Source organism: Pseudomonas sp. QL9, from assembly GCF_041409665.1.
Taxonomy (GTDB): domain Bacteria; phylum Pseudomonadota; class Gammaproteobacteria; order Pseudomonadales; family Pseudomonadaceae; genus Pseudomonas; species Pseudomonas knackmussii.
In genome coordinates, this window is record NZ_CP166971.1 from 3,696,755 (window position 1) to 3,752,339 (window position 55,585).

52 protein-coding genes, 3 tRNA genes and 2 pseudogenes (2 of these 57 cut by a window edge) are annotated in these 55,585 nt (G+C 64.0%); 29 read left to right on the plus strand and 28 right to left on the minus strand.

What is annotated here, in order from left to right; genetic code table 11:
* A protein-coding gene (locus tag ACA097_RS17310) for a DUF3015 domain-containing protein (RefSeq protein ID WP_043255068.1) crosses the window boundary here: on the minus strand, nt 1-136 show its beginning. It extends 353 nt beyond the left edge of the window; 136 of the gene's 489 nt are visible here — the first part of the coding sequence; it begins with the start codon at nt 134-136; its stop codon lies off the left edge, out of view.
* 233 nt (nt 137-369) lie between these two features.
* On the opposite strand from ACA097_RS17310, the gene ACA097_RS17315 reads away from it, so the two are divergent.
* From ACA097_RS17315 to ACA097_RS17340, 6 genes are all read left to right on the plus strand, one after another.
* Entirely contained in the window at nt 370-699 is a 330-nt protein-coding gene (locus ACA097_RS17315; protein WP_043255067.1) for a TraR/DksA family transcriptional regulator, read from the plus strand.
* A 99-nt stretch (nt 700-798) separates the two neighbouring features.
* Entirely contained in the window at nt 799-3,285 is a 2,487-nt protein-coding gene (locus ACA097_RS17320) for a Lon protease family protein (protein ID WP_371364765.1), read from the plus strand.
* 180 nt (nt 3,286-3,465) lie between these two features.
* The gene (locus ACA097_RS17325; RefSeq protein WP_043255064.1) at nt 3,466-3,807 is read left to right on the plus strand and encodes a hypothetical protein; all 342 of its coding nucleotides are present in this window, start codon (nt 3,466-3,468) and stop codon (nt 3,805-3,807) included.
* A 165-nt stretch (nt 3,808-3,972) separates the two neighbouring features.
* Entirely contained in the window at nt 3,973-4,467 is a 495-nt protein-coding gene (locus tag ACA097_RS17330) for a TIGR00645 family protein (RefSeq protein ID WP_371364767.1), read from the plus strand.
* A gap of 124 nt (nt 4,468-4,591) precedes the next feature.
* Nucleotides 4,592-4,891, plus strand: coding sequence for a DUF6482 family protein (locus ACA097_RS17335; protein WP_043255061.1), 300 nt, complete (start codon nt 4,592-4,594; stop codon nt 4,889-4,891).
* 74 nt (nt 4,892-4,965) lie between these two features.
* Complete coding sequence (locus tag ACA097_RS17340) at nt 4,966-5,583, plus strand: FKBP-type peptidyl-prolyl cis-trans isomerase (protein WP_160288327.1); 618 nt, start codon at nt 4,966-4,968, stop codon at nt 5,581-5,583.
* Between the two features lie 202 nt (nt 5,584-5,785).
* Here the strand turns inward: ACA097_RS17340 and ACA097_RS17345 are convergent, their stop codons facing one another.
* Entirely contained in the window at nt 5,786-6,010 is a 225-nt protein-coding gene (locus tag ACA097_RS17345; protein ID WP_043255057.1) for a hypothetical protein, read from the minus strand.
* A gap of 141 nt (nt 6,011-6,151) precedes the next feature.
* A complete protein-coding gene (locus ACA097_RS17350; RefSeq protein WP_043255055.1) occupies nt 6,152-7,120 on the minus strand; it encodes a polyprenyl synthetase family protein in 969 nt (322 codons plus the stop codon).
* A gap of 240 nt (nt 7,121-7,360) precedes the next feature.
* Between ACA097_RS17350 and rplU the strand changes: the two genes are divergently transcribed.
* From rplU to ACA097_RS17375, 5 genes are all read left to right on the plus strand, one after another.
* Nucleotides 7,361-7,672: a 50S ribosomal protein L21 gene (gene rplU, locus ACA097_RS17355; RefSeq protein ID WP_043255053.1), complete on the plus strand. Its 312-nt coding sequence runs from the start codon at nt 7,361-7,363 to the stop codon at nt 7,670-7,672.
* A gap of 23 nt (nt 7,673-7,695) precedes the next feature.
* Nucleotides 7,696-7,953 carry a 50S ribosomal protein L27 gene (rpmA, locus tag ACA097_RS17360; protein ID WP_017521622.1) on the plus strand — a complete coding sequence of 86 codons (258 nt, stop codon included), beginning with the start codon at nt 7,696-7,698 and terminating at the stop codon, nt 7,951-7,953.
* A 151-nt stretch (nt 7,954-8,104) separates the two neighbouring features.
* Nucleotides 8,105-9,325 carry an Obg family GTPase CgtA gene (gene cgtA / locus ACA097_RS17365; protein ID WP_371364772.1) on the plus strand — a complete coding sequence of 407 codons (1,221 nt, stop codon included), beginning with the start codon at nt 8,105-8,107 and terminating at the stop codon, nt 9,323-9,325.
* A 55-nt stretch (nt 9,326-9,380) separates the two neighbouring features.
* A complete protein-coding gene (gene proB, locus ACA097_RS17370) occupies nt 9,381-10,499 on the plus strand; it encodes a glutamate 5-kinase (protein ID WP_160288324.1) in 1,119 nt (372 codons plus the stop codon).
* Nucleotides 10,500-10,513: 14 nt separating this feature from the next.
* Nucleotides 10,514-10,978, plus strand: a complete 465-nt coding sequence (locus ACA097_RS17375) for a CreA family protein (RefSeq protein WP_043255045.1) — start codon at nt 10,514-10,516, stop codon at nt 10,976-10,978.
* A gap of 108 nt (nt 10,979-11,086) precedes the next feature.
* Here the strand turns inward: ACA097_RS17375 and rpsT are convergent, their stop codons facing one another.
* The gene (gene rpsT / locus ACA097_RS17380) at nt 11,087-11,356 is read right to left on the minus strand and encodes a 30S ribosomal protein S20 (protein WP_009617555.1); all 270 of its coding nucleotides are present in this window, start codon (nt 11,354-11,356) and stop codon (nt 11,087-11,089) included.
* 255 nt (nt 11,357-11,611) lie between these two features.
* On the opposite strand from rpsT, the gene murJ reads away from it, so the two are divergent.
* From murJ to ispH, 6 genes are all read left to right on the plus strand, one after another.
* Entirely contained in the window at nt 11,612-13,150 is a 1,539-nt protein-coding gene (gene murJ, locus ACA097_RS17385; protein WP_043255044.1) for a murein biosynthesis integral membrane protein MurJ, read from the plus strand.
* Between the two features lie 105 nt (nt 13,151-13,255).
* A complete protein-coding gene (ribF, locus tag ACA097_RS17390; protein ID WP_043255042.1) occupies nt 13,256-14,194 on the plus strand; it encodes a bifunctional riboflavin kinase/FAD synthetase in 939 nt (312 codons plus the stop codon).
* 25 nt (nt 14,195-14,219) lie between these two features.
* On the plus strand, nt 14,220-17,054 hold the full coding sequence (ileS, locus tag ACA097_RS17395) for an isoleucine--tRNA ligase (RefSeq protein WP_371364776.1): 2,835 nt from the start codon (nt 14,220-14,222) through the stop codon (nt 17,052-17,054).
* On the plus strand, nt 17,047-17,565 hold the full coding sequence (gene lspA / locus ACA097_RS17400; RefSeq protein WP_371364778.1) for a signal peptidase II: 519 nt from the start codon (nt 17,047-17,049) through the stop codon (nt 17,563-17,565). The genes ileS and lspA overlap by 8 nt, the downstream gene beginning before the upstream one ends.
* Nucleotides 17,558-17,995: an FKBP-type peptidyl-prolyl cis-trans isomerase gene (gene fkpB / locus ACA097_RS17405; protein ID WP_371364780.1), complete on the plus strand. Its 438-nt coding sequence runs from the start codon at nt 17,558-17,560 to the stop codon at nt 17,993-17,995. Before lspA ends, fkpB begins: the two co-directional genes overlap by 8 nt.
* Nucleotides 17,996-18,100: 105 nt before the next feature.
* Nucleotides 18,101-19,045, plus strand: coding sequence for a 4-hydroxy-3-methylbut-2-enyl diphosphate reductase (gene ispH / locus ACA097_RS17410; protein WP_371364782.1), 945 nt, complete (start codon nt 18,101-18,103; stop codon nt 19,043-19,045).
* Between the two features lie 59 nt (nt 19,046-19,104).
* Here ispH and ACA097_RS17415 read toward each other — a convergent pair whose 3' ends face one another.
* The 7 genes from ACA097_RS17415 to ACA097_RS17445 form a co-directional block, all read right to left on the minus strand.
* Nucleotides 19,105-19,521 (minus strand): type IV pilin protein, encoded by a 417-nt coding sequence (locus ACA097_RS17415; protein WP_084166710.1) that lies wholly within the window; start codon nt 19,519-19,521, stop codon nt 19,105-19,107.
* An 11-nt stretch (nt 19,522-19,532) separates the two neighbouring features.
* Complete coding sequence (locus tag ACA097_RS17420) at nt 19,533-24,263, minus strand: pilus assembly protein PilY (RefSeq protein WP_371364785.1); 4,731 nt, start codon at nt 24,261-24,263, stop codon at nt 19,533-19,535.
* A gap of 21 nt (nt 24,264-24,284) precedes the next feature.
* Nucleotides 24,285-24,749 carry a PilX N-terminal domain-containing pilus assembly protein gene (locus tag ACA097_RS17425; RefSeq protein WP_371364787.1) on the minus strand — a complete coding sequence of 155 codons (465 nt, stop codon included), beginning with the start codon at nt 24,747-24,749 and terminating at the stop codon, nt 24,285-24,287.
* Nucleotides 24,746-25,438 carry a PilW family protein gene (locus ACA097_RS17430; protein WP_371364789.1) on the minus strand — a complete coding sequence of 231 codons (693 nt, stop codon included), beginning with the start codon at nt 25,436-25,438 and terminating at the stop codon, nt 24,746-24,748. Before ACA097_RS17430 ends, ACA097_RS17425 begins: the two co-directional genes overlap by 4 nt.
* Nucleotides 25,435-25,923 (minus strand): type IV pilus modification protein PilV, encoded by a 489-nt coding sequence (gene pilV / locus ACA097_RS17435; protein ID WP_371364792.1) that lies wholly within the window; start codon nt 25,921-25,923, stop codon nt 25,435-25,437. Before pilV ends, ACA097_RS17430 begins: the two co-directional genes overlap by 4 nt.
* Complete coding sequence (locus tag ACA097_RS17440) at nt 25,914-26,441, minus strand: GspH/FimT family pseudopilin (protein WP_371364794.1); 528 nt, start codon at nt 26,439-26,441, stop codon at nt 25,914-25,916. Before ACA097_RS17440 ends, pilV begins: the two co-directional genes overlap by 10 nt.
* Nucleotides 26,442-26,592: 151 nt before the next feature.
* Complete coding sequence (locus ACA097_RS17445) at nt 26,593-27,105, minus strand: GspH/FimT family pseudopilin (protein WP_371364796.1); 513 nt, start codon at nt 27,103-27,105, stop codon at nt 26,593-26,595.
* Nucleotides 27,106-27,282: 177 nt separating this feature from the next.
* Between ACA097_RS17445 and thiO the strand changes: the two genes are divergently transcribed.
* Entirely contained in the window at nt 27,283-28,392 is a 1,110-nt protein-coding gene (gene thiO, locus ACA097_RS17450; RefSeq protein WP_371364798.1) for a glycine oxidase ThiO, read from the plus strand.
* Nucleotides 28,393-28,502: 110 nt separating this feature from the next.
* Here the strand turns inward: thiO and ACA097_RS17455 are convergent, their stop codons facing one another.
* The 4 genes from ACA097_RS17455 to ACA097_RS17470 form a co-directional block, all read right to left on the minus strand.
* Nucleotides 28,503-29,840 (minus strand): sigma-54 dependent transcriptional regulator, encoded by a 1,338-nt coding sequence (locus ACA097_RS17455; RefSeq protein WP_043255030.1) that lies wholly within the window; start codon nt 29,838-29,840, stop codon nt 28,503-28,505.
* A 16-nt stretch (nt 29,841-29,856) separates the two neighbouring features.
* The gene (locus tag ACA097_RS17460) at nt 29,857-31,446 is read right to left on the minus strand and encodes a PAS domain-containing sensor histidine kinase (RefSeq protein ID WP_371364800.1); all 1,590 of its coding nucleotides are present in this window, start codon (nt 31,444-31,446) and stop codon (nt 29,857-29,859) included.
* Nucleotides 31,439-31,669 carry a PP0621 family protein gene (locus tag ACA097_RS17465; RefSeq protein WP_043255028.1) on the minus strand — a complete coding sequence of 77 codons (231 nt, stop codon included), beginning with the start codon at nt 31,667-31,669 and terminating at the stop codon, nt 31,439-31,441. Before ACA097_RS17465 ends, ACA097_RS17460 begins: the two co-directional genes overlap by 8 nt.
* A 142-nt stretch (nt 31,670-31,811) precedes the next feature.
* On the minus strand, nt 31,812-32,828 hold the full coding sequence (locus tag ACA097_RS17470) for an outer membrane protein assembly factor BamD (RefSeq protein WP_043255027.1): 1,017 nt from the start codon (nt 32,826-32,828) through the stop codon (nt 31,812-31,814).
* A 147-nt stretch (nt 32,829-32,975) separates the two neighbouring features.
* On the opposite strand from ACA097_RS17470, the gene rluD reads away from it, so the two are divergent.
* From rluD to clpB, 3 genes are all read left to right on the plus strand, one after another.
* Nucleotides 32,976-33,935: a 23S rRNA pseudouridine(1911/1915/1917) synthase RluD gene (rluD, locus tag ACA097_RS17475; RefSeq protein WP_043255025.1), complete on the plus strand. Its 960-nt coding sequence runs from the start codon at nt 32,976-32,978 to the stop codon at nt 33,933-33,935.
* The gene (pgeF, locus tag ACA097_RS17480) at nt 33,932-34,660 is read left to right on the plus strand and encodes a peptidoglycan editing factor PgeF (protein WP_371364803.1); all 729 of its coding nucleotides are present in this window, start codon (nt 33,932-33,934) and stop codon (nt 34,658-34,660) included. Before rluD ends, pgeF begins: the two co-directional genes overlap by 4 nt.
* A gap of 180 nt (nt 34,661-34,840) precedes the next feature.
* Nucleotides 34,841-37,405, plus strand: coding sequence for an ATP-dependent chaperone ClpB (gene clpB, locus ACA097_RS17485; RefSeq protein WP_043255022.1), 2,565 nt, complete (start codon nt 34,841-34,843; stop codon nt 37,403-37,405).
* Nucleotides 37,406-37,511: 106 nt separating this feature from the next.
* Here clpB and ACA097_RS17490 read toward each other — a convergent pair.
* Together ACA097_RS17490 and crp are read right to left on the minus strand one after the other, a co-directional pair.
* Nucleotides 37,512-38,619: pseudogene (locus ACA097_RS17490) on the minus strand (transposase).
* Nucleotides 38,620-38,725: 106 nt separating this feature from the next.
* Complete coding sequence (crp, locus tag ACA097_RS17495; protein WP_160288305.1) at nt 38,726-39,373, minus strand: cAMP-activated global transcriptional regulator CRP; 648 nt, start codon at nt 39,371-39,373, stop codon at nt 38,726-38,728.
* A gap of 366 nt (nt 39,374-39,739) precedes the next feature.
* Here crp and ACA097_RS17500 point away from each other — a divergent pair, with 366 nt between their 5' ends.
* Both ACA097_RS17500 and speD read left to right on the plus strand, forming a co-directional pair.
* Entirely contained in the window at nt 39,740-40,162 is a 423-nt protein-coding gene (locus tag ACA097_RS17500; RefSeq protein ID WP_015475289.1) for an OsmC family protein, read from the plus strand.
* A 216-nt stretch (nt 40,163-40,378) separates the two neighbouring features.
* Nucleotides 40,379-41,173: an adenosylmethionine decarboxylase gene (speD, locus tag ACA097_RS17505; RefSeq protein WP_371364806.1), complete on the plus strand. Its 795-nt coding sequence runs from the start codon at nt 40,379-40,381 to the stop codon at nt 41,171-41,173.
* A gap of 56 nt (nt 41,174-41,229) precedes the next feature.
* Here speD and coq7 read toward each other — a convergent pair whose 3' ends face one another.
* The 6 genes from coq7 to hemJ all read right to left on the minus strand — a co-directional run bounded on the left by coq7 (nt 41,230) and on the right by hemJ (nt 45,819).
* Nucleotides 41,230-41,877 carry a 2-polyprenyl-3-methyl-6-methoxy-1,4-benzoquinone monooxygenase gene (gene coq7, locus ACA097_RS17510; protein ID WP_043255014.1) on the minus strand — a complete coding sequence of 216 codons (648 nt, stop codon included), beginning with the start codon at nt 41,875-41,877 and terminating at the stop codon, nt 41,230-41,232.
* Nucleotides 41,878-41,978: 101 nt separating this feature from the next.
* Complete coding sequence (locus ACA097_RS17515; protein WP_043255013.1) at nt 41,979-42,317, minus strand: histidine triad nucleotide-binding protein; 339 nt, start codon at nt 42,315-42,317, stop codon at nt 41,979-41,981.
* A 58-nt stretch (nt 42,318-42,375) separates the two neighbouring features.
* The gene (locus ACA097_RS17520) at nt 42,376-43,164 is read right to left on the minus strand and encodes an SDR family NAD(P)-dependent oxidoreductase (protein ID WP_371364809.1); all 789 of its coding nucleotides are present in this window, start codon (nt 43,162-43,164) and stop codon (nt 42,376-42,378) included.
* 64 nt (nt 43,165-43,228) lie between these two features.
* Nucleotides 43,229-44,305: a DUF805 domain-containing protein gene (locus ACA097_RS17525; RefSeq protein ID WP_371364812.1), complete on the minus strand. Its 1,077-nt coding sequence runs from the start codon at nt 44,303-44,305 to the stop codon at nt 43,229-43,231.
* 101 nt (nt 44,306-44,406) lie between these two features.
* The gene (locus ACA097_RS17530; protein ID WP_043255003.1) at nt 44,407-45,375 is read right to left on the minus strand and encodes a nitronate monooxygenase family protein; all 969 of its coding nucleotides are present in this window, start codon (nt 45,373-45,375) and stop codon (nt 44,407-44,409) included.
* A 21-nt stretch (nt 45,376-45,396) separates the two neighbouring features.
* On the minus strand, nt 45,397-45,819 hold the full coding sequence (gene hemJ, locus ACA097_RS17535) for a protoporphyrinogen oxidase HemJ (RefSeq protein WP_197539286.1): 423 nt from the start codon (nt 45,817-45,819) through the stop codon (nt 45,397-45,399).
* A gap of 184 nt (nt 45,820-46,003) precedes the next feature.
* Between hemJ and ACA097_RS17540 the strand changes: the two genes are divergently transcribed.
* The 3 genes from ACA097_RS17540 (at nt 46,004) to erpA (ending at nt 49,025) form a co-directional block, all read left to right on the plus strand.
* Nucleotides 46,004-47,407: a chloride channel protein gene (locus tag ACA097_RS17540; protein WP_371364815.1), complete on the plus strand. Its 1,404-nt coding sequence runs from the start codon at nt 46,004-46,006 to the stop codon at nt 47,405-47,407.
* A 77-nt stretch (nt 47,408-47,484) separates the two neighbouring features.
* The gene (gene argC / locus ACA097_RS17545) at nt 47,485-48,519 is read left to right on the plus strand and encodes an N-acetyl-gamma-glutamyl-phosphate reductase (RefSeq protein ID WP_371364818.1); all 1,035 of its coding nucleotides are present in this window, start codon (nt 47,485-47,487) and stop codon (nt 48,517-48,519) included.
* Nucleotides 48,520-48,674: 155 nt separating this feature from the next.
* Nucleotides 48,675-49,025 (plus strand): iron-sulfur cluster insertion protein ErpA, encoded by a 351-nt coding sequence (gene erpA, locus ACA097_RS17550; protein ID WP_043254994.1) that lies wholly within the window; start codon nt 48,675-48,677, stop codon nt 49,023-49,025.
* Between the two features lie 108 nt (nt 49,026-49,133).
* On the opposite strand, the pseudogene ACA097_RS17555 reads toward erpA, so the two are convergent.
* The 3 genes and pseudogenes from ACA097_RS17555 to ACA097_RS17565 form a co-directional block, all read right to left on the minus strand.
* Nucleotides 49,134-50,547: pseudogene (locus tag ACA097_RS17555) on the minus strand (IS1182 family transposase).
* A 70-nt stretch (nt 50,548-50,617) separates the two neighbouring features.
* Nucleotides 50,618-50,950, minus strand: a complete 333-nt coding sequence (locus tag ACA097_RS17560) for a PilZ domain-containing protein (protein ID WP_371364821.1) — start codon at nt 50,948-50,950, stop codon at nt 50,618-50,620.
* Between the two features lie 3 nt (nt 50,951-50,953).
* A complete protein-coding gene (locus ACA097_RS17565; protein WP_371364824.1) occupies nt 50,954-53,305 on the minus strand; it encodes a DUF1631 domain-containing protein in 2,352 nt (783 codons plus the stop codon).
* Between the two features lie 211 nt (nt 53,306-53,516).
* Here ACA097_RS17565 and ACA097_RS17570 point away from each other — a divergent pair.
* The 3 genes from ACA097_RS17570 (at nt 53,517) to ACA097_RS17580 (ending at nt 53,760) form a co-directional block, all read left to right on the plus strand.
* Nucleotides 53,517-53,592: transfer RNA gene (locus ACA097_RS17570), tRNA-Asn, on the plus strand.
* A 9-nt stretch (nt 53,593-53,601) separates the two neighbouring features.
* Nucleotides 53,602-53,678 (plus strand) — tRNA-Pro (locus tag ACA097_RS17575).
* 6 nt (nt 53,679-53,684) lie between these two features.
* A tRNA-Lys gene (locus ACA097_RS17580) sits at nt 53,685-53,760 on the plus strand.
* A 103-nt stretch (nt 53,761-53,863) separates the two neighbouring features.
* Here the strand turns inward: ACA097_RS17580 and ACA097_RS17585 are convergent.
* Together ACA097_RS17585 and ACA097_RS17590 are read right to left on the minus strand one after the other, a co-directional pair.
* Nucleotides 53,864-54,625, minus strand: coding sequence for an MBL fold metallo-hydrolase (locus tag ACA097_RS17585; protein WP_371364826.1), 762 nt, complete (start codon nt 54,623-54,625; stop codon nt 53,864-53,866).
* Between the two features lie 8 nt (nt 54,626-54,633).
* A protein-coding gene (locus ACA097_RS17590; RefSeq protein WP_371364828.1) for a polyamine ABC transporter substrate-binding protein crosses the window boundary here: on the minus strand, nt 54,634-55,585 show its 3' portion. Its footprint extends 128 nt past the window's final position; the window shows 952 of its 1,080 coding nt (coding positions 129-1,080); its start codon lies beyond the right edge, outside the window; its stop codon occupies nt 54,634-54,636.

Consider the following 55,585-nt stretch of genomic DNA (forward strand, 5'->3'; position numbering starts at 1 on the left):
CCAGCACGTGGGTGGCGGTGCCGCGCTGCCCTTTGAAGAGCATCTGGCCCCAGCCGCAGCCATCGCTGCCAGGGGCATCTGCGAGGGCGCCGAGGGAAACGGTGGCGAGGAGGGTACCGAGGAGAATCCTTTTCATGGTGGTGTCTCTCTTTCGTTATTCGAATGCTTAGCCGTAGGAATCCGCTGACAGCAAACAGCGCCCGCAGAGCTTTTCGGAATGCCCCGAAGGTGTCAAGGCGAACGCCGGTGCCGCAGCAGGTCTGGCTCTTTGGCGTGACGCCGGTCGCAACCGGCTGTTGATCGGCATCAGCGGCGAAACGCTTGGAACCGGCCACACTGTAATGAGTTCCTTGTTATTAGGAGGGGGCCATGGGCGTACCCGATTTCGACCCGCGCGCGGCGCTGGACGCGCTTGCGGCTGAATACTCACAGCGTGCCGAGGCGATTCGTCGCGACCTGGGGCAAATCCATTCGCCCGACTTCGCCGAACAGGCGCAACAGCGGCAGAACGACGATGTGCTGCGCGCCCTGCTGGCCGAGGCCGAGGCCGGCATGCGCCAGGTCGGCCTGGCTCGGTTGCGCCTGGCCGATGGCACCTACGGTGAGTGCGCGCGCTGTGGCGAGCCCATCGAAAGCCGGCGCCTGCGCGCCCTGCCTGCCGCCGAGCACTGCCTGCGCTGCGCCGATCTGCAGCACTGACCCGAAGGCGCTGCCAATCGCCTTGCCAGTCGCGCGCGGCGAGCGCGAGAATGCCGTCAATCTTTCGCGGCTACCCGCCGCTCGACGCAAGGACCTCCGATGCCCCATTCGATTGCCGCCGGCCTGCGCCTGGCGCCCGAAGAACTGACCCGTCCCTTCTCGCCCGAGCAGTTTCCCTTCGCTACCACCGACGATCTGGAACCCTTCCTCGGCGTGCTTGGCCAGGAACGGGCGGTGGAGGCGCTACAGTTCGGCGTGGCCATGCCGCGCCCGGGCTACAACGTGTTCGTCATGGGCGAGCCGGGCACCGGGCGCTTCTCGTTCGTACAGCGTTACCTGAAGGCCGAGGCCAAGCGCCTGCCGACGCCGGCCGACTGGGTCTACGTCAATAACTTCGACGAGAGCCGCGAGCCGCGCTCCATCGAGCTGCCGCCGGGCAGCGCCGCCGAGTTCGGCGAAGACCTTGAGCAACTGATCGACAACCTGCTGTCCACTTTCCCCTCGGTCTTCGAAAACCCGGCCTACCAGCAGAAGAAGAGCGCCATCGACCGTGCCTTCAACCAGCGCTACGACAAGGCCCTGGATACCGTCGAGCGCTTGGCCCTGGAGAAGGACGTAGCGCTCTACCGCGACAGCGCGAACATCGCCTTCACCCCGATGAAGGACGGCAAGGCCCTCGACGAGGCCGAGTTCGCCCAGCTGCCGGAAGCCGAGCGCGAGCGCTTCCACGAAGACATCTCCGACCTCGAGGAGCATCTCAACGAGGAACTGGCCAGCCTGCCGCAATGGAAGCGCGAATCGAGCAACCAGCTGCGTCAGCTCAACGAGGAAACCATCACCCTGGCACTGCAGCCGCTGCTGGCGCCGCTGGTGGAGAAGTACAACAACAACTCCGGGGTCTGCGCCTACCTGCAGGCGCTGCAGCTCAACCTGCTGAAGACCGTGGTCGATCAACTGGTCGACGAGAACCGCAGCGACGCCCAGCGCAAGCAAATGCTGCAGGAGCAATACGCACCCAACCAGGTGATCGGCCACCACGCCACTGGCGGTGCGCCGGTGGTGTTCGAGTCGCACCCGACCTACGACAACCTGTTCGGTCGTATCGAATACGCCTCCGACCAGGGCGCGCTCTACACCAGCTACCGCCAACTGCGCCCGGGCGCGCTGCATCGCGCCAACGGCGGTTTCCTGGTGCTGGAGGCGGAGAAGCTGCTTGGCGAACCCTTCGTCTGGGATGCGCTCAAGCGTGCCCTGCAGTCGCGCCAGCTGAAGATGGAATCGCCGCTGGCCGAACTCGGCCGCCTGGCCGCCATGAGCCTGACGCCGCAGGTGATCCCGCTGCACATCAAGGTCATCATCATCGGCTCGCGGCAGATCTACTACACGCTGCAAGACCTGGATCCGGACTTCCAGGAGATGTTCCGCGTGCTGGTCGACTTCGACGAGGACATCCCACTGGGCGACGACAGTCTCGAGCAGTTCGCCCAACTGCTGAAGACGCGCACCTCGGAAGAGGGCCTGGCGCCGCTGACCCGCGAGGCAGTTGCCCGCCTGGCCACCTACAGTGCGCGCCTGGCCGAGCACCAGGGGCGGCTATCGGCGCGGATCGGCGACCTGTTCCAGCTGGTCAGCGAGGCGGACTTCATCCGTCAGCTGGCGAATGAAGAGGTCACATCGCTGGGGCACATCGAGCGCGCCCTCAAGGCCAAGGAGACCCGAACCGGCCGCGTTTCGGCGCGCATCCTCGACGACATCCTAGCCGGCATCGTGCTGATCGATACCGAGGGTGCTTCCATCGGCAGGTGCAATGGCCTGACCGTGCTGGAAGTGGGCGATTCGGTGTTCGGTGTGCCGGCGCGCATCTCCGCCACCGTGTACCCGGGCGGCAGCGGCATCGTAGACATCGAGCGCGAGGTCAGCCTGGGCCAGCCGATCCACTCCAAGGGCGTGATGATCCTCACCGGCTACCTGGGCAGCCGCTATGCGCAGGAGTATCCGCTGGAGATTTCCGCGAGCATCGCCCTGGAGCAGTCCTACGGTTACGTCGACGGCGACAGCGCCTCGCTGGGCGAGGTCTGCACCCTGATTTCCGCGTTGTCGCGCACGCCGCTGCGGCAGTGCTTCGCCATCACCGGTTCGATCAACCAGTTTGGCGAGGTGCAGGCGGTCGGCGGGGTCAACGAGAAGATCGAAGGCTTCTTCCGCCTTTGCGAAGCGCGCGGCCTGACCGGCGAGCAGGGGGTGATCATTCCGCGCTCCAACGTCACCACGCTGATGCTCGACGAGCGCGTGCTGCAGGCTGTGCGCAATGGCCTGTTCAACGTCTACGCGGTGCGCCACGTGGATGAAGCGCTGAGTCTGCTGGTCGGCCAGCCGGCAGGGGCCCCCAACGAGAAGGGCGAGTTTCCGGCCGGTAGCGTCAATGCGCGTGTAGTCGAGCGCCTCAAGGAAATCGATGCCATGGGCATGGAAGAGGACGACAAGGAGAAAGAAAAAGCTGCCAAGGAAGCTCCGGCACCGGCCAAGGTGGCCAAACAGCCGGCGGTGGAGAAGGAGCGCGCTCGCAAGAAGAAGGACGGCGAGTGAGGCGCTCGCGCCTGTACATAGCTTGAGCATCCCCGCGGCGCCCAGGCGCCGCGGTGGACTGCCGACCTTGCCCCCGCGGTATTCACAGCGTTATCCACAGCAGGCGTGGATAATTCCAACCTTTCGCGGTTCCGGACCTGGGTGTAGGCTCAAAAGCAGGATCACCGCGAGGGTGCCGCCATGCCGCGTAACCTCTGCCTTATCCGCCCTTGTCTGGGGCTGACCACGCGCATCGAGTGCGAGATCAGGCCGCTGGCCGGAGAGAATGGACTCTGGACCTTGCTTTGCGCCGCCGGAATGGCCGGCGCCCAGCCGACCGCCATCAAGGCGCAAGGCCCGTTCTACGGGCCTTTCGTCGCGGAAGGCGTGCTCGAAGCGATCGCCGATTGCCTGGCCCAGCAGGGCTACGTGGTCGCCGACGATCCGCCCATCTGGCAACTGCATCTGCAGGCCGAACTGCGCCGCATCAATGGCGAACGCACGCGCAACCTCGGGGACTTCCAGTTCCATCCGGAGCCCTGAAGCGACATTGCGCAGTCCCTGATCACAGCGCGCGAAGGTTGGCGCCACGCGGTCCGGAGCCGTTCATCCCAGGTTCTTGCACATATTTATCCACAGAATAACTGGATAACTCCGAAGACGGCTTCGCTATAATTCGCGGCCATTTCCAACTCTGTCGCGAATGCTATGGAACGCTTCATCGAAAACACCATGTACGGTGCCCGCTGGTTGCTGGCGCCGGTCTACGTCGGTCTGTCGCTGGCTCTGCTGGCGCTGACCATCAAGTTCTTCCAGGAAATCTTCCACATCCTGCCGGACATCATCTCCATCGCCGAAGCAGACCTGGTTCTTGTGCTGCTGTCGTTGATCGACATGGCGCTGGTCGGCGGCCTGCTGGTGATGGTGATGTTCTCCGGCTACGAGAACTTCGTGTCGCAGCTGGACATCGCCGAGGGCAAGGAAAAGCTCAGCTGGCTGGGCAAGATGGACGCCAGCTCGCTGAAGAACAAGGTGGCGGCCTCCATCGTGGCGATCTCGTCGATCCACCTGCTGCGCATCTTCATGGACCTGAAGAACATCCCCGACAACAAGCTGATGTGGTACGTGATCATCCACCTGACTTTCGTGCTCTCGGCATTCGTCATGGGTTACCTGGACAAGCTGACCCGCCACGACCACTGATCGCTTTTCCCGCCTGCCGCACACCGCCCGTCCGCCGAACCGGACGGGCGGTGTCGTTTACGCTGGGCGCACCGCCCGCGCTGTACGAGACTGGTCAGCGTGGAACCCTGCCTGGAGGTGCGCAATGAACCTGCAAGAGCTGACCAACCGTTCACTCGCCGGGGATGTCGACGAGTTGCATCTGGTGTCCATGGAGGGCGGTATCTATGTGCTCGAAGCGCGCATCGGGCAGCGTTACTTCCCAATCCAGGACGCCAAGGGGCATGTGCTCGGCGTGCGTTCGGTGGAACATGCCCGCGAGTTGCTGGCGCCCTTGCCGGCGATCCCCTTCCAACTGGTGCATGCGGTGGTCCAGGACGAAATGTGCGGCTCTCACAGCGGCAGCGCGGTCAACGATGACGGTGTGCCTATCCCACTGCATTGACGCCGCTCCGGCGGTGGGGCAGGGCGGGCAACTGTGCTAGGCTGGCCGCCCTTTTTACCCTGCGGAGCCCCGCCATGAGCGACCTCAACCTTTCCACCGACGAAGCCCGCGTCAGCTACGGCATTGGCCGCCAGCTGGGCGACCAGCTGCGCGACAACCCGGTTCCGGGCATGAGCCTGGACGCGGTGCTCGCCGGCCTGTCCGATGCTTTCGGCGGTGTCGATAGCCGGGTGCCCGTCGAGCAGCTGTCGGCAAGCTTCCAGGTCATTCGTGAGCGCATGCAGGCTGAGGCTCAGGCCAAGGCTGAAGCTGCCGCCGCCGATGGCAAGGCCTACCTGGTCGAGAACGCCAAGCGCGAAGGCGTGACCGTTCTGCCGTCGGGTCTGCAGTACGAAGTGCTGGTTGCCGGCGAAGGCGCCAAACCGTCCCGCGAAGACACCGTGCGCACCCACTACCACGGCACCCTGATCGATGGCAGCGTGTTCGACAGCTCCTACCAGCGCGGCCAGCCGGCCGAGTTCCCGGTCGGTGGTGTGATCGCCGGTTGGGTCGAGGCCCTGCAGCTGATGAACACCGGCAGCAAGTGGCGCCTGCACGTGCCGGCCGAGCTGGCCTACGGTGGCCAGGCCGTCGGCAGCATCCCGCCGCACAGCACCCTGGTGTTCGACGTCGAACTGCTCGACATCCTCTAAGTGCACTCCGAGGCGGCCGTCCCTGGTCGCCACGGTCTGCCGCGGGGCTCCACGTTGCCCCGTCCGCAACCGCTGCCCGGGCGGCGGTTGCGCGGATGGCGCGTCCTGCGCCATCTCAGAATCCCAATATGTCGATCTTGCTCGCGAACCGTTAGCGCGCGCTCAGCCATGAGCAGGTTCGCTCCCCCGCTGCAGTCCGCCATCAGCGCAGCGCGCGGGCGTAGCAGAACAGGAACAGGTTGCGCACCAGCTCCTTGATCACTTGTGGTTCGCTGGTGCCAAGCTCATGCAGGTCCAGGCCGCCCTGGTCGCGCAGTTCGTCGAGGGCGTCATCCTCCAGCAGTGCACAGACTTCACCGGTGTCGCGGTTGAGGATGCGCAGGTAGGGATGGGGGCGGTCCAGCCAGGCATCGATCATGTAGGTCATGTCGGTATCTCCTTGGTTGTCGAGTTAGTGATAATAATTCTCATTAGCGTGATAGCAAGCCCCTATGCGAAATTTTCTCGGTGCCGAAATGCAAAACGCCCGCGCGGCGAGCCGGGCGGGCGTTCTGGTGAAACGCTTGGATCAGTGTGTGCGGGCGACGGCAAACTCGCTGAGCTCGATGAGCGCGGCGCGGTATTCGCTGTCCGGCAGCACCTTCAGGCAATCGATGGCGCGTGCGGCGTATTCACGGGCCAGTTTCGCCGTGTAATCCAGCGCACCGGCCGCTTCTACCGCGGCGCGGATGCCTTCCAGGTCTTGGCTGCCGCCCTGCTGGATGGCCTTGCGCACCAGTGCGGCCTGCTCCGGAGTGCCGTCGCGCATGGTGGCGATCAGCGGCAGGGTAGGCTTGCCTTCGGCGAGGTCGTCGCCGACGTTCTTGCCCAGGGTGGCAGCATCGCCGCGGTAGTCGAGCAGGTCGTCCACCAGTTGGAAGGCGATGCCCAAGGCGTCGCCGAACTGGCGCAGCGCCTCGGCCTGTTCCTCGGTAGCCCCGCAGAGCACGGCGGCGCTATGGGTGGAGGCCTCGAAGAGCATCGCGGTCTTGCCGCGGATGACTTCCATGTAGGTCGCTTCGGTGGTGCTGGCGTCGCGGATCTTGGTCAGCTGCAGCACTTCACCTTCGGCGATGACTCGGGTGGCCTGGGAAATGATGCGCATCACCGGCATGGAGCCGAGTTCGACCATCATTTCGAACGAGCGGGCGTAGAGGAAGTCGCCGACCAGAACGCTGGGCGCGTTGCCCCACTGTGCATTGGCGGTGGCGCGGCCGCGGCGCAGGCCGGAGGCGTCGACCACATCGTCGTGCAGCAGGGTGGATGTGTGCAGGAACTCGATGGTGGCGGCCAGCAGGCGCAGGTCATCGCCGGAGCATCCCAGGGCCTTGCCGCTCAGCAGCACCAGCAGCGGACGCAGGCGTTTACCACCGGCAGAGATGATATAGTCGCCGATCTTTTCCACCAGGGGCACTCGCGAACTGAGCTGGCGGCGGATGATCCCGTCGACGGCGGTGAAGTCGTCCGCCACCACCCGATAGAAAGCCTGGGGTTGCATCTTGAAAAGGCGCTCCTCGTAGAATGCGCGGCATGCTAGGTGTCGGGTCAGGGGCTGTCAAGGAACGTCCCGGAAGGCTTGTATCGCTCCGGCGCTTTGCGTACAATCGCGGCCCCGAACTTCCATGGCATATCCTGCCTTACGCAATTGCACGGGCTTCTTTCCAGCCCCATGCAGCCATGCCGACCGATTCCTCTTTCTATAAAGCGTCGGGTGAGCAGGTCTAACGGAGACATCCAGATGTACGCAGTTATTGTTACTGGTGGCAAGCAATACAAAGTCACCGAAGGCGAATTCCTCAAGGTCGAGAAACTCGACGTAGCGACCGGCGAAGTGTTCAATCTCGACCGCGTTCTGCTCGTTGCCAACGGCGACGACGTCAAGATCGGCCTGCCGGTGGTTGAAGGTGCGAAAGTGACCGCGGAAGTGGTATCCCACGGCCGTCACGACAAAGTGCGCATCATCAAGTTCCGCCGTCGTAAGCACCACATGAAGCGTCAGGGCCACCGCCAGTGGTTCACTGAAATCAAAATCACCGGCATCCAGGCCTAATTCCTTTTTAGGAGATTTGACTCATGGCACACAAAAAAGCTGGCGGTAGTACCCGCAACGGCCGCGATTCCGAAAGTAAACGCCTTGGCGTGAAGCTGTTCGGTAGCCAGGCTGTGAAAGCAGGCAACATCATCGTGCGTCAGCGCGGCACCCAGTTCCACGCTGGCTACGGCGTTGGCATGGGCAAGGATCACACCCTGTTCGCTAAAGTCGACGGCGTGATCAAGTTCGAAGTGAAAGGCGCCTTTGGCCGTCGCTATGTAAGCGTCGTCGCTGCCTAAGCGAGCCTTCACTGAAAAAGCCCTGTCTCGCGACGGGGCTTTTTTGTTTCTGGCGTTTCCTGCGTAGGGCGGCTCGCGCGCTTGTGCGGACTTGGCTGTATCCTATGCTCCTTTTCTTATTCAACCCGCCCTGTCGGCGGGAGGCGTTCCCATGAAATTCGTCGACGAAGTATCCATCCACGTGAAGGCCGGTGACGGCGGCAATGGCCTCATGAGTTTTCGCCGCGAGAAGTTCATCGAGAAAGGCGGTCCCAACGGCGGTGACGGTGGCGACGGCGGCTCGGTGTATCTCGAGGCCGACGAAAGCCTGAATACCCTGGTGGACTACCGCTACACCCGTCGTTTCGATGCCCAGCGCGGGCAGAACGGCGGCAGCAAGGACTGCACGGGTGCCAAGGGCGAGGACCTGATCCTGCCGGTGCCGGTCGGAACCACTGTCATCGACGCGACCACTCAGGAAGTCATGGGTGACCTGACGGCTCCGGGTCAGCGCCTGATGGTCGCTCAGGGTGGCTGGCACGGCCTGGGCAATACCCGCTTCAAGTCCAGCACCAACCGTGCGCCGCGACAAACCACGCCGGGCAAGCCGGGCGAGGCGCGTGACCTCAAGCTGGAGCTGAAGGTGCTGGCGGACGTCGGCCTGCTCGGTCTGCCGAACGCAGGTAAGAGCACCTTCATCCGTGCCGTTTCCGCGGCCAAGCCGAAGGTCGCCGATTACCCCTTCACCACGCTGGTGCCGAACCTTGGCGTGGTCAGCGTCGGTCGCTTCAAGAGCTTCGTGGTTGCCGATATTCCCGGTCTGATCGAAGGGGCTGCCGAGGGCGCTGGTCTGGGTATCCGCTTCCTCAAGCACCTGGCTCGCACCCGTCTGCTGCTGCACATCGTCGATATGGCGCCGCTGGACGAAAGCGATCCGGCCGATGCTGCCGAGACCATCGTCAACGAGTTGGCCAAGTTCAGTCCGGCGCTCACCGAGCGTGATCGCTGGCTGGTGCTGAACAAGATGGACCAGATCCTCGAGCCCGAGGAGCAGGAGCGTCGCAAGCAGGACGTGGTTGCGCGCTTGGGTTGGGAGGGGCCGGTCTACGTGATCTCCGCCCTGGAGCGCGAAGGTACCGAGGCGCTCAGCCAGGACATCATGAAGTACCTCGACGAGCGCAATTTGCGCATCGAGGAAGAGCCGGCCTACGGCGAGGCCCTGGCCGAGCTGGATCAGCGTATCGAGGACGAGGCGCGTGCCCGTCTGCAGGCTATGGACGACGCACGTGCGCTGCGCCGTGCCGGCCTGAAGAATGCTGATGACCTCGACGACGACGATGATTTCGACGACGAGGACGATGGCGACGGCCCGGAGATCTTCTACGTGCCCTGATCGGCGCAACCGTGCCGGTCCCGAAGTAACGTGTTCTGACTTCTAAGGTTGATGTATGCGTGAGAAAGTGACCGGCGCGCGGCGCTGGGTGGTGAAGATCGGCAGTGCCCTGCTCACGGCCGACGGTCGCGGGCTCGATCGCGACGCCATGGCGGTCTGGGTCGAGCAGATGGTCGCCCTGCGCAATGCTGGTGTCGAGCTGGTGCTGGTGTCGTCTGGTGCGGTGGCGGCAGGCATGAGCCGCCTGGGTTGGGTGTCCCGTCCGAGCGACATGAACGAGCTGCAGGCGGCCGCCGCTGTTGGTCAGATGGGGCTGGTGCAAGCTTGGGAGTCGAGCTTCGGCCAGCATGGCCTGCAGACCGCCCAGGTGTTGCTGACCCATGACGACCTTTCTGATCGCAAGCGCTATCTGAATGCGCGTAGCACCCTGCGCACCCTGGTCGATCTCGGCGTGATCCCGGTGATCAACGAGAACGATACCGTGGTCACCGACGAAATCCGTTTCGGCGACAACGACACCTTGGCGGCGCTGGTGGCCAACCTGGTCGAGGCCGACCTGCTGGTGATCCTCACTGATCGCGACGGCATGTTCGACGCCGATCCGCGCAACAATCCCGATGCCCAGCTAATCTTCGAGGCGCGTGCAGACGATCCGCAGCTCGACCAGGTTGCCGGCGGCAGCGCTGGCGCCCTCGGTCGCGGCGGCATGCAGACCAAGCTGCGCGCAGCTCGCCTGGCGGCGCGCTCCGGTGCGCATACGGTGATCATCGGTGGGCGCATCGAGCGCGTTCTGGATCGCCTTCGTGGCGGTGAGCGTCTTGGCACGCTGCTGACGCCGGAGCGGAGTCGCAAGGCGGCGCGCAAACAGTGGTTGGCTGGTCACCTGCAGATGCGCGGTACCCTGGTGCTTGATGCGGGTGCGGTGAAGGCCGTGGCGCATGACCACAAGAGTCTGCTGCCGGTGGGCGTGAAGCTGGTTCAGGGCAGCTTCCGTCGCGGCGAGATGGTGGTCTGCGTGGATCAGGAGGGGCGCGAAATCGCTCGTGGCCTGGCCAACTACAGCGCCCTGGAGGCGCAGAAGATCATCGGTCAGCCGACGGATGCCATCGAGAGCCTGCTGGGCTATGTCGACGGTCCGGAACTGGTGCATCGCGACAACCTTGTGCTGGTCTGAAGAGGCGCTTGAGCATGAAGCTATGGAAGGGCGTGTGCGCGGGGCTGCTGTTGCTGCCGGCGCTGGTACGGGCCGAGGAGATCGGTGAGGTTTCCACGGTATTCAAGTGGGTGGGGCCGAACGACAAGATCGTCGTCGAGGCCTTCGATGATCCCAAGGTCGAGGGTGTGACCTGCTACCTGTCGCGGGCCAAGACGGGCGGTGTGAAAGGTGGTCTGGGGTTGGCTGAAGATCGTGCTGAGGCATCTATCGCCTGCCGGCAGGTCGGCCCGATCCGCTTCACCGAGGAGCTCAAGGATGGCGAGGAGGTGTTCAAGCAGCGCACCTCGTTGGTGTTCAAGTCCATGCAGGTGGTGCGTTTCTTCGACAAGAAGCGCAACGCGCTGGTCTATCTCGTCTATAGCGATCGCGTGATCGAGGGCAGTCCGCAGAATGCGGTGACGGCCATTCCGATCATGCCCTGGTCGGCGAAGCAGTAAGCGAGAAGGGCGGGTGACCGCCCTTTTTCATGCTCGCGCTCTTGTTCGTGGGAAAGCGCAGGCAATAAAAAACCGGCCACTGGGGCCGGTTTTTCAAGAACGGAACGCTTACGCGGTGGCCAGGGCCTTCACGTGGGCGTTCAGGCGGCTCTTGTGACGAGCGGCCTTGTTCTTGTGGATGATGCCTTTGTCGGCCATGCGGTCGATTACCGGAACAGCGGCAACCAGGGCAGCCTGGGCTTTCGGCAGGTCTTTGGCATCGACAGCCTTGACTACGTTCTTGATGTAGGTGCGAACCATGGAACGCAGGCTGGCGTTGTGGCTGCGACGCTTCTCAGCCTGTTTGGCGCGTTTTTTGGCGGAAGGTGTGTTGGCCACCGTCGAGCTCCTCGAGAAAATCTTGGGATGTTGCGAATAAATTAAGGCCGCGAATGATGCCGTCGAGTCCGTGCCTTGTCAAGGGTATGTGCGGCTGCCGGTGATCGGATTGGCGGGCGCTCCGCCCGGAAGTCGTACTCGTTGAAGGGTGATTTATTCGACCGGCGGCCATACACTCGACGCCTTTTGGTGGCGGCCGGTGTCTAGGGCGCCGTGCGGGCGGGGACGACCCTGCGCTGACAAGTTCCGGATGCAATGAATCTACTCAAATCGCTGGCCGCGGTCAGCTCCATGACCATGATCTCGCGGGTGCTCGGCTTCGTCCGCGACACTATTGTCGCGCGCATGTTCGGCGCCGGCATGGCCACCGATGCCTTCTTCGTCGCCTTCAAGCTGCCCAACCTGCTGCGCCGCATCTTCGCCGAGGGTGCTTTCTCCCAGGCCTTCGTGCCCATTCTCGCCGAGTACAAGACGCAGCAGGGCGAGGAGGCCACGCGCACTTTCATTGCGTATATCTCTGGCATGCTGACCCTCGCTCTGGCGGTCGTCACGCTGCTCGGCATCCTCGCAGCGCCCTGGGTGATCTGGGTGACGGCGCCGGGCTTCGTCGACTCGCAGGAGAAGTTCGAGCTGACCAGCTCGCTGCTGCGCGTGACCTTCCCGTACATCCTGCTGATCTCGCTCGCGTCGCTGGCCGGGGCGATCCTCAATACCTGGAACCGCTTCTCGGTGCCGGCCTTCGTGCCGACCCTGCTGAACGTCAGCATGATCATCTTCTCGCTGTTCCTGACGCCGTACTTCCATCCGCCGGTGATGGCGCTGGGTTGGGCAGTGCTCGCCGGCGGCCTGGCGCAATTGCTCTACCAACTTCCGCACCTGAAGAAGATCGGCATGCTCGTGCTGCCGCGCCTGAACTTCAAGGATGCCGGCGTCTGGCGCGTGCTCAAGCAGATGGGGCCGGCGATTCTGGGCGTCTCGGTGAGCCAGATCTCGCTGATCATCAACACTATCTTCGCGTCCTTCCTGGCTGCCGGCTCTGTGTCCTGGATGTATTACGCCGACCGCCTGATGGAGCTGCCTTCCGGCGTGCTCGGCGTGGCGCTGGGCACCATCCTGCTGCCGTCGCTGGCCAAGACTTATGCAAGCGATGACCGCCATGAATATTCGCGCCTGATGGATTGGGGGCTGCGCCTTTGCTTCCTGCTGGTGCTGCCTTGCGCGCTGGCGCTGGCGCTGATCGCCGAGCCGCTGACCGTCTCGCTGTTCCAGTACGGCAAGTTCAGCGCCAATGACGCGCTCATGACCCAGCGCGCGCTGATCGGTTATGCGGTGGGGCTGCTCGGCATCATCCTGGTGAAGGTGCTGGCGCCGGGCTTCTATGCGCGGCAAAACATCCGCACGCCGGTGAAGATCGCCCTGTTCACGCTGGCTTCCACCCAGCTCATGAACCTCGCCTTCATCGGTCCGCTCAAACATGCCGGCCTGGCCCTGGCTATCAGTCTGGCTGCCTGCCTGAACGCCGGACTGCTTTACTGGCAGCTGCGCAAGAACAACCTGTTCGAGCCGCAGCCGGGCTGGGCGAAGTTCCTCGGCAAGCTGGTGCTGGCGGTGCTGGCGATGTCCGCAGTCTTGTTGCTGATGATGCACTTCATGCCGGCCTGGGACCTTGGCGGCATGCCTGTGCGCCTGGCGCGCCTGGGTGTGCTGGTGGCGGCTGGCATCGTTGTCTACTTCGGTATGCTGGCGCTGCTGGGCTTCCGCCTGCGGGACTTTTCCCGACGCTCGGTCAGCTGATCCGGCGTCGCTGTTGGGCGCATCCGTGACGCACGGCGGCATTGTGCCTGTCGCGCGGCGGCGGGTGCGGGTATAATCGACCACTTTCTGAGCAATACGCGCGCTATGCAGCTTCTTCGAGGCCTCCACAACCTGCGGCCCCTGTCCGGGGGCTGTGTCGCCACCATCGGCAATTTCGACGGCGTCCATCTCGGCCACCAGGCGATCCTGGCGCGTCTGCGCGAGCGCTCGCTTGAGTTGGGCGTGCCCAGTTGCGTGGTGATTTTCGAGCCGCAGCCGCGCGAGTACTTCGCTCCGGATGCGGCGCCGGTGCGCCTGGCGCGCCTGCGCGAGAAGCTCGAGCTGCTGCGCGGGCAGGGCGTCGATTTCGTCCTTTGCCTGGCGTTCAACCGCCGCCTGCGCGAACTGTCGGCCGCCGAGTTCGTCCGCCAGGTTCTGGTCGACGGCCTGGCCGTGCGCCATCTGGAAGTCGGTGACGATTTCCGCTTCGGCTGCGACCGTTCCGGCGACTTCGCCTTCCTGGTCAAGGCCAGCGCAGAGCAGGGTTTTACCGTCGAGGCCGCCACTACTGTGGAAGTGGACGGAATGCGGGTGAGCAGTTCGCGCATCCGCAAGGTGCTCGCCGAGGGCGATCTGCATTTGGCCGAGCGCCTGCTTGGCCGGCCTTTCCGCCTGAGCGGGCGCGTGCTGCACGGGCAAAAACTCGGCCGCACGCTGGGTTCGCCGACCGCGAACATCCAGCTCAAGCGCCGCAAGGCACCGCTCAATGGCGTCTATCTGGTCAGCACCCTCGTGGATGGCCAGCGTTTCAACGGGGTAGCCAACATAGGCACGCGTCCGTCGGTCAAAGGCGACGGTCGACCCCACCTGGAAGTGCATCTGCTGGACTTCGCTGGCGACCTCTACGGCCGGCACCTGGATGTGACCTTCCACCAAAAGCTGCGTGATGAGCAGCGTTTCGCCTCCCTCGAGGCACTGAAGGCGGCGATTCTCGCCGACATCGCCGCCGCCCGGGCCTACTGGCTGGGCCAACCGCTTGATTGAAGAGCTCCTGAGAACAGGCCCTGAGATGACCGATTACAAAGCCACCCTGAACCTTCCCGAAACCGACTTCCCGATGAAAGCCGGCCTGCCGCAGCGCGAGCCGGAAACCCTGAAGTTCTGGAACGACATCGGCCTGTACCAGAAACTGCGGAAAGCCGGCGAAGGTCGTCCGAAATTCGTCCTGCACGATGGCCCGCCCTACGCCAACGGCAGCATCCACATCGGTCACGCGGTCAACAAGATCCTCAAGGACATCATCGTTCGCTCCAAGACCCTGGCCGGCTACGACGCCCCCTACGTGCCGGGCTGGGACTGCCACGGCCTGCCGATCGAGCACAAGGTCGAGACCACCTACGGCAAGAACCTGCCGGCGGACAAGACCCGCGAGCTGTGCCGCGAGTACGCCGCGCAGCAGATCGAAGGGCAGAAGGCCGACTTCATCCGCCTGGGCGTGCTCGGCGAATGGGACAATCCCTACAAGACCATGAACTTCAGCAACGAGGCCGGCGAGATCCGCGCCCTCGCCGAGATGGTCAAGCAAGGCTTCGTGTTCAAGGGCCTGAAGCCGGTGAACTGGTGCTTCGACTGCGGTTCGGCGCTGGCCGAGGCTGAGGTCGAGTACGCCGACAAGAAGTCCGACGCCATCGACGTCGCCTTCCCGGTCGAGGACGCCGACAAGCTGGCCGCCGCTTTCGGCCTGGCCAGCCTGGCCAAGCCCGCTGCCATCGTCATCTGGACCACCACCCCCTGGACCATCCCGGCCAACCAGGCGCTGAACGTCCACCCCGAATTCACCTATGCCCTGGTCGACATCGGCGCGCGCCTGCTGGTGCTGGCCGAGGAATTGGTCGAGTCCTGCCTGCAGCGCTACGGCCTGGAAGGGCAGGTCATCGCCACCGCCAAGGGTGATGCGCTGGAGCAAATCCGCTTCCGCCACCCGTTCTACGAGCGTTTCTCGCCGGTCTACCTGGCCGAGTACGTAGAGCTCGGCGCCGGCACCGGCGTGGTTCACTCCGCCCCGGCCTACGGCGAGGACGACTTCCGTACCTGCAAGCACTACGGCATGAGCAACGACGACATCCTCAGCCCGGTGCAGAGCAACGGCGTATACGTTCAGGACCTGCCGTTCTTCGGCGGCCAGTTCATCTGGAAGGCCAACCCGGCCATCGTCGCCAAGCTGGACGAAGTGGGCGCCCTGCTCAAGCACGCCTCCATCAGCCACAGCTACATGCACTGCTGGCGCCACAAGACCCCGCTGATCTACCGCGCCACCGCGCAGTGGTTCGTCGGCATGGACAAGCAGCCGCAAAGCGGTGCCACCCTGCGCGAGCGCTCGCTGCAAGCCATCTCCGAAACCGAGTTCGTGCCCGGCTGGGGCCAGGCGCGCCTGCACGGCATGATCGCCGGCCGTCCCGACTGGTGCATCTCGCGCCAGCGCAACTGGGGCGTGCCGATCCCGTTCTTCCTGCACAAGGCCACTGGCGAGTTGCACCCGCGCACCATCGAGCTGATGGAAGCCGTGGCCCAGCGCGTGGAGAAGGAAGGCATCGAGGCCTGGTTCAAGCTCGACGCCGCCGAACTGCTGGGTGACGAAGCCGCACAGTACGACAAGATCAGCGACACCCTGGACGTCTGGTTCGACTCCGGCACCACCCACTGGCACGTGCTGCGCGGCTCGCACGCCGAACTCGGCCACGCCAGCGGTCCGTCCGCCGATCTGTACCTGGAAGGTTCCGACCAGCACCGCGGCTGGTTCCACTCCTCGCTGCTGACCGGCTGCGCCATCGACGGCCACGCACCGTACCGCCAGCTGCTGACCCACGGCTTCACCGTGGACGAGTCCGGCCGCAAGATGTCCAAGTCGCTGGGCAATGTCATCGCCCCGCAGCAGGTCACCGACACGCTGGGTGCCGACATCCTGCGCCTGTGGGTCGCGGCCACCGACTACTCCGGCGAGATGGCCGTTTCGCAGACTATCCTGCAGCGCAGCGCCGATGCCTACCGCCGCATCCGCAACACCGCGCGCTTCCTGCTTTCCAACCTGTCCGGCTTCGACCCGGCCAAGGACCTGCTGCCCAATGACCAGATGCTGGCCCTGGACCGCTGGGCCGTAGACCGCGCCCTGCTGCTGCAACGCGAGCTGGAAGAGGCCTACCGCGACTACCGCTTCTGGAACGTCTACTCGAAGGTGCACAACTTCTGCGTGCAGGAGCTGGGCGGCTTCTACCTGGACATCATCAAGGATCGCCAGTACACCACCCAGGCCAACAGCGTCGCGCGCCGTTCGTGCCAGACCGCGCTGTTCCACATCGCCGAGGCGCTGGTGCGTTGGATCGCGCCGATCCTGGCGTTCACCGCCGAGGAAATCTGGAAGTTCCTGCCCGGCGAGCGCGCCGAGTCGGTGATGCTCAGCACCTCCTACGAGGGCCTGTCCGAGCTGCCGGCCGGCACCGAGCTGGGTCGCGAGTACTGGGACAAGGTCATGGCGGTCAAGGCCGCGGTCAACAAGGAACTGGAGAACCAGCGCGCGGCCAAGGCCGTCGGTGGCAACCTGCAGGCCGAAGTAACCCTGTTCGCCGAAGACGCCCTGGTAGCCGACCTGAACAAGCTGGGCGACGAGCTGCGCTTCGTGCTGATCACCTCCACCGCGACCGTTGCACCGCTGGCCACCGCGCCGGCTGACGCCGTCGAGAGCGACGTGCCGGGCCTGAAGCTGAAGGTGGTCAAGTCCGCCCACGCCAAGTGCGGTCGTTGCTGGCACCACCGCGCCGATGTAGGCACCCACGCGGCGCATCCGGAACTGTGCAACCGCTGCGTAGACAACATCGAAGGCGCAGGCGAGGTTCGTCACTATGCCTGATGCACTGTCGAACGGGCGCTTCGGCCGTCTCGGCTGGCTGTGGATCACCGTGCTGGTCCTGGTCCTCGACCAGGCCAGCAAGGCCTACTTCGAAGGCACCTTGAGTCTGTACCAGCAGATCGTGGTCATTCCCGACCTGTTCAGCTGGACCCTGGCCTACAACACCGGTGCGGCCTTCAGCTTCCTCGCCGACAGCTCCGGTTGGCAGCGCTGGCTGTTCGCCCTGATCGCCGTGGTGGTCAGCGCCGTGCTGCTCGTCTGGCTCAAGCGCCTGAAACCGAGCGACACCTGGCTGGCCATCGCTTTGGCGCTGGTACTGGGTGGCGCGCTGGGCAACCTGTACGACCGCATCGTGCTCGGTCACGTGATCGACTTCATCCTCGTTCACTGGCAGAACCGCTGGTACTTCCCGGCGTTCAACCTGGCCGACAGCGCCATCACCGTCGGCGCCGCCATGTTGGCGCTGGACATGTTCAAAACCAAGAAATCCGGAGAAGCCGCCCATGGCTGATGTTCGCATCGGAGCGGAAACGGAAGTCACTCTGCACTTCGCTCTCAAGCTGGAAGACGGCAACGTCGTCGACAGCACCTTCGACAAGCAGCCGGCCACCTTCAAGGTCGGCGACGGCAACCTGCTCCCCGGCTTCGAGCTGGCGCTCTACGGACTGAAGGCCGGCGACAAGCGCACGCTGAGCATCGATCCGGAGCAGGGCTTCGGCCAGCCGAACCCGGCCAACGTGCAGGTCATGCCGCGCGACCAGTTCGAAGGCATGGAGCTGTCCCACGGCCTGCTGGTGATCTTCAACGACGCTGCCAAGACCGAGCTGCCAGGCGTCGTCAAAGAGTTCGACGAACAGCGCGTGACCATTGACTTCAACCATCCGCTGGCCGGTAAAACCTTGGCCTTCGACGTTGAAATCATCGAGGTCAAACTGGCCTGATCCGGCGCCCGACCTGGTGTCCCCAGGCCGGCCCACTCAGGCAGAGACATTCTTCCGGCCCCTCGTGGGCCGGCTTGCGTAGCGCCCAGCGCCGACGAGGCCACCATGCAAATCAAACTCGCCAACCCCCGCGGCTTCTGCGCCGGCGTCGACCGCGCGATCGAGATCGTCAATCGCGCGCTGGACGTGTTCGGCCCGCCGATCTACGTGCGTCACGAAGTGGTGCACAACAAGTTCGTGGTGGAGAACCTGCGCAACCGCGGCGCGGTGTTCGTCGAGGAACTCGACCAGGTGCCGGACGACACCATCGTCATCTTCAGTGCCCACGGCGTGTCCCAGGCGGTACGCAAGGAAGCCGAGAACCGCGGCTTGAAAGTCTTCGACGCGACCTGCCCGCTGGTGACCAAGGTGCACATGGAAGTGGTGCGCTACAGCCGAGATGGCGACGAGTGCATCCTCATCGGCCACGAAGGCCACCCCGAGGTGGAAGGCACCATGGGCCAGTACGACAACGCCAACGGCGGCGACATCTATCTGGTCGAAGACGAGGAAGATGTTGCCGCGCTGGAAGTGCGCAACCCCGAAGCGCTGCACTTCGTGACCCAGACCACCCTGTCGATGGACGACACTTCCAAGGTGATCGACGCGCTGCGAGCCAAGTTCCCGCACATCAAGGGCCCGCGCAAGAACGACATCTGCTACGCCACCCAGAACCGCCAGGACGCGGTCAAGGACCTGGCCGACCAGTGCGACCTGGTGCTGGTAGTCGGCAGCCCGAACAGCTCCAACTCCAACCGCCTGCGCGAGCTGGCCGAGCGCATGGGCACCCCGGGTTACCTGATCGATGGCGCTGAAGACCTCAAGCGAGAGTGGTTCGAAGGCAAGAACCGCATCGGCATCACCGCTGGCGCCTCCGCCCCGGAAGTGCTGGTGCGCGGCGTGATCGAGCAGCTCCGCGAATGGGGCGCCGAGCCGGAAGTGGAACTCGATGGCCGGGAAGAGAACATTACCTTCTCGATGCCGAAGGAACTGCGGGTGAAGGCGCTGTAAGCCCTTCCCGAAGCCAATAAAAAACCCGCCAGTGGCGGGTTTTTTATTGGGGCGAAAGGTCAGATACCGCGGCAGCTGCTCCAGGCATTGGCCATAGCTGTACCTGCTTCCCCTGACCTGACGCCATTTGAACTCAAGTACAGTTCACCTTTGCCTGCCATCACTCCGCCAGCGACGGGCGAGGCTTTCAGGTCATAACTGGTAGATGTCAGATTCTCTAGTGAAATGGTGAAGATCGCTGTCGAATCGACAGGACTCTGTGCATAGGCACCAAGATCGGCACCAGCATAGGAGTTGTTCTGCGCCCTGTAGCGCTCCATCAATCCTGCCGCTCCAGTAAGTGTGCCTTTGACGTCCTCGCAGGCGGTGCGGCGCACGTATGCCGTGTAGTTAGGTAGGGCGATGGCGGCGAGAATCGCCACCACCACTACCGCAATCATCAGTTCCAGCAGGGTGAAACCCCTTTGCTTATTCATTGCCGGCGTTCTCAAAATTTGTCCTCGTCGATCCAGTAGAACTCGCTGGTATTCAGCTGCGGTGGCTTGCGGATGTCGGTGCCGTTGATCACGAAGCTGGTGCCGCCAATGGTTACCAACGTCGGGTCGGGCAGCAGGCCGGTGGTGTTCACCACGTTATAGCGTGCTGATGGAGAAGTGTTGGTGTTGCCGCTGGTGTCTGTGGAGTACGGCGTGGCATCGGCCAGATTGACGACGTAGGAGCGGTTGACGCCCACCGCGGCCTGGCATGAGTTAGCGTTGGCGGTCGGTTCGTAGGTGTTGAAGAAGACGAAGCCGTTAACGGTGAGTGCTCGGGTCAAGACTTTCTCACCGCCAGAGCTGTTCAGCTTGATCATCCAGCCGCCGGCAGTGGTGGTGCTGAAGGCGTTACTGGCGTCTGCCTTCTGGGCATCCGTGCCGGCCTGCACCAGGTTGCTGGTGGCGTCGTACAGGCTGCTTTCGGTCAGGGTGCCTTCACTGGTCGAGGGCTTGGTCAGCACTGGGGTGCGGAACGAGTAGAAGCGGTCCTCGGTCAGCTTGCTCAGCGGGTGGCCGCGGTAGCCCGAGCCGATGTTGACGGTGAGCATGAGGGTTCCGTTGACGTTGAGGATTGCCACGTCAGGCTCGTTGTAGAAGCGCCGCAGTTTGAGCTTGCGATCGGCATCGGTGGTGCTGCCGGTGTCGGCCGGGATGACGCTGGCGAAGACGCCGTTGTTGCTGGTGCCACCCGGAGTGACCAGGGTATTGCCGGCATTGGCGCCGTTGTTGATGTAGAAGCGCCAGACCTGTCCGCCCATGTCGCCGACGAAGAACTCATCGGCGAGTTGCTGGTCGTCATTGATCAGCGTGCCGTTGCTGTTCTGCTGCAGATCAATGACTCGTACCGGTGCAGGCATGCTGTAGCTCATTCTGCTAAGCGACACGCTACCGCTCGACTTGCTGGCGGACCAGAGCAGCGCACCGGTCTTGGCGTTGACGATGTAGACCGCGTTGCCCATGGTGTCGGCGGTCGGGATGCTGACGTTGTCCTGGTTGGGGTCGTAGCCGCCGGCGAAGATCAGCACATCGGTGATGGTGCCGCCGACGTTGATCTTCGTCTTGACCGGCGCAGACCAGGTCTGCCCCAGTTGCTCGAAGCCAGTGGTCACGCCGCCCTTGATCAGCCACAGGAGCTTCGGCGCGGAGCGGTCGGTGACATCCAATGCATAGATATTGCGACCGCCACGCCCCATGGTGCCGTAGGCGTAGACGAACTCGCCGGTGTTCAAGCCGGTGAGCAGGGTCGGGGTGGTCTTGGTGGGATCCAGGCCGCCGTAGATGACGCCGTTCTTGTTGGCGTCGTTGACCCACAGGGTGACGGTGTTATCCATCCCATAAGGGCGCGGCTTGGCGGTCGTCGACTTGGCGTTCGCCGCCAACTGTGTGATGTTCGACAGCAGAGGCTCGGGCATGAAGGCGAACTGCTCCTGGCCGTTACTGGTGTCGAACATGTGCAGATAGCCTTCATTGGTCGCCATTACCGCGCTCTGGTCCTCGGTGTCGCACGCGGTATAGGTGGTATCGGTGTAGCTGTTGCAGGCGTAGGTGACCAGGCGCGGCGAGGAGTGCAGCGGATCGCCCAGGGCCTTGCGCTGCGAACCGGTGGTGGTCAGGCCGCGGATGTAGTTGATGGCTGCGGTGCGCGACGCGGTGTCGTTGGGATCGGTGATCCCCAGCAGGCTATTGGTGATGGCGGTGTTCGAGGTGTCGAGCGCGCTCAGGGCTGTAGCCGCGGCTGGCGAGTTACCGATAAAGGTATACAGGTGGCGCGATGCGGCGGCTGGCAGGTTTGCTGCTGCTCCGCCGGCGGTGGTGTCGTTGCCGTCGGCTGTCGCGCTCCAGAAGCTGCGCGCGCTGTCCTTGAAGAACCCGGTCAGCGGGTTGACTGCGGCCACGTTGTCGGCGTCGACGATTGTTGCCGAGGCAGTGTCCAGGCGATAGCGCTTCAGGTTGCCCGGCCAGGTATCGGTTTCCTTCGGACGGAATACCGAGAAGTACAGCTGGTCCTTGTTGTCCTGGCGGTTGAAGGTGTTCACCGGCGCGCTGGCGGCCACGAAGGAGCTGTCGGTGGAAATCACGTGCTGGATGATGTCGTTGAAAGCGCTCGACAGGTCACCTGCGGTGGTGGCGTTGTAGCTGCCTCCGCCGCCATTGGTGGCCAGGTCGTTGAGGAACTTCTTGATATTGGCACTAGCTGTAGCGCCGCTTGCATCCAGGGCGAAGCCGACGGTGTGGGTCGTGATGGTGCTGCCGTCGATATTCGAGATCTGGTTGTTCTTGGCCATCCAGGTAGCCAGGCTGCGGGCGCATTTTTCGCCGTCGTCGGTGGCGTCACCCGTACAGCTGGCACCGGTCAGCGAGGCGATGTCATTTTTCGCTGCATCGGTGTTCAGGTTGGCCTGGCCATCGGTCAGCAATACCAGGTGCGTTGTCTGGCAAGCGCTATTGATCGGGCTGGGGTTCCCGTTAGCGCCATTGCGCAGGTAATTCACGGCATCGTCGAGCGTCGGGACGATAGGTGTACTGCCAGTCGGGGTAAGGTTCTGCACCAGCGCGTTCAACGCATTACGTACGGTATAGGGCGTAGTGCTCAGGCCGCCGCTGGCAAGTTTGATGCGCAGACGCAGGGACTGTGCCGGGTTGCTCTCGTAGGCGCGGGCATTGAGGGTGCTGTCCGCGCTCTGGTTCATGAACACCGACAGGGCGTTACCCGGTGCCCAGCCGCTGCGGTTGAACACCGTCTGTAATGAAGAGGCGAGGCCGGGGCAGCTGAACGGCGTGCCGGAAGTCCAACCACCATTGCTGTTATTGATAGTGCAAGCAACTGACGAAGTCTGGGAGCGCAGGGCAAAGTTGCCTGAGTCGGACTGGTAGGCGGCCGAGTTGTCCGCATCCTCGAAGCTGATATTGGTGCTGACGCTGGGCGATGTGACGGTGGCGCTCGGCGTAATGAACAGCTTGGCATCCAGTACGGTCGCATTCTTGTTGATCAGCAGGTTGGTATAGCGCGCCGCAATGATGCCGGCATCTAGCGGCAGTGTGGTGGCGCCCAGGGTTGGCGAGTTGTAGCGACGCCCCGGAGCGGTCTCGAAGCCGTCGTTCTTCGCATCGGTGACGCGGGCCTCCACGATCGGGTTCAGGCAGCCGCTGCTGCCTCCGGTGTAGGTGACTGTCAAAGTGGGCTGCAGGCCTACCCCGCCTTCGTAGCTGTAAGCCGTACGGGAACCGCTACCACCGTTGGGCGTGAAGAAGAACGCGGCCGAGTTGTTACCGCACCAGCCGCTCTGGCTGACGATTTCCTGCATGACGCTGGTGACATCGGGGCCTTGTACGGGAACCGGCGGGCTGGCGCTGGCCCAGGCGTCAGGGATCCAGTTGGTAACTGCGTTGGTCTTCGCGCGTGCAGCCAGGTTCTCCGTAGCGCTGAAGGTGGCTGCGTCGCTGGCCAGTTGTCCCTTCACTTGGAAAGTCACTGGATCGCTGTTGCTAGTCGCAGGGGCAAAGGAAATTCGTGCGGAGGTTATTGTTGCACCCTGAGGAATGGCCACGTTCTGGAAGCGTACGGCGCCCATGCGGGTCAAGGTGACGTTGGAGGTGGTGGTGTAGTTCACCACCAGGGTCGGGAAGGTGCCGGTGGCGCAACCGCGCACGCAGAAGGTGTAGTCGTTTGCCTGGGTGGCGCGGAAGCTCAGCAGGATATCGCTAACGGCGCTGTCCGTGGGGTTCAAGCCCTGCATCGTCTGCAGCAGGCTCTGGATGTCAACCTGAATCGTACGGCCGCTTCGCCAGCTGGGGGCGGTGAGGTTGGCGCTGGCGAAGGTTCTCGTGCCAATGGTCGTACTGTCGTTCAATGCGGCCGGGGTTTTCGATTGCTCGATTCTCAGGGCAAGCGTCGGAGGCGTGGTATTTCTGCCGCCATTGGTGGGAGTCAGCTGCAGGTAAGCGCTGTTGATGGTGGCGTTTGCCGGCAGGCCTAGCGAGCGGAAATAGAACAGTGCGGTGCGGTTGTTCGTGTTGGAGGTCGAGTTGATGTTTAGCTCGGTGAGGTCACTGTTATTACAGATCGACGTATTGCGGTTCGATACCCCGGTCGCACGCATTCGGCAGGCGTAGTTGGCATTGGCCGTGCTGACGAAGAATGCATCGGTATCGCCGAGAATCGAGGTGCCATCATTGGTGGCGGTGGTGGTGCTGCCGATATAGCCCATCGGCAGGCTCGTCTCGCTGATGCTGGCGGTGGACGAGATATCGGTGCGCTGGGTGGCGTCGTCGCTGCCCTGGGCGATTTCGGGGGCGCCGGCGTACTGGGTTGCGCCACTGGGTACGGCGTTGTCGATATTGGTGACCGGGTAGAGCAGACGCTGGTCGTCATCGGGGTTGAGGATCATCAGGCCGGCATTGATGCCGTTGGTGCTCGTGATGATGTCGGAAAAGGATTGCTTGAGCACCGTCATCCGCGATTGCTCGTTGCCCCAAGGATTGTTGTTGCTGTCGGTACGCCAGGCCATGGAACCGGAGTTGTCCAGGACGAAGAGCACATTGGGGCGGACGCTGCTGTCGATCGACTGGCCACCGAAGAAAATCTCGGTGTCGTCGGCATAACTCGCGGTGGCGAATCCGATGCCTGCAGTCAGCAGGGCTCCGCTCAGCAGGCTACGGATGAAGGACAGATGGGGGCTCATGCTGTGCACCTGGGCGGTCGGTTAATAGGTGGCCTGGATGAAACTACGGCGATGCAGGGCGCGCGCCTGACCGGTCGAAGTGGTCGGGTCGCAACCGGAAAGACTCTTGCAGGCCTTGGCCTGGCTGCTGACCTGGTAGCAGTTGTAGACGAGACCTCCGACGCTGAGACTCTGCGGCGGGATGACTCGCGAGCATTCCAGGCTGGACGAGGTCACGCTCGCGCGCGCGTTGCCGGAGTCACCGGAGGAAAAATCCACGGTAGCGGGCTCGGTAGGTTTGTTGCCGTGGTCCTTGTACCACTGGACCCAATATTTGAGCCCGCTCTCCGAAGCCTGGAAGGCCAGGTTCTGCTGCTGGGCGTTGCCGGAAATGCGTTGCTGCAGGGTAGAGGTGCTGGCCATGGAGATCGCCAGCACCGTGAGAATCAGCAATAGCAGCAGGCTGACGATCAGGGCCATCCCGCGTTGTGGCTTCAGGGAGGTCATGGCCGGTTCCTCAGTTCGATGGTGTTGACGAAGCTGCGCGATACGTTCTGCGTGCTTTCCGTCGCGGTGAGGCTGACCTGCAGGCGATCGGCACTCTGGAGCTGCGCGCTGGTGATGGTGCCGGCGGACTTCCATACGGTGTTGGCACCGGACTCGTAACCGAGGTTGAACCCTGTGATCTGCGCGCCATCGACAATGGTCTGGGTGCCGCCACTGGTGGTGGAGCTCATGCAGATGGAGGTGCCGTTAGCGCAGTTGCTGTAGGTGACCGAGTAGAGATAGAGCGTCGGGGTTGTGCCGTTGACGCAGCCCTTGTTGGTGCCGGGCATGGCGATGCCGGTATTGGTGGTCACGGCATAGTTGAAAGTGATGGTGGTGTTGTTGTTCGCGACCGTGGTGACGGCATCGCGCGGAAACTTGGTGCCGTTGCTCACGGGGGTAGGGGTGCTCGGCATGACACAACCCTGGTAACCGGCGCGACGGGCATCGCTGGCGATCATGTCGAGCACCACGCGGCCGCTGTCCTGCACCTGGATCAGCGCGGTGCTGACCTTGTTGGAATGCGAGCTGTTGCTGAACATCTGCAGAACGCCAAGCAGCAGCAGCGAGCTGAGCAGCAGGGCGACCATCAGTTCGATCATCGACAGACCGCGCTGGTTCGCTCGGCTGCTGTGACGGCGGACAGTCATAGATTGACCCTCAGGGTGAAGCTACTGGTCTGGGTGCTCGTCGAGCGTTGCTGCGAGTCCGATTCGGTCCAGCTGATGACGATCTGGTACTCGTTGGCGTTGTTTTTCGTGATGGTGGCGGAAGCGCCGGGAAGGGCACCCTGCAGGTTCGCCCACCATTCGTACATGTCCTGCGCCGCCTGTTGGGATGGCGTGCAGCCGGCGGTCTTGGTCTTGCAGTCCGGGTTGTTAAGGGTGCTATCGGTGTCGAGTGTCGCGGCGTAAGGCGATTGGCCTAGCGTCGCCTGATCGCTATTGCTGCGCATGCGCTCGACGAGGTCGAAGGCCAGTTGGCTGGCTTGGCCGCGTTGGTAGGCGCTCTGGTTATTCTGCAGGCTGGTCATGGTCAGGGAGGCCATGCCTAGCAGGCCGATGGCCAGGACCAGCAGTGCGATCAGAACTTCGATCAGGGTGAAGCCGTTTTGACGGCCGCGAATCAGGGACATGTGCTGTTCGCTCCACTGGTGGCGACGCCGGCGATGTTGACCGTCACGGCGCGCGAGCTATCAGTGCCACGGGAGTCGCAGACGCGCAGGGTCACGGAATTGTTCAGGGTGCCGTTGGGGTTGATGGTGATGGTGCCGCTGCTGCTGAGGGTCAGGCCGCTGTCGTTGGGGGGCAGGACCTTGATCAGCGATGCCTTGGCAACCGTGGTTGTGGTCGTATCCGGGCTACGGAAGACGATGGCTCCGTCTTCCCAGTTGCTGCTGTTGCAGCTGTAGTTGCTCTGATTGGCAGAAGCGTCGCTGCTGCCGCAAACACGCACGAATGTGTGTTGGGTAATGGCCTCGCTGCGCGCAGCCTGCACCAGGCCAATGACCATGTTGGTCTGGCTGGTGATCTGGTTGTCCATCATCAGGGTACGGAAGCTGGGAATGGCGATGCTCGCCAGGATGGCGGCGACGGCCACCACCACCATCAGCTCGATCAGCGTGAACCCCGCCATCTCCTTGCTGCGCGACATGGGCGCATTCCTCGATCTTTTGACTAGAGGTAATGCTGCCTATTCCGGCAGGAAAAATCCTATTTGTCTGGATGATCGTTGCCGATCGCACGATATCCGGTCGTCGGGTGCGAGCTTCTGTGATGCCGGTCGCGCTGAGGCTGTGCGCTGGTTAGCGTGGGCAGAGCGTGGCGGGCTCGGCGCTTTCCTGGCGGATTCGGCCGCTGCGGTTGATGAGCAGCTTGTAGGCTTTGGAACCCTTGCCGCATACCGCCAGGTGGCCGGCGTGGAAGGCGCCGTTGGGTTGAATGCTGACGCCGTCGGCGCGGAAGTGGATGTAGCTTTTGCTGGTTCGGTCGGCTTGGATTGAGACGCCCTCGATGGCTGCCTGATTGGCCAGCGGGTGCTCGTCGTCCTGGCGCATGCCGTCGTTGTTGCGGTCATGGAAGACTCGCCAGCCCGCGCTCCAGTCGCCATCGATCGCGGCGATGCTGACTACCTGGCCGGTCATTACTGCTGTCTCTCGCGCCAGGTTGAGTGCGCTTCGCAGGCTGTGTGCCGCGGTCTCTGTGCGTTGTCGGGCGAGCAGGTCGCTGAAGGATGGAGCGGCCGTCGACAGCAGGATTGCGAGCAGGGCTAGGCAAACGAGCAGTTCCACCAGGCTGACTCCACGGCATCTGGGCATGTTCGCGTCCTCCTTTTGTTCTGGAGGAGGGAGTATTGGCGGGGCTGCAGCGGGTGATGGCTGTTGCGTCAGGGGCGTCTTCCTAACGGGGCGTAGGGGCCTTCCGGCAAGTCGGCTTGGTATAGTGCGCGCCGGGTCGTCGGGCCCGCCGTTTTCTTTGCTTCGAGGTATCGCGCGATGTCGGATGTGCTGGTTGTCGGTGGCGGAGTCGTCGGTCTGTTGAGTGCCTGGTCGCTGGCGCGGGAAGGCTGCCGGGTGACTCTGGTCGAGCGCGGTGCCACGGGCCGGGAATCATCCTGGGCCGGTGGAGGAATCGTCTCGCCGCTGTACCCCTGGCGCTACAGCAGTGCAGTGGCGAACCTGGCGCATTGGTCGCAGGATTTCTACCCCGGGCTCGGGCAGCAGTTGCTCGAGGCAACCGGCATCGATCCGGAGGTGCATGTCACCGGCCTCTACTGGCTGGATCTCGAAGATCAGGCTGAAGCGCTGGCCTGGGCGCGCGCCAATGGTCGTCCGCTGGATGAAGTGGACATCTCTGTCGTGCACGACGCCGTGCCGGCGCTGGGGCCCGGTTTCCAGCGTGCGATCCACATGCCCGGCGTGGCCAATGTGCGCAATCCGCGCTTGGCGCGTTCGCTCCGAGAGGCGCTGCTGCGCATGCCGGCGGTCGAGCTTCGCGAGGATTGCGAGGTGCTGGGGTTCATCCAGGAGCAGGGGGCGGTTCGCGGCGTGCGCACCGCTCAGGGCGAACTGCGGGCGGAGACTACGGTGCTGGCCGCCGGCGCCTGGAGTGGAGAGCTGCTGGCCAGCCTGGGGCTGACCCTCCCGGTGGTGCCGGTGAAGGGGCAGATGATCCTCTACAAGTGTGCGGAAGACTTCCTCACCAGCATGGTGCTGGCCAAGGGGCGCTACGCGATACCCCGGCGTGACGGCCACATCCTGATCGGCAGCACGCTTGAGCATGCCGGGTTCGACAAGACGCCGACCGAAGATGCCCTCGCGAGCCTGCGCGCGTCGGCGGAGGAGCTGTTGCCGGCATTGGCTGGACAAGCGCCCGTGCTGCATTGGGCCGGGCTGCGGCCGGGTTCTCCGCAGGGGATTCCCTTCATCGGGCCTGTGCCGGAATACCCCGGCCTGTGGCTGAACACCGGGCACTACCGCAATGGATTGGTGCTGGCGCCGGCTTCGTGCCGGCTGCTGGTGGATCTGCTGCAGCGGCGCGAGCCGATCATCGAGGCGCAGCCCTATGCGCCGGAAGGGCGGCTGGTGGATACGCCGTTAGTTTGAGGCTGGGGCAATTCTTGTCGTAGGAGCCAGCTTGCTGGCGAACCGGCTCGATGGCGCAGCAGCCGGAAGAAGCGTTCGCGAGCAAGCGCGCTCCTGCAGAAGGGCGGCGATCAATCGATACCGAGCTTCTTCAGCCGGTAGCGCATGGAGCGGAAGGTCAGGCCCAGACGCTGGGCGGCCGCAGTGCGGTTCCAGCGGGTTTCCTCGAGTGCCTGCATGATCAGCTTGCGTTCGATCTCTTCCAGGTAGTCTTCGAGGTTGTCGATCTGCGCCAGGCTGGCTTCGCCGCTTTCGCCGCCACTCGCGGTTTCCGCGAAGCGCAGGTCGTGCGGCTGGATGAGGTCGTCCTCGCACAGCGTGTAGGCGCGCTCGAGCATGTTCTCCAGTTCGCGTACGTTGCCGGGGAAACGGTAGCTCTTCAGCTTTTCCAGCGCATCGGCGCTGACCTTCGCCGGCGCCAGGCCGCTATCGCTGGCCAGGCGCTGCAGCACGCGATCGGTGAGCAGCGGAATATCCTCGCGGCGCTCGCGCAGCGGCGGCACGCGCAGCTCGATGACGTTCAGGCGGTAGTAGAGGTCCTGGCGGAAGCGCCCGGCGGCGACTTCTGCAGCGAGGTCCTTGTGTGTCGCGCTGAGCACGCGCACGTCGACCGACACTTCCTGCTGGCCACCGACCGCGCGTACGGCCTTCTCCTGGATGGCGCGCAGCAGCTTGACTTGCATCGGCAGCGGCAGGTCGGCGACTTCGTCGAGGAACAGGGTGCCGCCGTTGGCCGCCTGGAACAGGCCCTGCTTGTCTTCCACGGCGCCGGTGAAGCTGCCTTTCTTGTGGCCGAAGAACTCGCTTTCCATCAGCTCTGACGGGATGGCGCCGCAGTTGACCGGGACGAAGGCCACTTCGCTGCGTGGGCCTTGTTCGTGGATCAGCCGTGCCACCAACTCCTTGCCGCTACCCGATTCGCCGCTGATGTACACCGGCGCCTGGCTGCGCGCGAGCTTGGCGATCTGGTTGCGCATCTGCTTCATCGGCGGCGACTCGCCGAGCAGGCGGTTGTCCACCGGTGCTTCTTCGGCGCTCGGCGAACGCAGGCGCAACGCGGTGGCGACCAGTTCGCGCAGGCGGCCGAGGTCGACCGGCTTGGTGACGAAGTCGAAGGCGCCGGCCTTGAGCGCGTTGACCGCGGTATCCAGGCTGCCAAAGGCGGTAATCATGGCCACCGGTACCTGTGGGTGGCGCTGCTGGATGTGCTGCACCAGGTCCATGCCGGTGCCGTCGGGCAGGCGCATGTCGGTCAGGCACAGGTCGAAGGGTTCGCGGGCCAGGTACTCGCGCGCTTCCTTGATGTTGCGGGCGCTGCGGGTATCGAGCTTCATGCGGCCGAGGGTGATCTCCAGCAGCTCGCGGATATCCGGTTCATCGTCGACGATCAGGGCTTTTTGCCGGCTCATGGTCTTTATCGTTCTTTCAGCTTTGCTTGAGCGGGTGGGCGAAGGTGATGCGGAAGCAGCCACCGCCCTCGTCGCGGTTCTTGAAGTCGATGCGGGCCTGGTTGCTTTCGCACAGTTCCCTGGAAATGTACAGGCCGAGGCCGGTCCCCTTGCTCTCGGTAGTGAAGAAGGGCTCGAACAGCTTGCCCAACTGCTCCTCCGCTATGCCGGGACCGTCGTCGAGCACCTCGAGGACGGGCAGGTCGCTGTCGCTGTCGCGGAACAGATTCAGCCACACCTGGCCCTTGCCGTGCTGCTTGGCGCTGTAGCGCAGGCCATTCTGCACCAGATTGCCGAGCACCTGCGTGAGCTGGTTCGGGTCCATGCGCGTCTGGATGCTGCCTTCGCCCATTTGCACGTGGATCTGCTGGTCCGGTCGCAGGCTTTCGCGCAACTCGTCGCTGAAACGCTGCAGCCAGTACTTGAGGTCGAGCAGTTGCGGCTCCGCCTGGCGCCGCCGCGACAGTTGCAGGACGTTCTCGATTACCAGGTTCATGCGCCGCGACTGGTCCTGGATGATTTGCGTCAGCCTGCGGTCGGGAGCGTCCAGCGCTTCGGACTCGAGCAGCAGTTGTGCGGCATGGCTGATTGCGCCCAGCGGATTGCGGATTTCGTGGGCGATCCCGGCAGTTAGCCGGCCGAGCGCCGCAAGCTTGAGTTGTTGTGCCTGCTGGGCGATCTGCGAGATGTCTTCGAGGAAGACCAGGGTGTGCTGCTCTTCGCCATGGCGCAGCGGAATGAAGCTCGGCTGCAGCGTGGGGCCGCTGTCCGGGGCCTGGATGCTGGGTGGGCGCAGCGAGGGGTTCTGCGACCATTGCTGCAGGCTGTCGAGCAGGTCCTGGCTGTAGGTAGCGAGGCGTCGCGCGGCGAGTTCCGACTCCGCCAGCAGGCTGTGCGCACTCTGGTTGGCCAGCAGGATGCGCTGCTGGCTGTCGAGTACCAGGATGCCGGTACGCATGCGCTGGAGGATCTGTGCGTTGAGCTCCTGCAGGTTGGCCACGGTGGTGGCGCGCTCCTCGGCGAGCGAGTCGCTGAGTTGTTGGCGGCGGGTCAGGCCCTGTAGCAACAGGGCAGCGGCGAAGCACAAGGCGCCCAGGCCGCCGACCTGCAGGTAATGGTTGACCGCCGACGGTTGGCTGAGGCTCAGGTAGAAGGTCAGGTAGATCATGCCGATCGCGGCGACCGCGGCGATAAGCAGGCCGATGCGCCCGCGCAGCAGGATATTGGCGATAGCTACGGCCACCACCAGCAGGTTGCCGACCCCGCTAGGCACCCCGCCGGCGGCGAAGAACAGGCCGCAGAGCAGGAGAATGTCGAGCAGCGCTATGCAGAAGATCGGCAGCAGCTGGCGCGGCGACGGCATCAGCACGGCGATCAGGATATTGATGATCAGGTAGCCCCAGCAGCCGATGTGGAATAGCTCGATGTCGCGGGGCGCCAGGATGTGGTTGTCGAGGTTGCTGGAAATCAGCAGCACCAACGCCAGGCCGATGCTCAGGCGGTACAGGTGGTACAGGCGAAGGATGCGCTGCCCCTGCTGGCCGCTGAGCGGGATGGCCTTAGCCATGTCGGGTCTGATCCTGTTGCAGGTGGGCCTGGCTGCAGTACCAGCGCTGTTCGTTCTGCAGCGCCTGGGCACGCGGCACGTGCACGCCGCACTGGGCGCAGCGCACCATGGGCTCGGCTTGCTCGTCCCGGGGCTTCGCCGCAGGCCGCTGCGGGCGTGTCGCCTTGCGCCAGAACCACCAGGCCAGGGCGAACAGGATGAGCCAGAACAGCAGTCGGGTCATGGTGGTCCCTTTCTTTTCGGAAGAGCCGCAGTGTAACCAAGCCAGCACGCCGGGCAAGCACCCGCGTGCCAGGTTTCCCGTATCGTGCTCCCGGCAACGAAAAAGGGAGGCTTGCGCCTCCCTTTCGGTGTCCTCGGATGGGTCAGTCGACCAGGCCGAAGGTCACATAGTGCATCCAGGAGTGCTTCTTCCGGCCGCTGGTGTCTGGCGCCTCGGTGGACTTGCCCTGGTTCTCCGGCTGCAGTTCCGGCGGAATCTGCTGCAGGGCGTCCTGGTACTGCTTGGCAACGTCCTTGCTCGCCTGGGTTTCCACGGCAGAGGAGGGCGCGGTATGCGAGTCGATCAGGCCCAGGGTGGCCCTGGCCAGCCAGCTGCGGTCGTCGTCGCCGCGCTCGCGGGGCACGAACTGGCCGTCCTTCAGGCTGGGGTTGTCCGGGTAGTTGAGCTTCAGGGTCTGCAGGCTGCTGTCGGCCAGGTCGTTCAGGCCCAGGCGCTGGTAGGCCTCGGTCATGATTGCCAGGCCATCGCCGACGGCCGGGGTTTCCTGGAAGTTCTCGACGATGTAGCGGCCACGGTTGGCGGCGGCTACGTAGGCCTTGCGCTTCAGGTAGTAGTGGCCGACGTGCACTTCGTAGGCGGCCAGCAGGTTGCGCAGGTAGACCATGCGCGCCTTGGCGTCCGGGGCATAGCGGCTGTTGGGGTAGCGGCTGGTGAGCTGGGCGAACTCGTTGAAGGAGTCACGCGCCGCGCCCGGGTCACGCTTGGTCATGTCCAGCGGCAGGAAGCGCGCCAGCAGGCCACGGTCCTGGTCGAAGGACGCCAGACCCTTCAGGTAGTAGGCGTAATCGACGTTGGGGTGCTGCGGGTGCAGGCGGATGAAGCGCTCTGCGGCCGAACGTGCGGCTTCCGGCTCGTTGTTCTTGTAGTTGGCGTAGATCAGCTCCAACTGAGCCTGTTCGGCGTAGCGGCCGAACGGATAGCGGGACTCAAGCGCCTTCAACTTGTTGGTGGCGTTGGTGTAGCTATTGTTGTTCAGGTCTTCCTGCGCCTGCTGGTACAGCTGGGTTTCGCTCAGGTTCTCGTCGACCTTGTCGCCTTTCGACGAGCACGCGCCGACGAAGGCGAGGGTGGCGATCAGCAGCAGGTGTTTCACTTGCATGGCGGCTTGCGTCCCTGGACGGTCGGCTGTCGCGGCCGCATCCGTCTGTTATGATTGGCGCCCCAGGGGTACCCCCTGGGACAAAGGCCCCGTATTTAACCACAGCGTGCCGCCTATCAAAAGGTGGCGCGCCCAGCGCGTCCCAACATGTCTGATCTCATCCAACTGGCGGCCGAAGTGCCGTTCGATCTGGGCGGCCAACGGCTCGACCAGATCGCCGCACAACTTTTCCCCGAACACTCCCGCTCGCGCCTTTCCGGCTGGATCAAGGACGGCCGGCTGACGGTCGACGGCGCCGTGCTGCGACCCAAGGACATCGTCCACGCGGGCTCGCGCCTGGCGCTGGAAGTCGAGCTGGAGGCCCAGGGTGAGTGGAAGGCCCAGGACATCGAGCTCGACATCATCTACGAGGACGAGCACATCCTGGTGATCGACAAGCCGGCCGGCCTGGTCGTGCACCCGGCTGCCGGGCACCAGGACGGCACCCTGCTGAACGCGCTGCTGCACCACGTGCCGGGGCTGGCCAACGTGCCGCGCGCCGGCATCGTCCACCGTCTGGACAAGGACACCACCGGCCTGATGGTGGTCGCCAAGACCCTGGAAGCCCACACCAACCTGGTTTCCCAGCTGCAGGCGCGCAGCGTCAGCCGCGTGTACGAGGCCATCGTGGTCGGCGTGATCGTCGCTGGCGGCAAGATCGACGCGCCCATCAGCCGCCACGGGGTGATGCGCCAGAAGATGGCAGTCGTCCCGACCGGCAAGCAGGCGATCAGTCATTACCGCGTGCTGGAGCGCTTCCGTTCGCACACGCACACCCGCGTCAAGCTGGAGACCGGTCGCACCCACCAGATCCGCGTGCACATGTCGCACATCGGCTTCCCGCTGGTGGGCGACCCCGTCTATGGCGGGCGCTTCCGCATTCCGCCGGGCGCGAGCCCGACCCTGGTCGAGTCGCTGCGTGATTTCCCACGTCAGGCCCTGCACGCGCGCTTCCTGGAGCTCGATCACCCGGCCAGCGGCGTACGCATGAAGTGGGAGTCGCCGCTGCCGGACGACTTCACCTGGCTGCTCAGCCTATTGCGCCAGGACGCCGAATCCTTCGTATGAACGCTGCCTGGATCACCCCGGACTGGCCCGCGCCGGCCAACGTGCGCGCCACCGTCAGCACCCGCGCCGGTGGAGTGAGCCAGGCGCCGTTCGACAGCCTCAACCTTGGCGACCATGTCAGCGATGATCCGGCCGCTGTGGCGGAGAACCGTCGGCGTCTGGTCGCCGCGCACGGTTGCCAGCCCGCCTGGTTGAGCCAGGTGCATGGCATCGAGGTGGTCGAGGCCGATCCTTCCCAGGTCATGACGGCCGATGCCAGCTGGAGCGCGACTCCAGGCATCGCTTGCGCTGTGCTGACCGCAGACTGCCTCCCCGCGCTGTTCTGCGATCGCGCCGGAACCCGCGTGGCCGCAGCCCATGCCGGCTGGCGCGGGCTGGTCGGTGGCGTGCTGGAGGCAACGCTCGACAAGCTGGCAGTTGCGCCCGAGGAAGTGCTCGTATGGCTCGGCCCGGCCATTGGCCCTCAAGCCTTCGAGGTCGGGGCGGAAGTGCGCGATGCCTTCCTTGCCGAACACGCTGAAACCGACGTCGCCTTCGTGCCCAGTCGCAATGACGGCCGCTTCATGGCCGACATCTACCAGCTGGCGCGTATTCGCCTGGCCGCGCGCGGCGTAACGGCTGTGTATGGCGGCGGCTTCTGCACCTTCAGCGACACCGAGCGCTTCTATTCCTACAGGCGCAATTCGCGCACCGGTCGCCTGGCCAGTCTGGTCTGGCTGGATTGATCCCAAGGCCACGTTTGCTCCTACAAGTAGGAACTACCTGTAGGACGAACTGACCGGCGTCATGGCCGAATGCCTTGAAGCGGCCAAAATTGTCCTTATCTATCTGGCATCCCGGCGGGTTTCTCTTCACCAGGGGCAGCGATCGCTCCGACCCGCTATTCAGAAGGAAGGACATACCCCATGCGAATCGACCGCTTGACCAGCAAGCTGCAACTGGCGCTCTCCGATGCCCAGTCCCTGGCCGTTGGCCACGATCACCCGGCCATCGAGCCGGTGCACCTGCTTTCCGCCCTGCTCGAGCAGCAGGGCGGCTCCATCAAGCCCCTGCTGATGCAGGTCGGCTTCGATATCCCGGCCCTGCGCAGCGCGATGAATAAAGAGCTGGATACGCTGCCGAAGATCCAGAACCCCACTGGCGACGTGAACCTCTCGCAGGACCTGGCGCGCCTGCTCAACCAGGCCGACCGCCTGGCGCAGCAGAAGGGCGACCAGTTCATCTCCAGCGAACTGGTGCTGCTCGCCGCCCTGGACGACAACTCCAAGCTCGGCAAGCTGCTGCTCGGCCAGGGGGTGTCGAAGAAGGCTCTGGAAAACGCCGTGAACAACCTGCGCGGCGGCGAGGCGGTCAACGACCCCAATGCCGAGGAATCGCGCCAGGCGTTGGACAAGTACACCGTCGACATGACCAAGCGCGCCGAAGAGGGCAAGCTCGACCCGGTGATCGGCCGTGACGACGAGATCCGCCGGACCATCCAGGTCCTGCAACGGCGCACCAAGAACAACCCTGTGTTGATCGGCGAGCCCGGCGTCGGCAAGACCGCTATTGTCGAAGGCCTGGCCCAGCGCATCATCAACGGCGAAGTGCCCGACGGCCTGAAGGACAAGCGCCTGCTGGCGCTGGACATGGGCGCGCTGATCGCCGGCGCCAAGTTCCGCGGCGAGTTCGAGGAGCGCCTGAAGGCTGTGCTCAACGAGCTGTCCAAGCAGGAAGGCCGGATCATCCTGTTCATCGACGAACTGCACACCATGGTTGGCGCCGGCAAGGCCGAAGGCGCCATGGACGCCGGCAACATGCTCAAGCCGGCCCTGGCTCGCGGCGAGCTGCACTGCGTTGGCGCCACGACCCTGGATGAGTATCGCCAGTACATCGAGAAGGACGCGGCGTTGGAGCGGCGCTTCCAGAAAGTGCTGGTCGACGAGCCGAGCGAGGAAGACACCATCGCCATCCTCCGTGGCCTGAAAGAGCGCTATGAAGTGCACCACGGTGTGACCATCACCGACGGCGCCATCATCGCCGCGGCCAAGCTGTCGCACCGCTACATCACCGACCGCCAGCTGCCGGACAAGGCCATCGACCTGATCGACGAGGCGGCCAGCCGCATCCGCATGGAGATCGACTCCAAGCCGGAAGAGCTCGATCGCCTGGATCGCCGCCTGATCCAGCTGAAGATCGAGCGCGAAGCACTGAAGAAAGAGGACGACGAGGCCACCAAGAAGCGCCTCGCCAAGCTCGAAGAAGAGATCACCAAGCTCGAGCGCGAATACGCCGACCTGGAAGAAATCTGGAAGTCGGAGAAGGCCGAGGTGCAAGGCTCGGCGCAGATCCAGCAGAAGATCGAGCAGGCTCGAACCGAACTCGAGGCGGCCCGTCGCAAGGGCGACCTCAACCGCATGGCCGAGCTGCAGTACGGGGTGATCCCGGACCTGGAGCGCAGCCTGCAGATGGTCGACCAGCACGGCAAGCCGGAGAACCAGCTGCTGCGCAACAAGGTGACCGACGAGGAGATCGCCGAGGTCGTGTCCAAGTGGACCGGCATCCCGGTGTCGAAGATGCTCGAAGGCGAGCGCGAGAAGCTGCTGCGCATGGAAGACGAGCTGCACAAGCGCGTCATCGGCCAGCACGAGGCTGTAGTCGCCGTGGCGAACGCCGTGCGCCGTTCCCGTGCTGGCCTGGCCGACCCGAACCGGCCGAGCGGTTCCTTCCTCTTCCTCGGCCCGACCGGGGTGGGCAAGACCGAGCTGTGCAAGGCGCTGGCCGAGTTCCTCTTCGACACCGAAGAGGCGCTGGTGCGCATCGATATGTCGGAGTTCATGGAGAAGCACTCGGTGGCTCGCCTGATCGGTGCCCCGCCGGGATACGTCGGCTATGAAGAGGGCGGCTACCTGACCGAGGCTGTGCGTCGCAAGCCGTACTCGGTGGTGCTGCTGGACGAGGTTGAGAAAGCCCATCCGGACGTTTTCAACATTCTCCTGCAGGTGCTGGAAGATGGCCGTCTGACCGACAGCCACGGCCGTACCGTGGACTTCCGCAACACCGTGGTGGTGATGACCTCCAACCTCGGTTCGGCGCAGATCCAGGAGCTGGTCGGCGACCGCGAGGCGCAGCACGCGGCGGTGATGGATGCAGTGAACTCGCACTTCCGCCCGGAGTTCATCAACCGGATCGACGAGGTGGTGGTGTTCGAGCCGCTGGCCCGCGAGCAGATCGCCGGTATCGCCGAAATCCAGATGGGCCGCCTGCGCAAGCGCCTGGCCGAGCGCGAGCTGAGCCTGGAACTAAGCAGCGAGGCGATGGACAAGCTGATCGCCGTCGGCTTCGACCCGGTGTATGGCGCCCGTCCGCTCAAGCGCGCAATCCAGCGCTGGATCGAGAACCCGCTGGCGCAACTGATCCTCGCCGGCAAGTTCCTCCCCGGCGCGAAGATCCACGCCAAGGTGGAAAACGACGAGATCGTCTTCGCCTGATCCCGGCCCATGAAAAAGCCCCGCTGATCAGGCTGTGTGAAAACACGCTGTGAGCAAGGCTAATCAAACGCCCCGACTGGTTCGGGGCGTTTGCTTTTCTGAGGGCTCAGCCCATCAGCTCGATCAGGCGCCGAGCGCCGAGTACCTGGATCGCGCGCTCGAGGTTGTAGGTCTGCACGGCCAGGGCCATATCTGTCCTGGCACCCGCTAACTGCCGTAGCAGGAAGCGGCCGTTGCCGAATACCCACTGTTTCAAGTTGCCGAAAGGGTGCTCGACGATGGATCGGCGCCTGGCCATCATCTCCGGCCGGGCCTTCAGGCGTTGCTGCATGCGCTCGAAAGCTGACTCATGGGCATGACGGCTGAGATGGCGACGCTGGCTATTCGTGCAGCGCGCCTTCAAAGGGCAAGCGCTGCAGTCGCCGACGATCGCATAAATCCTCTCTGTGCTGCGTACCTGCTTGAGCGGGAGCCACTGGCCTGCCGGGCACTGATAGCGGTCGTGCTCCGCGTCGTAGGTGAAGGCGCTGCGGTCGAACAGTGCCGTGCCATTGCCGTGATTGTTAACGCCACGGTTCGGCGGTACATACGCCGTGATGCCCGCATCCTCGCACGCCTGGAATTGCTCGCCATTGGAGTAACCGGCGTCCGCCGTGACCGTCAGTTGCGCCTGCTCCAGAACCGCTTGGGCGGCTTCGGCCATCGGCTGCAGTTGGCGCGTGTCATTGCCGTCCTGGGTCACCTCGTGGTGCAGGACCAGGCAGTGCTTGTCATCGACCGCGCTCTGCACGTTGTAGGCGACCCGCGCGCCCTGGTGAGTTCGCATCAACTGGGCATCGGGCTCGCCGATCACGAGTTGTTCAAGCCCTTGGGCCTGCATCAGTACCTGACAAGTCAGGTTGTCCGCGTGTTGAGCCTGCAACTGCTCCAGCGCAGTCTTCACGGCACTCCGGTCGACCCCATCGCCCGCTTCGGCGCGGTCGGTTTCATCCAGGTCGCTCAGATAGCGGGCTATTTCGGCCTCCAGCTTGGCTTGCTGACGCTTGAGCCGCGCCAGGCTCAGGTGCTTGCGCCGCGAAGCCCAGTCGCTGCAGATCCAGCCGCGCCACGTAGGCCTTGATCACGCGGACCAGATGTTCATCGGGAACCCACTCATCCAGCGACACTGGAAACAAGCTGCCCTGATCACGCCCTTCACCGCGGATATAGCCCATGAACGACAATGCCCGTATTGATCGATACGGGCATTGTCTTTGGCTTGTGCTCAGACGGCTAGGTTTTCACACGGTCTGATCTGCCGGGCTTTTTCGTTGGCGGGGTTCAGCGGGTGCCGAAGACCACCATGGTCTTGCCCTTCACGTGCACCAGCCCTTGTTCCTCCAGGCTCTTGAGCACACGGCCGACCATTTCCCGCGAGCAGCCGACGATGCGGCCGATCTCCTGGCGGGTGATCTTGATCTGCATGCCGTCGGGGTGGGTCATGGCGTCCGGCTGCTGGCAGAGGTCCAGCAGGGTGCGGGCGACCCGCCCGGTGACGTCGAGGAAAGCCAGGTCGCCGACCTTGCGGGTCGTCTTGCGCAGGCGCTCGGCCATCTGGCTGCCGAGAGTGATGAGAATCTCCGGGTCCTGCAGGCAGATCTCGCGGAACTTGGCGTAGCTGATCTCCGCGACTTCACACTCACCCTTCGCGCGCACCCAGGCGCTGCGCTCCTGGGCGGTGCTGCCTTCCTTCTCGAACAGGCCCATCTCGCCGAAGAAGTCGCCGCTGTTCAGGTAGCCGATGATCATCTCGCGGCCGTCGTCGTCCTCGATGAGCACGGTGACCGAACCCTTGATGATGAAGAACAGGCTTTCACAGCGGTCGCCCGCGTAGATGATGGTGCTCTTGGGTGTGTAGCGGCGGCGGTGACAGTGCGCGAGCAGCTTGTCGAGGTTCTTTGGTTTGGGTGAAAGGGTAATAGCTACCATGCCCGGGTCCCGAATTATAAGAATGGTCCTGTGCGCGACAGGTGATTTTTCGATTTCTTATGAAGCATCCCTGGCAACCCAGCGTACTGGCTCGACGACTCCCCTGTTCGTCGTATCCGATGCGTTGCCGTTTTCTACCGCAGAGCTCCTACGCCAAAGGGCTAGAGCTTAATCAGGTGTTTGAATGCCGACAATCCGAAGCTGGCCAGGATGTCAGAAAGGTCTGACGAGTGTGCCAGTTAACTGGCGCCAGCATAATAGATAAATGCTGTACTGACGTTTCAATTTGAGAAGTGGGTAACACGGTCATGGGCTACCGGGCCCTGTGTTAATCTGTGCGCCCTTTTTTCCGGCGGAATTCTTTCGATGAAAGCGCGCATTCAATGGGCTGGCGAGGCCATGTTCCTCGGTGAATCCGGTAGCGGCCACGTGGTGGTGATGGACGGTCCGCCGGACGCCGGCGGTCGCAACCTGGGCGTGCGCCCGATGGAGATGCTGCTGCTCGGCCTGGGCGGCTGCACCAACTTCGACGTGGTCAGCATCCTCAAGAAGGGCCGCCAGCCGGTTGAAAGCTGCGAGGCCTTCCTCGAAGCCGAGCGTGCCGACGAGGACCCCAAGGTCTTCACCAAGATCCACGTGCATTTCGTAGTGAAGGGCCGCGGCCTCAAGGAGGCGCAGGTCAAGCGCGCCGTCGAGCTCTCGGCGGAGAAGTACTGCTCGGCCTCGATCATGCTCGGCCGCGCGGGCGTCGAGATCACCCACGACTACGAGATCGTCGAACTGGGCTGATGCCCGGTCATCCGATCATCACGCCGGTGGCGCAAACTCTGGCGGAGGGCAGTCGTCCTCTGCATAATGCGCCACCTTTTTCGGGGCCAAGCCCCAAATCAGACAACCACAATCGCCAACGCGAAGAGGTGTAAACCGTCCTACGCAGGTGCGCCTTATGCGCCTGACGGGCATGCTCAACCACGCGGCGGAGCCGCATTGAAGAGAGTTTCCACGGTGAAAAGCAAACTCAAGCTCCACGGGTTCAACAACCTGACGAAGACCTTGAGCTTCAACATCTACGACATCTGCTACGCCGAGACGCCGGAGGACCAACAGGCCTACGTGCAGTACATCGACGAAGAGTACGATGCGGAGCGTCTGACCCAGATCCTCACTGATGTTGTCGACATCATCGGCGCCAATATCCTGAACATCGCCCGTCAGGACTACGACCCGCAAGGCGCCAGCGTGACCATCCTGATCTCCGAGCAACCGGTCACCCCGACCGAAAGCCAGATCGAGGAGTCGCCCGGGCCGCTGCCTGAGACCATCCTGGCGCACCTGGACAAGAGCCACATCACCGTGCACACCTACCCGGAGATCCATCCGGTGGAAGGTATCGCGACCTTCCGCGTGGACATCGATGTTTCCACCTGCGGGGTGATCTCGCCGCTGAAAGCGCTGAACTACCTGATCCACCAGTTCGACTCGGACATCGTCACCGTGGACTACCGCGTGCGCGGCTTCACCCGTGACGTGGAAGGCAAGAAGCACTTCATCGACCACGAGATCAACTCGATCCAGAACTACCTCTCCGACGACACGTACGAGTCCTACCAGATGACCGACGTGAACGTTTACCAGGAGAACATGTTCCACACCAAGATGCTGCTCAAGCAGTTCGACCTGGACAACTACCTGTTCGGTGACGCCACGAGCAGCCTCTCTCCCGAGCAGCGCAAGCAGGTCGAGGAGCGGGTCCGTCACGAGATGCTGGAAATCTTCTACGGCCGCAACATGCCGCGTTGATCGCCGATCCTCGGACATGAAAAGGGCGCCTTCGGGCGCCCTTTTTCGTTGTCGGATCAGATCCGGTAGGTGGTCTTGGTCATGACCTTGGACAGCAGCGTCATGCCGAACTTGATCGGCGCCGGGAAGCGCACGCCACCGGCATCCAGGGCGCTGCTGGCATGCTGCTCTTCATCGACGCGCATCTGTTCGAGGATGGCGCGGCTCTTCTGGTCCTCGGCAGGCAGTTCGGCCAGGTGCTGGTCCAGGTGCTTGCACACCTGGTCTTCGGTGGCGGCGACGAAGCCCAGGCTGATGCGATCGCTGATCAGGCCGGCAGCGGCGCCGACGCCGAACGACAGACCATAGAACAGCGGGTTGAGCAGGCTCGGGCGGCTGCCCAGCTCGCGGATGCGTTGCTCGCACCAGGCGAGGTGGTCGACCTCCTCGTCGGCGGCGGCTTCCATGGACTTGCGCACCTGCGGCAGCTTGGCGGTCAGCGCCTGGCCCTGGTACAGCGCCTGGGCGCAGACCTCGCCGGTGTGATTGATACGCATCAGCCCGGCAACGTGGCGGCTGTCGTCTTCGTTGAGCTCGACATCGGGCTGCACGATGGCCGGCGAGGGCCGTGCAGGGTGACCGCTGAACGGCAGCAGGGTGCGTAGCGCGGCATCGGCCTGCAGCAGGATACGGTCGGCGGGAGAGTAGTGACGGTCGGCGGACATGGCGCACCTCCGGAAGAACATTCGGCGGCCATTCTAGCGGAATGTGGATGACAGGTCTTGCGACGGGATGGCGCCGGGCCACCCCGTCGTGGCGCAAGCGCTTAGCCCGGCGGCCAGTGCATCTGGCGCTGACCGAGGACGTGCATGTGGATGTGGTGCACGGTCTGCCCGCCGAGGTCGTTGCAGTTCATCACCACGCGGAAGCCTTCCTCGCAGCCCTGTTCGGCAGCCAGGCGCTGGGCGGTGAAGAGAATGTGCCCGGCCAGCGGCTTGTCGGCCTCGGTCAGGTCGTTGAGCGTGGCGATGTGCTTCTTCGGCACCACCAGGAAGTGCACTGGCGCTTGCGGGCCAATGTCGTGGAAGGCGATCAGTTGGTCATCTTCGTAGAGTTTGCGCGCGGGGATTTGCCCCGCGACAATCTTGCAGAACAGGCAGTCCACAGTACTTCCTCCTGTCAGGGACATGGCGGGCTGAGTTTAGCGGCTGGCAGAGTGCGTGTTAGCCCGGCAACACCGAGCGGTTCAGGCGACCGGCAATCAGGCGCACCAGCCAGCGCGGAGCCAGGCGCGGGCTCAAGGTCATCAGGCGATTGCGCCAGCCGGGCACGATGATCGCCTTGTTCTTGCGCAGCGCCCTGACCGCCAGTTGCGCCAGTTCCTCGGGGCTCATCATCAGCTTGCTGCCTTCAAGGCGGCCGAGGCGGACATTGGCGGTGCGGAAAAAGGCGGTGCGGGTCGGCCCGGGGCAGAGCACCGACACCTTCACGCCCCGCGGCTTGAGTTCATTGCGCAGCGCTTCGGAGAAATGCAGTACATAGGCCTTGGTCGCGTAGTAGTTGCTCATCCAGGGGCCCGGCATGAAGCCGACGACTGACGCGACGTTGAGTATCTGCCCGCCGCCATTGCGCGCCATCTGCCCGCCGATGGCGTGGCACAGGCGCGCCAGGGCCAGCACGTTGAGCTCGATCATCTCCTGCTCCTGCGTCCAGGGCTGGTCGATGAAGGCGCCGCTGCTGCCGAAGCCGGCATTGTTCACCAGTAGCTCGATCTGCCGGCCGCTCTGCTCCAGTTCGTGCAGAAGGCCTGATAGCTGCAGCGGTTCGGCGAGGTTGCAGATGCGGAACAGCACGTCCACGCCGAAGCGCTGGGACAGTTCGCAAGCGATGCTTTCCAGGGCGTCACGCTGGCGCGCCACCAGGATCAGTGCCTGGCCGTTACGCGCCAGGGCCTCGGCGAGGGCGAGGCCGATGCCGCTGGAGGCGCCGGTGATCAAGGCATAGCGTGGCATGAACGGGTCTCCGGAATGGGGCGCGGATTCTAGCGCGCCCCATGCGTGCGAGCTATCGCGGAGGTTACTCGCTGTCCGACTCCGAGGCGTCGCCGGAGTCTTGTTCGTCACCGGCAGTGGCTGCTGGATCGGCGCTCTGGTTCTGACTATAGGAAGCTGCGTCGTGGGCGCGCTTCACATAGTCCTGGTAGGCCGGAATGGAGACGGCAGCGCCAATGCCGATAAGGAACGGCAGCAGCACACTGCCCCAGGCCAGCAGCAATACGCCACGGCTGTTCGGCGGTGGCGGCGGGCCATAGCGGTTGGCGCCGGCGGTGCCGGGAAGCAGCAGCATCAGCAGGGCGAACACGCTACCTACCAGCGGCACGAAGTTGACCAGCCAGAGCCAGCCGGACCAGCCGATATCGTGCAGGCGCTGCACACCGAAGAAAACGCTCGCCACCACCATGCCAACGCAGACGGCAACGCCAAGCAGCATTCCCACCGGAGCGGCAATCGAGGCGAGACCGGCGATCACGGCGAAAAGCGGAATCAGCGCGAGGATCAGCCCCATGCTCCAGCCCAGGTAGCGCACCCGGCCGATGCGCCCTTGCGCTGTGAAGTACTTGAGCTCGCCGAACTCCGGCAGGCTCTCGCCAACTTGGGCTTGCGGTGGCGTGTACGGCGACTGCGCCGGAGCAGAGCTGGCTGCCGGGGTGGCGGGCTGGATTGCCGCGAGTTCTGCCTGACGCGCGAGGTATTTGTCGATGATGATGCCGCAGGCGCTGCACTCGCTGGACTTGGCCTGCTCGTGGCCACACTTCGGGCAAACCATGCTGTCGTTGCTCGCGGCCTGGCCTGTGGCACGTGCGGCCAGAGTCTCATCGCTGGGGTGATCGTCCGTTTCCACCAGCGTCAGTCCGCTCAGCCCGTCCGCTTCCTTGCGTGCGTTGGCGCCTGCGCCATGCAGCGCGCTCAGGTACTTGTCCGCTTCGTCCGCGGACAGGCCGCGCTTGAGCACCACCAACTGTCCACTGAACAGGGCTTCTATGCGCGAGACATCGCTCTTGAACAGGCGAGCGAGGTTTTCCTTGACGGTCTCCAGGGGCGTGGAGGGCATTACCGCACCGTCGAACACAATCTTGAAACGCGGGTCGTCCATCGAGGGGCATCCTTGTCGGTTGGCCGGTTACTGACGCTGGATGAAGCCTAATCGGCGGCGATGGCGGCAACAAGCCAGCTACCGCCGATTTGCGACGCGTCTCAGGGGCGCAGTGTGCCGATCAGGGCGTTGCTGCGCTGCAGGGCGTCGCGGTACTCGCGATCCAGGCGCGCCACCAGTTCGTCGACGGACGGCAGGTCCTTGATGTTGCCGACGCCCTGGCCGGCGGACCACACGGTCTTCCAGGCCTTGGCCTCGTCGTTCACCGGTTTGAGCTTCTCGCCGTAGTTGAGCTCGCCCTTGTCGTTCAGGCGCGCCATGTCGAAGCCGGCGGCCTCCAGGCTCTGGCGCATGAAGCTGGCCGGTACGCCGGAAACGGCCGGGGTGTGGATGATGTCGGCGGCGCGCGCTTCCAGCAGCATCTGCTTGTAGGGCGTGGAGGCATTGCTCTCGCGCGTGGCGATGAAGCGCGTGCCGAGGTAGGCGAGATCGGCGCCGAGCGTCTGCGCGGCGAGAATCTCGTGGCCATGGTTTATGCAGCCGGCCAGCAGCAGGGTCTTGTCGAAGAACTGGCGGATCTCCGCGATCAGCGCGAAGGGGCTCCAGGTGCCGGCATGCCCACCGGCGCCTGCGGCCACAGCGATCAGCCCGTCGACGCCGGCCTCGGCGGCCTTCTCGGCGTGGCGGCGGGTGGTCACGTCATGGAATACCAGGCCGCCGTAGCTGTGCACGGCATCCACCACTTCACGCACCGCGCCCAGACTAGTGATGACGATGGGTACGCGATGTTCGACGCACAGGGCGAGGTCAGCCTGCAGCCGCGGGTTGCTGTGGTGGACAATGAGGTTGACCGCATAGGGTGCGGCCTGCGCATCGCCGGCCAGGCCAGCCTCGATCTCCTCCAGCCAGGCCTTGAAGCCGCTGCTCTCGCGCTGGTTCAGCGCCGGAAAGCTGCCGACGATGCCGCTGCGGCAGCAGGCCAGCACCAGTTGCGGGTTGGACACCAGGAACATGGGCGCCGCCACCAGGGGAAGGCGCAGACGACGGTCGAGCAGGGCAGGCAGGGACATGACGGGCTCCTGGACGGGGCTTCAGAAAGGTTTGATCACCACGAGAATGACGATCGCCAGCAGGAAGATCACAGGGACTTCGTTGAACCAGCGGTAGAACACGTGGCTGCGCTTGTTCTCGCCGCGGGCGAAGCGCTTGAGCATGGCGCCGCAGGCGTGGTGATAGCCGATCAGCAGGACCACCAGGGTCAGCTTGGCATGCAGCCAGCCCTGGCTCAGCCACGCCGGGTTCAGGTAGAGCATCCAGGCGCCGAACAGGATGGTGAGAATCATCGAGGGCCCCATGATGCCGCGATAGAGCTTGCGCTCCATCACACTGAAGCGCTCGCGGCTGGCCTGGTCCTCGCTCATGGCGTGGTAGACGAACAGGCGCGGCAGGTAGAACAGGCCGGCGAACCAACAGATCACCGCGATGAGATGGAAGGCCTTTATCCACAGGTACAGCATTGACGACTCCTTGGGCCGGGGAAGCAGTGATAGTAGTGGCCCCACCGGGGCAGCGTCATCCCCGGAAACCCGCCTGCCTATGTGTGAAGGGCGGTTACACTGCTGACCATCCATTCCCCGCCATGTCCGTTCTGCACACGGGCGTGCCGTTGGGCATCCGGCAGATGCCCGGACTGGCCTCATGTCCGACCCTACACCCGCTTCCGACCCTACACCGGCTCATCCCGAAGCATCCGGTGAGAACGCCGCTTCACCCGTCCGCCGGCGCAGCCTTTTCCGCCGTTGGCGCCGACATCCCGTGGTACGCCCCTGGCGCCAGAACGTCGCGTTCTGGATCGGTGCCGTGCTGGTTGGCTTGGTGGCGTTGGCCTTTGCCTTCCTTGCCGATCTTGCCAGCGCGACGTTCCGTGGCGTGGTTGCGCATAGCCAGTGGTGGCCCTGGCTGCTATGCCCCGCGGGGTTCGCCGCTTTGGCCTGGATAACCCAGGGCGCGCTGAAGGACACCCGAGGCTCGGGGATTCCTCAGACCATTGTTGCTCTCACTGTACGCAGCAGTCGTACACGCAACAGGCTGCTGTCGCTGCGCATCGCCCTTGGCAAGCTGGTGTTGACGCTTGGCGCGCTGCTGGTAGGTGCTTCGGCCGGTCGCGAAGGCCCGACCGTGCATATCGGCGCCGCGCTGATGTACTCCTTCGGGCGCCGTCTCGGTCTGTACGACAAGCGCACCGTGTCCGGACTGATCCTCGCTGGTGGCGCGGCGGGGATCGCGGCAGCGTTCAATACCCCGTTGGGCGGCGTGGTGTTCGCCATCGAGGAGCTGAGCAAGACGTTCGAGCAGCGTTTCAGCGGCCTGCTGCTCACCGCGGTGCTGCTCGGCGGCGTGGTTACCCTCGGTCTGATGGGGAGCTACAGCTACTTCGGTGCGCTTTCCGAGACCATGCCATTCGGCCCGGCGTGGATCGCGGTGGTCGCCTGCGGCGTGCTCGGCGGCATTCTGGGCGGCGCCTACTGTCGGCTGATCCTGCCGGCCAAGAGCGGCCCGCTGAGCTTCGTCGCGCGCTGGCGCGGACGCTGGCCCGTGCGCTTTGCCGCCGCTTGCGGTCTGCTGCTCGCAGCGTTGGGTCTGCTTTCAGGGCAGCACATCTTCGGTACTGGCTATGCCGAGACCCGCTCGATCCTCGAAGGGCATCCTACGGTCGGGTACGACTTCCTGCTGTGGAAGTTCCTGGCCAACGTGGTGTCCTTCGTCGCCGGCATTCCCGGCGGGCTGTTCTCGCCCTCGCTGACCGTCGGCGCGAGCCTGGCGCCCTGGTTGACATCGCTGATCCCCGGCGCAAGCTTGCCGGCAGTGGGATTGCTAGGCATGTCCGCCTATCTCGCCGGTGTCACGCGCACGCCGCTGACCGCAAGCGTGATCACCATCGAGCTCTCGCACAGCCCGGACATGCTCATGCCCATTCTCGCCGCCACGTTGCTGGCCAGCGCAATATCCCGGCAGATCAGCCCCGTTCCGATCTACCACGCCCTGGCACGTCAGCTCCTCGAGAGCCTGCCCTCCGCCAAACGGCCCGCCGCATCGGCCTGAACAGCCTGTTCAGGCGTGGCCCACGCTCTTATCATTGGCCGCTCTGAGTGGTCCCCATAAGGTGGAGTGACGGATAGATGATCAAGGTCGGTATCGTAGGTGGTACGGGTTATACGGGCGTGGAACTGCTGCGTCTGCTGGCACAGCATCCAGAGGCTCGCGTCGAGGTGATTACCTCGCGCTCCGAAGAGGGCGTGAAAGTCGCCGACATGTACCCGAACCTGCGAGGCCACTACGACGGTCTGGCCTTCAGCGTGCCGGACGCCAAGCGCCTGGGTGCTTGCGACGTGGTCTTCTTCGCCACCCCGCACGGCGTTGCCCATGCCCTGGCCGGTGAGTTGCTGGCCACCGGCACCCGGGTCATCGACCTGTCTGCCGATTTCCGCCTGCAGGACGCCGACGAGTGGGCCAAGTGGTACGGCCAGCCACACGGCGCGCCTGAACTGCTGCCCGAGGCGGTCTACGGCCTGCCGGAAGTGAACCGCGAGGGCATCAAGTCGGCCCGCCTGATCGCTGTTCCGGGCTGCTATCCGACCGCTACCCAACTGGGTCTGATCCCGCTGCTGGAGGCAGGCCTGGCCGATACCTCGCGCCTGATCGCCGACTGCAAGTCCGGGGTGAGCGGTGCTGGTCGTGGTGCCAAGGTCGGCTCGCTGTTCTGCGAGGCCGGCGAAAGCATGATGGCCTACTCGGTGAAGGGGCACCGCCACCTGCCGGAGATCAGCCAAGGGCTGCGCCGCGCCGCCAAGGGCGATGTCGGCCTGACCTTCGTGCCGCACCTGACCCCGATGATCCGCGGTATTCACGCGACCCTGTACGCGCACGTCGCCGATCGCAGCGTGGATCTGCAGAAACTCTTCGAAGAGCGCTACGCCAACGAGCCCTTCGTCGACGTGATGCCGGCCGGCAGCCATCCGGAAACCCGTAGCGTGCGTGGCGCCAACGTCTGCCGCATCGCAGTGCACCGTCCGCAGGGCGGCGATCTGGTGGTGGTTCTTTCGGTGATCGACAACCTGGTCAAGGGCGCGTCCGGCCAGGCGATCCAGAACATGAACATCCTGTTCGGCCTGGACGAGCGCATGGGGCTGTCCAACGTCGCGCTGCTGCCCTGAGTGGCGCTTCCGGGCTCCCTGCGCGGGAGCCCGATTCATCCCCAGGCTCGCCATTAGGCTGAAGGATGATCCGGCTAAGTTGACCATTTTTCTCGGGTAAGCGGATAATAGCCGGCAATGTTGTAACGTACGGCTTCGGCCGGGAGACATCTGACATGACCATCGAGACCTTCACCCCCACTCCCCTGATCTTCTCCAACGGGGCCGCAAACAAGGTGAAGACGCTGATTGACGAAGAAGGCAACCCGCGCCTGAAACTGCGCGTATTCGTCACCGGCGGCGGTTGCTCGGGCTTCCAGTACGGCTTCACCTTCGACGAAGACACCGCGGACGATGACACCGTGGTCGAGCGCGATGGTGTCAGCCTGGTGGTCGACCCGATGAGCTTCCAGTACCTGGCCGGTTCCGAAGTGGACTACCAGGAAGGTCTGGAAGGCTCGCGCTTCGTGATCAAGAACCCGAACGCCGCCACCACCTGCGGGTGTGGCCAGTCGTTCTCGATCTGATTGCACCTGATACGAAAACGCCGCGCATCTCAGGCTGTGTGAAAACACGCTGTGAGCAAGGCTAAGCAAGCGCCCCGACTGGTTCGGGGCGTTTGCTTTTCTGAGGGTTCATCCCATCAGCTCAATCAGGCGACGCGCGCCGAGCACCTGAATCGCGCGTTTGAGGTTGTAGGCCTGCGCGGCCAGGGCCATCTCTGTCCTGGCGCCTGCCAACTGCCGCAGCAGGAAGCGGCCGTTGCCGAATATCCACTGTTTCAAGTTGCCGAAAGGGTGCTCGACGATGGATCGGCGCCTGGCCATCATCTCCGGCCGGGCCTTCAGGCGTTGCTGCATGCGCTTGAACGCTGACTCATGGGCATGACGGCTGAGATGGCGACGCTGACTATTCGTGCACCGCGTCTTCAGAGGGCAAGCGCGGCAGTCGCCGGCGATCGCATAAATCTTCTCTGTGCTGCGTACCTGTTTGAGCGGGAGCCACTGGCCTGCCGGGCACTGATAGCGGTCGTGCTCCACGTCGTAGGTAAAGGCGCTGCGATCGAACAGCGCCGTGCCATTGCCTTGGTTGTTGACGCCACGGTTCGGCGGTACATACGCCGTGATGCCCGCATCCTCGCACGCCTGGAATTGCTCGCCATTGGAGTAACCGGCGTCCGCCGTGACCGTCAGTTGCGCCTGCTCCAGAACCGCTTGGGCGGCTTCGGCCATCGGCTGCAGTTGGCGAGTGTCATTGCCATCCTGGGTCACCTCGTGGTGCAGCACCAAGCAATGCTTGTCATCGACGGCACTTTGCACGTTGTAGGCGACCCGTGCGCCCTGGTGGGTACGCATCAACTGGGCATCGGGCTCGCCGATCACGAGTTGTTCAAGCCCTTGGGCCTGCATCAGTACCGGGCAGGTCAGGTTGTCCGCGTGTTGAGCCTGCAACTGCTCCAGCGCAGTCTTCACGGCACTCCGGTCGACCCCATCGCCCGCTTCGGCGCGGTCGGCTTCATCCAGGTCGCTCAGATAGCGGGCTATCTCGGCCTCCAGTCGGGCTTGCTGACGCTTGAGTCGCGCCAGGCTCAGGTGCTTGCGCCGCGAAGCCACCGCCTGGAATTTGCTGCCATCGATGGCGACCAACTGACCACCGAGCAACCCGACCTGGCGGCAGAGCTGCACGACAGCTCGCCTGAAACGCCGCGCCATTGTCCTTGCGGAAATCGGCAATGGTCTTGAAGTCCGGCGCCAGTCGGCCCAGCAGCCACATCACTTCGACATTGCGCTGACATTCGGCTTCCAGTCGGCGCGAGGAGCGAATTCGCTGGAAGTAGCCATACAGGTACAGCATGAGCAGGTCGGCCGGATCATAGGCCGGGCGCCCCGTCCGGCTCGCCTGTGCCTTGCTGAAGCCCAGTCGCTGCAGATCCAACCGCGCCACGTAGGCCTCGATCACGCGGACCAGATGTTCTTCGGGAACCAACTCATCCAGCGACACTGGAAACAAGCTGCCCTGATCACGCCCTTCACCGCGGATATAGCCCATAAAAGACGGCTAGGTTTTCACACAGTCTGTGATGCGGGGCTTTTTCATTTCTGGAGGCCTGTAGGAACAGTCAGAGGTGCGAGATCAGCTCCTCCAGCGCAGCGGCCTGGTCCTCGGCAATGTCGATGATGTGGAACCCAGCCCAGCCCAGTTGCCCTTCCTGGCCGCCACGGCTCCACAGGCAGTCGGCGCCGAGATGGATTTCCCCGGTTTCGTGCAGCGGCGGTAAAGGCACGAGCCTGAACTCGAGCACCGAGTCGGCGGCTGGAACCTGCGCGCCGCAGAGCATGAAGCCATCGCTGGAAAGATCGGCCAGGCGGCCGAGGCAACGCCCGCTGTTGCGGTCGTAGACTTCCACGGTCAGATCGGTGCGGCGCCGTTGATGCTGGCGACGTTCTTCCATCGCTTACTCCTTGGATTGGTTGCGCCCGGCAAAGCGCTGCAACATGCGATAGATGGCGTTGAGGGCCCGGTCCACCAGCGGTGCGTCCTGGCTGTCGGGACCGAGCAGGCGGACCTTGCCCTGCTCCATTTCCAGGGCCAACTGGCCGATGGATTTGACCGCGACCCGTTGGCCGAGATGGTCGACGAACATGTAGTTGCGGGTCGTGGGGCTGAACCACGAGAGTTTCAGGCGACGTGCCGGCTGGCTGTCGCTGAATTCGAACCAGGTACCGAACTCGACCTTGCGCAGCTCTTCGAGCAACGTCTTGCCGCGCTCGGAAAGCAGCTGCTCGGCATGCCGTTCGATCTCGCCTTCGCCGTCGAGCATGGCGCCCAGCGGGCTTTCCGGCAGGTCTGGGCAGAGACTGTTGGCGATTTGCGGTTGCTGTGCCTGTACGGCGTGCTGGCAGGCGACTATGTCCTGCAGCAGGCGGCGGATGCCGTCCTCGTGATAGCCACCGAGTACCTCCAGGCCTTTGCGCAGGTCTTCCAGCAGCGGTACGCGCAGGGTTTGCAGGCGCTCGCGGCCGGCGTTGTCCAGCGGTGTGGCGCTCCAGGCCAACTGTTCGGCAACTTCGCCGGCACGCCGCCACTCATCGCTGTCCTCGCCGTTGCGCAGGAGGATGAAGGTCAGGGCGTCGCTCCAGCTCAGCTCCAGGAAGTTGCGGATCAGCTGCGGCAGCTCGCGCCCCTGTACGGCCTTGGCCACCACTTCCAGCGCCTGCTCGCGTGCGCCCAGCAGGCGGTCGCGTCCGCGGGCCGCCTCCATGGCGCGTCTTTCGCGCAGTTCGGCTTTTTGGCGGATGTTGGCGACGAATTCGTTGAAGTCGGTCAGCAGCTCGTCGAACAGGCGCAGGTCGCCGACGAAGTCCTGGATAACGCGTTCGACTACCCAATGCATCTTGGCGAGCAACCCGCGTTCCTCGCCTTCGCCGCTGTACAGCGAACCGGCCTGGGCCATGGCGTTGAGCAGGCGCCGCGCCGGGTGGTGGTGCTGGGTAAACAGCGCCTTGTCCTGCAGCGCGACCTTCAGATAAGGCGTGTGCAGGTGGGAGAGGGTGGTCTTGCAGCTGTCGGGCAGGCTTTCGTCGTCGAGGATGAAGTCGAAGACCATGCCCACCAGGTCGATGACATCGGCTTCCTGGTCGGTCAGCCGATTCTGTCCGGGGCGCGCGCTGGCGGCCTCCAGCTGTTGGTGCAGGTCGGTCTTCACCTGCTGCACCGCCTGTGGCTGTCGCAGGCGCTGGGCGAGGTCCTGGGCGGAAATGCGCTGCAGGCGGTTCAGGGCTTCCAGCAGTTCGTCGGCGCTGTAGGTTCGGGTTGCCGAGCGCGGGTTGAAGCTGGCAATGCTCTGGCTGCTGCCGAGGGTCTGCACGCCTTGCCGGCGATGTTCGGCGAGTAGGGCGGCGAGGCCGCCGTATAGGGTTTGCGGGTTGCCGGGTGGACGGGGCGAGGTGTCGTGCGGGTCGGACACCGTATCGGTGAGTGTCGGGATTCCGGCTGGCGCGGCTGTACTTGAACCTGTGCCAGCGCTTCCGGCAGGCGCGGTGGCGGACGCTGCCGCCGGCGCTGCGCCGCTTTCGCTGGGCTGGGCGGCCGGCCGAGGCGTTGCGCGCGGACTCTGCTGCGCACGGAATTTCAGGTTGGGCAGGATGCCGGCCTCGGTGAGGCGATGGTTCAGGCGTTCGTAGAGCGGCGCCAGGTTACGCATGACCTGCTGATCGAAGAGCATATAGAGCACGGTCTTGATGCGTAGCGAGAATGGGCTCTCGGCCAGGGTGTCGCGAAATGCCTGGGCAATGGCCAGGGGGCCGAAGGGGTTGCTGTCTTCGGCCAGCTTGCTGCCGTTGTTCACCAGGGCGAGGCGCTGCTCCAGGGCGAACAGCGACTGCGCGCACTGTGCCTTGACCTGGTTGACCATGTTGGTGATCAGCAGCGCCTCTTCATATTCCTCGTTGCCGACCAGGGTCAGCTGGTCGACATCCAGTTCCTCCAGCGGCCGCTTGGGTGGCAGGGTGCCCTGCATGAAGTCGCTGAGGCCCTTGGCGAATCGCTGGTGGTACTGGCGTTCGAGTGCCGGCCGCTGACGGCGGATTTCGCGCATGCTTTCGAAGAACAGGCTCTGGACCTGATTGTTCTCGGCTTTCTCGGCGCACTCGAAGAGGGTGTCGTCTACCTGTGCGAAGACCGCACCCAGCAGTTCTGCCAGGTGGTTCATCGTCAGTTGCCGGCATGCCTGGATCAGCTCGCCGAAGCGAGGCTGTATGGCGCGGCTGGCGACAGTGGAGGTAGGCGGGTTGTCCTTGACGCTCATGGGCGATCCTGTCCGTGAACCTTCCTTCGCGGGGAGGCGGAGGTCACTTTAGTTTTAAGCACATATAGCAATCGGCGCGGGCGCCTGCAAAAGAAGAAAAACTTTTTTGGATCAGAGGGTTGACAGTCCTCTCGATAACCGTAAAATGGCGCGCCTCTGATACGGGAAACGGCGCAGCCGGAACTGTAGAAGAGATTGAAAGGCTTGTCGTTCCGCGATAGCTCAGTCGGTAGAGCAAATGACTGTTAATCATTGGGTCCCTGGTTCGAGTCCAGGTCGCGGAGCCAACTTTCAAACGGGGTATAGCGCAGTCCGGTAGCGCGCTTGCTTTGGGAGCAAGATGTCGGGAGTTCGAATCCCCCTACCCCGACCATATTCCGGGTCGTTAGCTCAGTCGGTAGAGCAGTTGGCTTTTAACCAATTGGTCGTAGGTTCGAATCCTACACGACCCACCATCTTCAAGTCGCTTGCTTCGGTAGGCGATATGGAAAAAGCCCGCAGTCTTCGTTGAAGCTGCGGGCTTTTTTTCATTCCCCTTCCTTTATGTCCCGCAGCGTGTCACTGGGTGCTGGCCAGGTAGGCGTCGGCCAGTTCGCGCAGGCGTTCGCGGCCGAAGCTGGCTTCGTGACCGGCATGTACCTGGGTTACCGGCAATTCGCGCAGGCGTTGCATGGTGCGGCGGTACGTCGGCACGTCAGCTCCCGGTATCTGGTCGAGCAGTCCGGCGTCATACACGGCGTCGCCGGAGAACAGCGTTCCGCTTGCTCGCTCCAGCAGGCCGATGCTGCCCGGCGAGTGGCCGGGCAGGTGAAGCACCTCAAAGCTGCGATCGCCCAGGTCGATGACCCCGCCTTCTTCCAGCAGGCCGGTGGCTGGCGCCGATCGCAGGCGCCAGCCGGCCGGGTCGAAGCCTGCGTGGGGTAGGGCGTCTATCACCAGGCGCGAGTCGTCCAGGTCGTCCATGTATTCGGCAAGCCAATGTTCGCGGGCAAGAGCCAATCCCACGTCCTGGTCCGGCTGCTGGAACTCGCCTGCTTCCGCTGCATGGCAGAGGCGGCAGTCGAACTCGTGCAGGCCGCCCATGTGGTCGAGGTGGCTATGGGTGGCAACAGCCACCAAGGGCCGCTGGAAAAGGTCCCGGGACGACTCGCGCAGGCTGGCGATGCCCATGCCGGTATCCACCAGCAGGTCGCGGCCGCGGCCGCGCACGTGCCAGATGTTGCAGCGCAGCATGGGGTGCACGTGGGGCTCCCAAAGCAGGGTGATGCCGTCGTCCAGCGTGCGACGTTCAAACCAGCGGTCGGCGATTTTCAGGCCCATGGTTCCTCTCAGTGCTGAGTGCGGAAGCTTGCCCACAGGCGGGTGCGCTCGCGCAGCAGCCGGCTGGGAATGAGTTGCTCGCCGAACAGAGTGTCACGCACCTGCTGCGGCGGATAGACCGCCGGGTTGCCGGTGATCGAGCCGTCGACCATGGGCGTGGCCGCCTGGTTGGCGTTGGCGAAGAACATGGCGTTGGTCAGCTCGGCCATTGATTGCGGGCGCATCATGTATTCGATGAAGGCGCGCGCGGCGTCCGGGTGCGGCGCGTCGACCGGCACGGCCAGGGTATCCACCCACATCAAGGTGCCTTCCTTGGGAATGCTGTACGTGATGTCGAACGGCTTTTTCGCCGCCTGTGCCTGGGTCTGCGCGATGACGGCGTCGCCGTTGTAGGTCAGCGCCAGGCAGAGATTGCCGTTGGCCAGGTCGCTGCTCTGGGTGCCGAAGCCGATGTAGCGCAGGTTGGGATGCAGGTCGCCGAGCAACTTGCCGGCGGCGCGCAGGTCCTCCGGGTCCTTGCTGTAGGGCGGTTTGCCCAGGTAGTGGAGGGCGACGCTGAGGACTTCCTGCGGCGAGTCGATCACCGAGATTCCGCAGTCCTTCAGCTTGCTGGCGTATTCGGGCTTGAACAGCAGGTCGTAGCTGTCCAGCGGCGGGTTGGGGATACGCTTCTCCACTTCCTGCCGGTTGATCGCCAGCCCCGTGGTGCCCCAGGTGTAGGGCAGGGCGTACTGGTTGCCCGGATCGGCGCCCTGCAGGCTGGCGAGCACCTGTTTGTCGAGGTTCTCGTAGCCGGACATCTTGCTCAACTCGATGGGCTGCAGGGCCTTGGCCTGGATGGCGCGGCCAAGCATGGCGCTGCCCGGCACCACGATGTCGTAGCCACTATGGCCGGTGAGCAGCTTGCTCTCCAGAACGTCGGCGTTATCGAAAGTGTCGTAGTGCACGCGGATGCCGGTT

Coding starts and splice junctions, on each gene's coding strand:
- lspA (WP_371364778.1), top strand. CDS start 17,047: ATGCCTGATGCACTGTCGAACGGGCGCTTCGGCCGTCTCGGCTGGCTG.
- ACA097_RS17345 (WP_043255057.1), bottom strand. CDS start 6,010: ATGACCTACATGATCGATGCCTGGCTGGACCGCCCCCATCCCTACCTG.
- clpB (WP_043255022.1), top strand. CDS start 34,841: ATGCGAATCGACCGCTTGACCAGCAAGCTGCAACTGGCGCTCTCCGAT.
- erpA (WP_043254994.1), top strand. CDS start 48,675: ATGACCATCGAGACCTTCACCCCCACTCCCCTGATCTTCTCCAACGGG.
- pgeF (WP_371364803.1), top strand. CDS start 33,932: ATGAACGCTGCCTGGATCACCCCGGACTGGCCCGCGCCGGCCAACGTG.
- ACA097_RS17440 (WP_371364794.1), bottom strand. CDS start 26,441: ATGTCGCGCAGCAAGGAGATGGCGGGGTTCACGCTGATCGAGCTGATG.
- ACA097_RS17525 (WP_371364812.1), bottom strand. CDS start 44,305: ATGGACGACCCGCGTTTCAAGATTGTGTTCGACGGTGCGGTAATGCCC.
- ACA097_RS17540 (WP_371364815.1), top strand. CDS start 46,004: ATGTCCGACCCTACACCCGCTTCCGACCCTACACCGGCTCATCCCGAA.
- rpmA (WP_017521622.1), top strand. CDS start 7,696: ATGGCACACAAAAAAGCTGGCGGTAGTACCCGCAACGGCCGCGATTCC.
- ACA097_RS17320 (WP_371364765.1), top strand. CDS start 799: ATGCCCCATTCGATTGCCGCCGGCCTGCGCCTGGCGCCCGAAGAACTG.
- ACA097_RS17530 (WP_043255003.1), bottom strand. CDS start 45,375: ATGTCCCTGCCTGCCCTGCTCGACCGTCGTCTGCGCCTTCCCCTGGTG.
- ileS (WP_371364776.1), top strand. CDS start 14,220: ATGACCGATTACAAAGCCACCCTGAACCTTCCCGAAACCGACTTCCCG.
- ACA097_RS17375 (WP_043255045.1), top strand. CDS start 10,514: ATGAAGCTATGGAAGGGCGTGTGCGCGGGGCTGCTGTTGCTGCCGGCG.
- ACA097_RS17455 (WP_043255030.1), bottom strand. CDS start 29,840: ATGAGCCGGCAAAAAGCCCTGATCGTCGACGATGAACCGGATATCCGC.
- ispH (WP_371364782.1), top strand. CDS start 18,101: ATGCAAATCAAACTCGCCAACCCCCGCGGCTTCTGCGCCGGCGTCGAC.
- ACA097_RS17325 (WP_043255064.1), top strand. CDS start 3,466: ATGCCGCGTAACCTCTGCCTTATCCGCCCTTGTCTGGGGCTGACCACG.
- proB (WP_160288324.1), top strand. CDS start 9,381: ATGCGTGAGAAAGTGACCGGCGCGCGGCGCTGGGTGGTGAAGATCGGC.
- ACA097_RS17585 (WP_371364826.1), bottom strand. CDS start 54,625: ATGGGCCTGAAAATCGCCGACCGCTGGTTTGAACGTCGCACGCTGGAC.
- pilV (WP_371364792.1), bottom strand. CDS start 25,923: ATGTCCCTGATTCGCGGCCGTCAAAACGGCTTCACCCTGATCGAAGTT.
- ACA097_RS17520 (WP_371364809.1), bottom strand. CDS start 43,164: ATGCCACGCTATGCCTTGATCACCGGCGCCTCCAGCGGCATCGGCCTC.
- ACA097_RS17335 (WP_043255061.1), top strand. CDS start 4,592: ATGAACCTGCAAGAGCTGACCAACCGTTCACTCGCCGGGGATGTCGAC.
- ribF (WP_043255042.1), top strand. CDS start 13,256: ATGCAGCTTCTTCGAGGCCTCCACAACCTGCGGCCCCTGTCCGGGGGC.
- ACA097_RS17565 (WP_371364824.1), bottom strand. CDS start 53,305: ATGAGCGTCAAGGACAACCCGCCTACCTCCACTGTCGCCAGCCGCGCC.
- argC (WP_371364818.1), top strand. CDS start 47,485: ATGATCAAGGTCGGTATCGTAGGTGGTACGGGTTATACGGGCGTGGAA.
- rplU (WP_043255053.1), top strand. CDS start 7,361: ATGTACGCAGTTATTGTTACTGGTGGCAAGCAATACAAAGTCACCGAA.
- murJ (WP_043255044.1), top strand. CDS start 11,612: ATGAATCTACTCAAATCGCTGGCCGCGGTCAGCTCCATGACCATGATC.
- ACA097_RS17445 (WP_371364796.1), bottom strand. CDS start 27,105: ATGCCCAGATGCCGTGGAGTCAGCCTGGTGGAACTGCTCGTTTGCCTA.
- ACA097_RS17430 (WP_371364789.1), bottom strand. CDS start 25,438: ATGACTGTCCGCCGTCACAGCAGCCGAGCGAACCAGCGCGGTCTGTCG.
- crp (WP_160288305.1), bottom strand. CDS start 39,373: ATGGTAGCTATTACCCTTTCACCCAAACCAAAGAACCTCGACAAGCTG.
- cgtA (WP_371364772.1), top strand. CDS start 8,105: ATGAAATTCGTCGACGAAGTATCCATCCACGTGAAGGCCGGTGACGGC.
- ACA097_RS17350 (WP_043255055.1), bottom strand. CDS start 7,120: ATGCAACCCCAGGCTTTCTATCGGGTGGTGGCGGACGACTTCACCGCC.
- ACA097_RS17425 (WP_371364787.1), bottom strand. CDS start 24,749: ATGACCTCCCTGAAGCCACAACGCGGGATGGCCCTGATCGTCAGCCTG.
- ACA097_RS17315 (WP_043255067.1), top strand. CDS start 370: ATGGGCGTACCCGATTTCGACCCGCGCGCGGCGCTGGACGCGCTTGCG.
- thiO (WP_371364798.1), top strand. CDS start 27,283: ATGTCGGATGTGCTGGTTGTCGGTGGCGGAGTCGTCGGTCTGTTGAGT.
- ACA097_RS17460 (WP_371364800.1), bottom strand. CDS start 31,446: ATGGCTAAGGCCATCCCGCTCAGCGGCCAGCAGGGGCAGCGCATCCTT.
- ACA097_RS17470 (WP_043255027.1), bottom strand. CDS start 32,828: ATGCAAGTGAAACACCTGCTGCTGATCGCCACCCTCGCCTTCGTCGGC.
- ACA097_RS17330 (WP_371364767.1), top strand. CDS start 3,973: ATGGAACGCTTCATCGAAAACACCATGTACGGTGCCCGCTGGTTGCTG.
- ACA097_RS17465 (WP_043255028.1), bottom strand. CDS start 31,669: ATGACCCGACTGCTGTTCTGGCTCATCCTGTTCGCCCTGGCCTGGTGG.
- ACA097_RS17560 (WP_371364821.1), bottom strand. CDS start 50,950: ATGGAAGAACGTCGCCAGCATCAACGGCGCCGCACCGATCTGACCGTG.
- ACA097_RS17415 (WP_084166710.1), bottom strand. CDS start 19,521: ATGAATAAGCAAAGGGGTTTCACCCTGCTGGAACTGATGATTGCGGTA.
- ACA097_RS17500 (WP_015475289.1), top strand. CDS start 39,740: ATGAAAGCGCGCATTCAATGGGCTGGCGAGGCCATGTTCCTCGGTGAA.
- ACA097_RS17420 (WP_371364785.1), bottom strand. CDS start 24,263: ATGAGCCCCCATCTGTCCTTCATCCGTAGCCTGCTGAGCGGAGCCCTG.
- coq7 (WP_043255014.1), bottom strand. CDS start 41,877: ATGTCCGCCGACCGTCACTACTCTCCCGCCGACCGTATCCTGCTGCAG.
- fkpB (WP_371364780.1), top strand. CDS start 17,558: ATGGCTGATGTTCGCATCGGAGCGGAAACGGAAGTCACTCTGCACTTC.
- rluD (WP_043255025.1), top strand. CDS start 32,976: ATGTCTGATCTCATCCAACTGGCGGCCGAAGTGCCGTTCGATCTGGGC.
- ACA097_RS17340 (WP_160288327.1), top strand. CDS start 4,966: ATGAGCGACCTCAACCTTTCCACCGACGAAGCCCGCGTCAGCTACGGC.